The sequence below is a fragment of the Pseudomonas sp. FW300-N2A2 genome, assembly GCF_017351735.1.
Lineage (GTDB): Bacteria > Pseudomonadota > Gammaproteobacteria > Pseudomonadales > Pseudomonadaceae > Aquipseudomonas > Aquipseudomonas migulae.
Window position 1 is genome coordinate 1 of sequence record NZ_JACNDU010000028.1, and the last position, 55,844, is coordinate 55,844.

Below are 55,844 nucleotides of genomic sequence, written 5' to 3' on the forward strand. Positions count from 1 at the left end.
AAGCGCTTGGTTACTTGGCGCTTTTCCAAGTGACCCGCTGTAAGAGCGGAACCAATAGCCGCCTCTACCGCAGAAATGGATATGTACTCCGACAAAAAAAATGATCGACTATCAGGCCGCCATCGCCAGCAAGCCGGCTCCTACAGGGGTTCCGGGGCCAGATGCTCAATCAGCCCAGCAGTTTCTCCAATTGCGCAACGGTATCCACCGCACCCAACGTTTTCGCAGCATCCAACGCCGAAACCCCATTGGCATCCTTGGCCTTCGGATCCGCCCCTTTGCTGATCAGGTAATCAACGATTTCCACGCGATTGAACATCGCCGCCATCATCAACGCCGTGCGACCGTCAAACGATGCACCTTCCACCAGCGCACCGCCCTCGACCAACGCCTTGACCACCGCCAGGTCCCCTTTGAACGCCGCGCCAGCAATCGGGCTCTGGCCATTGTCGTTGCGGATTTCCGGATCAGCCTTGTGCTCAAGCAGCACTTTCACCGTGTCCACATGGCCGTGGTAAGCGGCCAACATCAGCAACGTGTCACCCTTGTGGTTGCGCAGGTTCGGCGGCAGGCCTTTGGTCAGCAGCGCAGCCATCATCGCCGCATCACCCTCGCGCGCCTTGTTGAAAACCTGTTCGGCAAATTCGGCGGCTTCTTCGGGGGTCATCTGGCGGCTTTGATCGGACATTGGAAACTCCACTTACAGTTATTCGCAAAGCCGACAGTTTCCCGAGCGCCCCCGACACTGTCACTTGTTTTTTCTCAAGGCACGCCATAGCCACAATCAATAGCGGTACTTGCCGCCGTGAATATCCGCCAGCAATTGTTCGTCGACCTGCACGTAAGTGTCGGTTCCCGGCAACCAGGCATAGATCGGGTCGTCGCCGGTTTTGCCAGGGTCGAAGGCTTCGTCCTTGAGCCGGGTCTTCTGGTATTTGAAGGTGCCGGTGGTCTCCATCTTCACTTTCACCCGCAGGAACAGCGGCACCGCATACGCCGGCATTTGCTCGCGGGCGAAGGCCAGCAGCTCGCTGAAATCCAGGGTCGCCAGGGACTCGGCGGGTGTGATCGCCGCCATCCCGGCGCGCCCGTTGGTGTTGCGGACCTCCACGCCATAAGCCACGGCTTCGGAAATGTTCGGGTGTTGCAGCAGGATGTTTTCGACCTCGGTGGTCGAGACGTTTTCACCCTTCCAGCGATAAGTGTCCCCCAGGCGGTCGACGAACTGCGCGTGACCAAAACCGATGTTGCGCAGCAGGTCACCGGTGTTGAAGTAACGGTCACCCTTCTCGAACACGTCGTGCAGCACGACTTTTTCAGTCTTCTGCGGATCGGTGTAGCCATCCAGCGGCGCCTTGTCGTCGATCTTCGCCAGCAACAGCCCCTGCTCACCCTTGGCCACCTTGCGCATGAAGCCGTTGGCGTCACGCGTCGGCGCCCCGCTGTCATGGTCGTAGGCCGCAAGCTCCCAAGACATCAGGGAAAACCCGACGGTGTTGTCGAAGTTGAGGATGTTGGTGAAACCGATATTGCCGTCGCTGGCCGCGTACAACTCGCAGATGTGGTTCACGCCAAAGCGCGTCTTGAATTCGTGCCATGCGCCGGGGCGCAGGCCGTTGCCGATCATTTTCGTCACGCCGTGCTTGTTGTCCTCGGCGCTGGGCGGTTGATCCACGAGGTAGCGGCACAATTCGCCGACGTAACCGAGGGTGGTCGCGCGGTAATTGCGCACGTCGCTCCAGAACTGGCTGGCGCTGAACTTGCGGCGGATGGCAAACCCCGAGGCGCCGCTGATGGCCGAGCCCCAGCACACGCACAGCCCGGTGGCGTGATACAGCGGCAAGGTGCAATAGACGATGTCTTCGGGGCGCATGTCCAGCGCGATCAAGCCGAAACTGGCCGAGCTGCGCATCCAGCGGCCATGCTTGAACACCCCGGCCTTGGGCAGCCCGGTGGTGCCCGAGGTGTAGATGTAGAAACACGGGTCGTCGAAAAAAACCTGCTGGCTGCTGGCAGGGTTGTCACTGGGGCTGTCGGCAATCGCGGTCATCAGGTTGATGAAACCGTCGGGCGCAACGCCCGGTTGGCGGTAGGTGTCCTGGTCGGCGACGAACCAGGTGCGCGCCGCGTCGATCGAGACCCGTTCGCGCACTGCCGCAAACGCCGGTACCAGCTCCTCACCGACAATGATCGCTGCCGGCGCCACCAGGTTCAGGCTGTGGGCCAGGGTATCGCGGGTTTGAGACGTGTTGAGCAAGGCACTGATCGCCCCGACCTTGGCCACCGCCAATATGTTCACCAACAGTTCCGGACGGTTTTCGATGAACACCGCGACCACGTCGCCCTTGCCGATGCCTTGGGCAATCAGGTGATGGGCGATGCGATTGGCCCATTGATTGACTTGCGAGTACGTGAGCACCACCGCGCCCTGCAGCAAGGCCGGGCCGGCGGGATTGCGCAATGTCGCTTGTTCGAAGCTCCAGCCCAGGCCACACGGTTGGGTCGGGTCCTTGACGTTGGCGGCCTTCATGCCTTTCACCACCCGGGGGATGGCTTTGGCAATGGACGGCAGCTTGCGGAGCATCATGCCCCAGGTAATCGTGTCGTTCGTCGTGCGGCTCATGGGTGCTCCCGTTCGATCTTTTTATTGTCGGGCGACGGTGATTGAGCCCGAAAATACGTCAACGGTTCTTGAGCTGTACACGCGGTTTTTGAAATGTTTTGTATCCGCGAAAAACGCGAACCCGGAGGATGTGAATGGTTCCATCGAACCGACATCGACCCCGCAAAATGCAGGATGCACGATGGCCATTCATGCAGATTGCACGAAAGCAAAAAATTGGCTTGAAATTAACTTATTGATTTATAACGATTTTTAAAAAATCAGGTGCTGGCACAATCACTGCAACTACCTCTGCATGCTTGCCATTCAAGCGCTTACGGAGCTGATAGACATGAACCTGATCCAGGAAAAATTTTCGTCCCTGTTCTCCAACTTCGAAGTCACCACCCAGCCACGTCCCGACGGTGGCATTCTGCTGACCTTGCGCAGCAGTGAAGGCAGAGTCTTCAAGCGCTCGGTTTCCTACCAGCAGTTGCATGCCGGTGATCAGCTGTCGTGGGTGATCAGTGCGATCCGCCGTGACCTGGCCGAACAGGCCAGCGAATTGCCGCAGATCTCCATGCTGCAAAGCCAACAGCGCTTTGCGCTGCCGACGTATCACTCGGCATAAACCGTTTCAACGCCGCAAACCAGCCCTTGTAGGAGCGAAGTTTGCTCGCGAAGGCGGCGTATCAGTCAACATTAATATCGCCTGATACGCCGCCTTCGCGAGCAAACTTCGCTCCTACAGGTTAGCGTCGTGAATTAGTACGCGGAAGGGTTGATCCGGGCGAAGCTGTCCACGGTCACATGCCCTGCCAACTCCCCGCCTTCACGCGCCAGTCCGCAGGTTGCCATACCCGCCGTGCGCGCCGCGTCCAGCTCTTCGACGATGTCCGACAGGAACAGAATCTGCGCCGCTTCAAGGCCAATGGCCTGGGTGATGCGCTGGTACGACTGCGCTTCACGCTTGGGTCCCGATGTGGTGTCGAAATAGCCGCTGAACAACGGCGACAAATCCCCCGCCTCGGAGCAGCCGAAGATCAGTTTTTGCGCCTGAATCGAACCCGAGGAATAAACAAACAGTTTGAAACCCTGCTGATGCCAGCGCTTGAGCGCTTCAACGGCGTCCGGGTACACGTGACCTTTCAACTGCCCGGCCTGATAGCCCTGCTCCCAGACCATACCTTGCAACGCCTTGAGCGGCGTGGCCTTGCGGTCTTCGGCGATCCAGCCCAGGAGAATCTCGATGACGCGTTCGACATCGGCGTCCGGCTCATGGCTATCCCGGCGCACGGCGTCCAGTTGCTCCGCCACATCGGCGCGCGCGGCGTGCTGGCGAACGAAGTCCGGCAGGTGTTTGGCGGCGTAGGGAAACAGCACGTCGAACACAAAACTCACCGCGCTGGTGGTGCCTTCGATGTCGGTGAGAATCGCTTTGATCGGCATCGACTCAGTCCTCAAGACGCGGGAAGCGGCTGGCGATGTCTTCGCCTGTGAAATTGGCCACCCAGCCTTCCGGGTTGTTGAACAGCCGGATCGCAACGAAATGCGGATGCTCGCCCATGTCGAACCAGTGCGGCGTGCCGGCCGGCACCGAGATCAGGTCGTTTTTCTCGCAGAGCACGGCGTAGACATAATCGTCGATGTGCAGGGTAAACAAGCCACGGCCGGCGACGAAAAATCGTACTTCGTCTTCGCCATGGCGGTGCTCGTCGAGGAACTTGGCGCGCAATTCGGCTTTTTGCGGATGATCGCTGTTCAGGCTGATCACATCGACGGTGATGTAACCGCGTTCGGTCATCAGCTTGTCGATTTGCTCCTGGTACGCGGCGATCACTTCTTCCTGACTGGCGCCGGGCTGGATTTTCGCCGCCGCTTGCCAGCGGTCGAAGCGCACACCTTGCTCGGCCAGGGTCGAGGCGATGTCTTCGAAATGGGTCAGCACCTTGTTCGGAATGTCAGGGCTTGAGACATGGTAGACGGACAGGCTGCTCATCAGGGCAACTCCTTAACGGTTTAGGATCGAACGCGTCTTCAACTCGCACTCGAACAAAAATTCAAAGGCCTCGATCTGCCGCAACGCATCACTCATGCGGGCGCCCCAGGTGTAGAGGCCGTGACCGCGAATCAGATAGCCGACGCAATCGGGATGGGCTTCCAGCCAAGGCTGCACCTTGGCGGCGAGACGCGCAATGTCCTGATCGTTGTCGAAAATCGGTACACGCACCCGGGATTCGTGGGTCGAGATGCCGCTGAACGCCTTTTGCAGCTCGTAGTCTTCGAACTCGATGAAATCTTCCGGCGTCAGGCGCGACAGCACCGTGGCGTTCACCGAATGGGTGTGCAGCACCGCGCCGATCTCCGCACGCCAGCTATAGAGCTGGGTGTGCAACAAGGTTTCGGCGGACGGTTTCTTGCCCGGTTCCAGACTGTTGCCCGACAGATCAGTGGCCAGCACATCGTCGATGCCCAACTGGCCTTTGTGCTTGCCGGACACGGTCAGCAAGGCTTCGTTCGCCGACAGTCGGGTCGAATAGTTGCTGCTGGTGGCCGGCGACCAGCCGCGGCCATACAAAAAACGCCCGGCGTCGATGATTTCCTGGGCGAGGTGTTCACGGGTCAGGCTCATGGCCGGTCCTCTTGCATACGTGTGGCAATGATAACGGCAGCCGCGAAGGCTGCCAGACTGGCAATACTAAAGGTGAACGTGGCCCCGAGGGCATTCCAGCTGTAGCCGGAGTACAACGCGCCCAGTGCGCCGCCGGTGCCGGCCAGTGCCGCGTACAACGCCTGGCCCTGCCCTTGCTGGCGCGCACCGAAGCTACGTTGCACGAACTGGATGGCAGCGGCGTGAAAGCTGCCGAACGTCGCCGCGTGCAACACCTGGGCAAACAGCAGTACCGATAAAAATTCAGCGAGCGACCCCAGCAGCAACCAGCGCAGCGCCGCCAGCAGAAAACTCGCCAGCAGCACCCGGCGCACGGAGAAGCGCGCAAGGATCTTGCTCATGGCCAGAAACATCAACACTTCGGCCACCACGCCAACTGCCCAGAGCAGACCGATCAAGCCACGGCTGTAACCCAATCGTTCAAGGTGCAACGTCAGAAAGGTGTAATACGGGCCGTGGCTCATCTGCATCAGTGCCACGCACGCGTAAAACGCCAGCACACCGGGGCTGCGCAACTGCTTGAGAAACCCGTCAGCCGCCAGTTTTTCACTCTGGACCGGTTGTGCGTTCGGCACCCAAAGGCTGCTGACGACGATCCCGGCCATGATCAACACCAACGCCACCGGGTAGATGTCGAGGCTGAGCCATTCGAACAAGCGACCGAGCGCGACCACGGTGATGATGAAACCGATGGAACCCCACAAGCGGATCTGGCTGTAACGGGACGTCTGCCCTTTCAGATGCGCCAGGGTGATGACTTCGAACTGCGGCAACACCGCGTGCCAGAAAAACGCATGCAACGCCATGACCATCGCCAGCCAGGCGTAGGTTTTGCTGACGAAAATCAACGAGAACGTCAGCAGCGTGCAGACTGCGCCAAAGCGCACGATGGCCAGGCGCCGGCCGGTGTAGTCCCCGAGCCAGCCCCAGATGTTCGGCGCGACGCAACGCATCAGCATCGGGATCGCCACCAGTTCGCCGATGCGCGCGGCAGAAAAACCCAGGTGATCGAAGTACAGCGCCAGGAACGGCGCTGTCGAACCGAGCAAGGCGAAATAGAACAGATAGAAACTGGAAAGCCGCCAGTACGGGAGCGCCGCCACGACCGTCAGGCCGCAGCGGCTATCAGGTCAGCCATCAAAGCTGACCCAGCACCGGCGTGCTCACGCGCACATCGGCGTTCTGCCCGCGGTGACGCAACAGGTGATCCATCAGCACGATGGCCATCATCGCTTCGGCAATCGGCGTGGCGCGGATGCCGACGCACGGGTCGTGACGGCCCTTGGTGATGACCTCCACCGGGTTGCCATTGATGTCGATGGAACGGCCCGGCGTGGTGATGCTCGACGTCGGCTTCAACGCCAAATGCGCAACGATTGGCTGGCCGGAGGAAATGCCGCCGAGGATGCCGCCAGCGTTGTTACTGAGGAATCCTTCCGGGGTCATTTCATCGCGATGCTCGGTGCCGCGCTGGGAAACACTGGCGAAACCGGCGCCGATTTCCACGCCTTTGACCGCGTTGATGCTCATCAGCGCGTGGGCCAGTTCGGCGTCGAGACGGTCGAAGATCGGTTCGCCGAGGCCTGGCATCACGCCTTCAGCGACGACGGTGATCTTCGCGCCAACCGAATCCTGGTCGCGGCGCAACTGGTCCATATAGGCTTCCAGTTCTGGCACCTTGTCTGGATCAGGGCTGAAAAACGCGTTTTCTTCCACCGAATCCCAGGTCTTGAACGGGATTTCGATCGGGCCGAGCTGGCTCATGTAACCGCGAATGACGATGCCCTGGGTGGCCAGGTATTTCTTGGCAATCGCGCCAGCCGCCACACGCATGGCGGTTTCCCGCGCCGAGCTGCGGCCGCCACCACGGTAATCGCGTTCGCCGTACTTGTGGTGATAGGTGTAGTCGGCGTGGGCCGGGCGGAAAAGGTCCTTGATCGCCGAGTAGTCCTTGGACTTCTGGTCGGTGTTGCGGATCAACAGGCCGATAGAGCAGCCCGTGGTGCGGCCTTCGAAAATGCCGGAGAGGATTTCGACTTCGTCGGCTTCCTGGCGTTGGGTGGTGTGGCGGCTGGTGCCGGGTTTGCGGCGATCGAGGTCGCGCTGCAAATCTTCCAGGGAAATTTCCAGCCCGGGCGGGCAGCCGTCGACAATGGCGACCAACGCCGGACCATGGCTTTCGCCCGCGGTGGTGACAGTGAACAGCTTGCCGTAGGTATTGCCGGACATGCAGGACGCTCCGTGAAATGAACCTGAATACGTAATGCGCGCCAGTATACGCAGGCTACCCAACTAGTTCATCCTCGAACCTTATGGGTGCCTGCGAGTCCAACCGGCATCTTGTTCATGATGGCGTGATGATGCTGCGAGTTTTAGCCTTGAGCCTTACCTTGTTTACCGGCTTTGTACAGGCCACCGTCCTGCAACGGCCGATCACACTGGATACCGGCACCGGGGAGCTTTTCGGCTCGTTGTTGCTGCCAAAATCCGACAAACCCGTACCGGTTGTCCTGATCATTTCCGGCTCCGGTCCTACAGACCGTGACGGCAATAACCCCGACGGCGGACGCAACGACAGCCTCAAGCGCCTCGCCTGGGTATTGGCCAAACACAACATCGCCAGCGTGCGTTACGACAAACGCGGCGTGGCGGCGAGCCTCGCGGCGACCCCGGACGAACGCAATCTGACGGTGGAAGCCTATGTGGCCGACGCCGAGGCCTGGGGCCACAAGCTCAAAAGCGATCCGCGCTTTGGCCAGTTGATTCTGCTGGGCCACAGCGAAGGCGCGTTGATCGCCAGCCTCGCGGCGCCGAGCGTCGATGCCGCCGGGGTGATTTCCCTGTCCGGCAGCGCACGGCCGATCGATCAGGTGCTGCGTCAGCAACTGAGCAATCGCTTGCCTCCTCCGCTGATGCTGCGCAGCAATGAATTGCTCGACAGCCTCAAGGCCGGTCGCACCGATGACAACGTACCGCCGCAACTTCAGGTGATATTCCGCCCGAGCGTGCAGCCGTACCTGATCTCACTGTTCCGCCAGGACCCCGCCGCCGCATTCGCCAAATTGAAAATGCCGGCGCTGATCATTCAGGGCAGCAACGACATCCAGGTCGGTGTCGGCGACGCCAGGTTGCTGCAGGCCGCCAAACCGGACGCCGAACTGGCGTTGATCGAGGGCATGAACCACGTCATGCGCATCGTGCCCAACGACGTCAAACGGCAATTGGCCTCCTACAAAGATCCGCAATTGCCGCTGGCAGCCGAACTGGGCACACGGATCCTCGGGTTTATTGACGGACTTCGCTCCAGTTGAGCGCTTTTTTAAGCGCTTTTTCCCTCCAGTCCTGAAAAAAACGGCCGATAAGCCTTTGTCGCCAGCGTTATGACTGGCGACAAGCTGAGCTTGGACAGGATCTCGCCGTTATGACTGATACCCCGACTTCACCCGACACCACCGCTGAAAAAGACGCACCGCCAGCGGTCGAGCTGCCGTGGGCGGACGTCCACGTCGAGCACCACAAGATGCTCCGCCTGGCACCGTTGCAGACCGACCGCAACACCGGCGGGCGGCCACTGCGCTTTGTCGAATTCGGTTATGCCGAACGCAACGACAAGAAACACAGTCTGTTGCGCATGACCATTTCCCTGCCCGGCCAGCGCGTGCGCAAGGAACAGAACCACCTCGACGTGTGGGTCGACCACACCACAAAACGTGTGCATTTCGGACCGGAAAGCGGTTTGCAGATCGAACCGATGAACCGTGGCATCGGCCGCTACATGGCAGCCCAGGGCATTACCTGGGCTAAAAAGCGCTGGCCCGGCTACACCGTCGACGGCACCGACCTGAACAACAAGGACGCGCTGAACGAAGACACGCGCCTGCGCCGTGACCGCTTTCTGAAGGCGCATGGTTTTGAGGTGGCGTATGCCGACGCCCAGCATTTGAAGGGCAGCGTCAAAGAGGTGCAGGTCGGCGACCTGTTGGCCGACTGGAACACCGAGAAGTTGCAGCAGGTGGAAATTCTCGAAGCGGCGCAGATGCTGCAGCAGGCCGAGCAGAACCTGGCCGAGCAGGAAGTGAAGCTGAAGAAACACGAAGAAAAGGTCAGCAAGTACAAACGCGAAGACGCGGGGCTGCGTTTCACCATTACGTGCCTGGTGGCGTTTGCGGTGTTTCAGGCGGGGTTGTTGATCTGGATTGCCACGCACCGTTAATCGGCGGTGCGGCCATTCGCGGGCAAGCCTCGCTCCTACAGGTCATGCGCTAATCCTGTAGGAGCGAGGCTTGCCCGCGAAGGCGTCCTCAGGTCAGACGCGTGAAGCGAACAACGCCTGATGCTCCCGGCACTGCTGCGCCGTCAACATGAACACGCCATGCCCGCCGCGCTCGAAATCGAGCCAGGCAAAGTCGACTTCCGGGTACAACGCGTCAACGTGAACCTGGCTGTTGCCCACTTCGACAATCAGCAAACCCTTCTCGGTCAGATGATCCGCCGCTTCGGCGAGCATCCGTCGTACCAGGTTCAAGCCATCATCGCCACAGGCCAGGCCCAGCTCGGGTTCATGCTGATACTCCTGCGGCATGTCGGCGAAATCTTCCGCATCGACGTAAGGCGGGTTCGACACGATCAGGTCGAAACGCTGACCCGGCAAGCCATCGAAACCATCGCCCTGCACGGTGTAGACCCGCTCATCGACACCATGGCGCTCGATGTTCTGGTTGGCCACTTCCAGCGCTTCAAACGACAGATCCGCCAGAACGACTTCGGCGTTCTGGAATTCATAGGCGCAGGCGATACCGATGCAACCGGAGCCAGTGCACAGGTCAAGAATCCGCGCAGGCGCGGCGCCCAGCCACGGTGCGAAACCCTTTTCAATCAGCTCACCGATCGGCGAACGCGGAATCAATACACGCTCATCGACGATGAACGACATGCCGCAGAACCATGCTTCACCCAACAGGTAAGCGGTCGGAATGCGTTCTTCGATGCGCCGCTTGAGCAAACGCTGCAGCTTGACCAGCTCATCGTCTTCCAGATTGCAGTCGAGGTAGCTGTCAGCAATTTCCCATGGCAAGTGCAAGGCACCCAACACCAGTTGACGGGCTTCGTCCCAGGCGTTGTCGGTCCCATGGCCGAAAAACAGATCCTCCCCATGGAAGCGGCTGACGGCCCAACGGATATGGTCACGCAGGGTACGAAGTCGGGAAGTGATCACGGGGTAAACTCCAGAAAAAACGACTGGCGATTCTAACAGCCAAAACGCGTTACGACGACGCAGGAAAAACACCGGCTCAGATGTAGGACATATCCATTTTTATCGCTGGCTATTGAACAAAACGAGGATATTGACAAGGCTGCAGGCCAGTAACGACGGCGCCTACGATGGTAGCGATTCACAGAAGCGCTCAGCCAGAGGACAATGTCGCAAAAGCCCCACTCCAAGGAGCCCCAGAATGTCCGTTCCAAAAACGATGTTTCAACTCAGCGGTCGCGGTTATGCCGCCGCCAATCTGAGCCATGCGACCCTTGTCATCATCGATGCCCAGAAAGAATACCTCAGCGGCCCCCTGGCCCTGGTCGGCATGGATGCTGCTGTCGCGAACATCAAGCAGCTGGTGAGCGCTGCCCGCGCAGCCGGCCGTCCTATCGTGCATGTGCGCCACCTCGGCACCGTCGGCGGGCTGTTCGATCCGCAAGGCGAGCGCGGTGAATTCATCCCGGGCCTCGAACCACAGAGCGACGAAACCATCATCGGCAAGTTGCTGCCGAGTGCGTTTCACGGCACCGAACTGCTGGACCGCCTGCAAAATCTCGGCTCCCTGGACCTGATCGTGTGCGGTTTCATGAGTCACTCCAGCGTCAGCACCACCGTGCGCGCCGCGAAAAACCTGGGCTTTCGCTGCACCCTCGTTGAAGACGCCTGTGCAACGCGCGATTTGCCCTACAAGGGTGGCGTGTTGAGCGCTGACCACGTTCAACAGACCGAAATGGCGATCATGGCGGACAACTTCGCCACCCTCGCCCTGACCCACGATCTGATCTGATCGACGCTTGATGAGCGGTTCATGCCGCCGCTCATCCGCAAAAGCCTCTCGTTCGCTGTAAATGTCATAGCCTCAGGAACATCCCGGTCAACTCCCGGTCGAAGGGCCGATACCCATTGAGGAAGGTCGGAATGAAGTTATCCGATGGTTTTGACGCACGCCGCTTGCGGCCCAAAGGCCAAAGCAACTGGCGTTTTCGATTCGGCGCAGCCTTTGCTGCCTTGCTGGCAACGTGCGGTGTGTTGCTGGCGATGGCCGGCGCCGCCAGCCTGCTGGGCCACCCGCCGGCACTCGGCGAATTGAATGCCAGCCCGCTGGGCTCGGCAATCATTCTGGCGGTCGGTCTGTTCCTGCTCTACCTGGGCGTTTGGCTGTGGCGGCGTTGCCGTCGCCGTGCGCGCCAGTCGCAAGAGCTGAACATGTCCCCGCATCTGATGAAAAAACACGACTGAATTGACGGCCTGACGTTTACCGGGCCCCAATTGTTATCGGTCGTGTCTCGACTTGGGTAAACTGGCCGCCCTTCGCGGAGGCTGATATGCAAGACAACGATTTTTCCCTGTTCAAAAGCGCGATCCAAGGCGTCAAGCCGATCAAGCACGATCGCGCCGAAACCGGCAAACCCAAGGCTGACCGCGCGCAGATCGCCAAGCTGCGTCAAGCCGCCACCGTGCGCACCGATGCCACCACCGTTGACGGTCTGTCCGATCAGTTCGTGATCGACGTCGGCCCGGAAGACGAGCTGATGTGGGCGCGCGACGGCGTGCAGGAAAGCCAGATGCGCAAGCTCAAGATCGGGCAAATCCCCTTCGAAGGCAGCCTCGACCTGCACGGCATGAGTGTGGAAAAGGCCCGGGAAACGCTCTGGGCGTTCCTGGCGGAAGCGACCAAATTCGAAATCCGCTGCGTGCGCGTCACCCACGGCAAAGCCGTGCGCCTGGACGGCAAGCGGCCGATGATCAAAAGCCACGTCAACACCTGGCTGCGCCAGCATTCACAGGTACTTGGCTTCACCTCGTGCCAGGCGAAACATGGTGGTGCCGGAGCGGTCTATGTGATGCTTAAACGCACCATGATGGAAGGTCGCGACGAGTAAAGTCGTTGCGCCACGCTTGCAGCGTCGTATCCGCCACACCGATCTGGCTACTGGCTGACCAATCAGTACAGGTACACCGACTTGCAATGATATGGGAGCTCCCGTAATACTTCGCAGATGGAATTTAAAGAAAGACTCAAAACAGCCCGCCAACACGCCAAGCTCAATCAGACCGAGCTTGCCGAGCGCGCGGGGCTGACTCAAACCTCAATCTCCGACCTCGAGCGCGGGAAATCGAAAGCGACAGCCTTTGTTGCCCAGATCGCTTCAGTGTGTGGCGTTTCACCGATGTGGCTGGCTGAAGGTGTCGGTGACATGCTTAAAGGGGTCTCCCCCCCTCCAGACATTTCAATGTCAGATATCCAGCCTTGGGACGACAGCACCCCCCTGGATGACGATGAGGTTTATGTCCCCTTCCTGCGTGAAGTTGAGCTGGCGGCGGGTTCAGGTCGTTTCGTGATCGCAGAAAACGACAGCGCCAGGCTGCGTTTCTTCAAGAAAGACCTGCGTCACAATAACGTGCAGTTCAACAACGCCAGGTGCGTGCGGGTGAGCGGGAACAGCATGTTCCCGGTACTGCGCGACGGCGCCACCGTCGGCATGAACATTGGCAAGAATTCGCTGGGCGACATCGTCGACGGCGACATGTACGCGATCAACCACAACGGCCAGCTCCGCGTGAAACAAGTCTACCGACTGCCCAGCGGGATCCGGCTACGCAGCTTCAACCGTGACGAGCATCCGGACGAGGACTACACCTTCGCCGAGGTCCAGGAGCAGCAGATTGCGATCCTGGGTCACGTCTTTTGGTGGGCGATGTATTCGCGGTGAACCGAGTTGCGGTGATTCGTGAGCGTCCAGTGCCATAACGTGCAATACAGCAAATCGACGCACATCCAAGTGGAGCCCGCCAAGCGCGGGCTTTTTTTTGCACCTGAAATACAGGCACAGAATAAAATATGGGAATACCCGTTTACATGAAATATGGGAACGCCTATATTCGTATTCAAGCCAACGGGAAATCGATCGGAAGCTGCCAACTATCACTTCTGCCCATTCATTGAGTGGGCAGTGGGATGTAGGCCTGCATCAAACGCAAGGCTCACCAGAGCAAAAAGCGACATCAATGGACTGAGGTAAAAACCATGACTGTAGACATCAGCAACTTCACCATCGCTACCCCGCTTCCAATCTCCGACACCAACCCGATTGCGCTTGAGCTCATCGGCTGGCGCGCACTGCTCGAATGCCCCGACGTCATCTCAATGCTTGAAGATGGTTCGCTGCAGATGACGGCGCCGACGCTTGGAGCGTCCAGCAAGAGCACGCTACGAACTCGCTGTGAGTGGAAGGAGCCAGGTTACTGGCTGTTCTCCAGCGCAGCGGACCACTGGAACCGCCAGGAAATGCGACTGACCAAAGTCAACTCGCTGCAGAAAGTCGTGATTGGTCAAATTCATGTGAAGGGTTCAGAACGACCTCCGGTGAAGGTGTTCTGGAACAAAGGAAAAATCACCATGGGGTTCCGGTCAAGCTACCTCCAGGACGATCCGGTCAACTCGACGGTGTTGGAGAACGTACCACTCGGTGCACTTTTCAAAATCAACATTCACGCCAACTCGAGCGGCGCCGTTTCTGTATCGGCCAGCTGTAACGGCGTCAAATCCACTTCCGCGATCATGCGCCTCGACAACACTTGGGACACGAAAACGCTTGCCTTTCACGGCGGCGTGTACAACCAGATCGATTACTCCGACACCACCGACCCGCTAGACGGTTCTGTCTGCATCATCAGCGATCTGTCGATCACTCACGCCTGATAGACCTGCTCGGCCTGATGAGCAAAACAGGTTTCAGGGGAACATCACTGCTGCAGCCTGGCGACAGGCTGTAGCGGGATGCGGATAAAATCCAGCAGGCCTGCGCGACCGACAAACACTTACAGGCGGCAACGACCGATTTTGGGCTTCGCGCCCGCTGGCAATACAACTGCCGTCACACATACGCTACCATGTGCCTCATGTCGGGGATGAACCCTGCGTTTTATTGCCACTCGGCTCGGTCGTAGCGTTCAGATGTTGCTATCGACCACGCCCGACGAATCAACTCCGGCATCGACCAGAGTGAACGGGCCGTTTGAAACGAGCTCGATTGGTACAACATTGGTACAGACAGAAACAGTACCCCTCTGAAACCCTTATGGAATCAGCCCCTGTGACACTGGAACAGAATTACACCGCGATTCTCGGCCAATTGGGCGAGGACGTCTCCCGCGAGGGCCTGCTCGACACGCCAAAACGTGCCGCCAAAGCCATGCAGTACCTCTGCCGCGGTTATGAACAGACACTGGAAGAAGTCACCAACGGTGCCTTGTTCAGCTCCGACAACAGCGAAATGGTGCTGGTGAAAGACATCGAGCTCTACTCGTTGTGCGAACATCACCTGCTGCCGTTCATCGGCAAGGCGCACGTCGCCTATATTCCGAGCGGCAAAGTGCTGGGCCTGTCGAAAGTCGCGCGGATCGTCGATATGTACGCCCGCCGCCTGCAGATCCAGGAAAACCTCAGCCGCCAGATCGCCGATGCGGTCCAGCAAGTCACCGGCGCCCTGGGCGTTGCGGTGGTGATCGAGGCCAAGCACATGTGCATGATGATGCGCGGTGTGGAAAAGCAGAATTCGACGATGATCACCTCGGTGATGCTCGGTGAGTTCCGCGAAAACGCGGCGACCCGCAGCGAGTTTCTCAGCCTGATCAAGTAATTCGCAGCAACGAAGAAAACCGGCATTCATCGCCGGTTTTTTTTCGTCTGCGAAAAATCAGGTAAGCTGCGCGCCTTCTTTCGCCCCGTGAGGCTTGTACCGTGTTCGTTAAAGCGCTTCGTGTCGGCCTCGGCCAACTGATCATTTTCATCGACTTCATCACCCGTCCCGGCAAAAAGCAGCGCCCTGCCGCCGCCCAGGCTCAGGTTGAAGCGGCTGCCAAGGACCTGACGCTGTATCAGTTCCACGCCTGCCCGTTCTGCGTGAAAACCCGCCGCACCCTGCGCCGCCTGAACGTGCCGGTGGCGTTGCGTGATGCGAAGAACAACGAGCAGGATCGTCAGGTTCTGCTGGAGCAAGGCGGCAAGATCAAGGTCCCGTGCCTGCGCATTGAAGAGAATGGCCAGACCACCTGGATGTATGAGTCCAAGGTGATCATTGATTATCTGGACAAGCGATTCGCGGCGGCGTGAGGTTTTGGTGGTGTCCTTGCGGACGCCATCGCCGGCAAGCCGGCTCCTACAAATAGGCGGCGCACACAAGATTTGTAACCCCCCCCTTGTAGGAGCCAGCTTGCTGGCGATGAGGCCCGCCCCGACACCACAAAACCCAGCCCCCAAAAAAAACCGGCCCATGAGCCGGTTTTTTTATCTCTGCGATCAGGCCGCTTCCGCTGCCTGCGCCTGTCGCACCACCGCCGCCAATCGCTTCAACCCTTCATCCAGCCTCGCCGGATCGATGTGGCTGAAGTTCAGCCGTAAATGCCCCGGGTGATTGTCCGGCTCCGGAAAAAACGGCTCACCCGGCATGAACGCCACATCCGCCGCCAGTGCAGGCTTGAGCAACGTGCGCGTGTCCAGCGGTTGTTTCAGCGTCAACCAGAAAAACAGCCCGCCCTGCGGCACGTTCCACTCTGCCAAATCAGAAAAATGCGTTTCCAGCGCCGACTGAAACGCATCCCGGCGCACCCGGTAAAAATCCCGCAGTTCACTCAGGTGCTGCTGGAATTTCTCGGTACCGATCCATTGCAGCGCTTGCCACTGGCCGACGCGGTTGGTGTGCAGATCGGCGGACTGCTTGAGCTTCAGCAAATGCGGAAACAGGTCCGGACTGGCAATCAGGTAGCCGACTCGCAGCCCCGGCAACAGGGTTTTCGACACGGTGCCGGTGTAGATCCAGCTGGTCTTTTTCAAGCGACTGACGATTGGCCTGGCACTGCCGCCATCAAACGTCAGCTCGCGATACGGCTCGTCTTCGATCAGGGTGACGCCGAACTCATCCAGCAACGCGGCGACCGCATCGCGCTTGGCCTCGCTGTAGCGCACCGCCGACGGGTTCTGGAAAGTCGGGATCAGGTAGATGAAAGCAGGCTGGTGTTTTTCCAGACGCGTGCGCAGCTCAAGCAGATTAGGGCCATCGGCCTCCAGCGGCACGGTGATGCAGTCGGCGCCAAACAGTTGAAAGATCTGCAACGCCGCCAAATACGTCGGCGCTTCGAGCAGGATCTCGGTGCCTTTGTCGATGTAGAGCTTGGCCGCCAGATCGAGGGTTTGCTGCGAGCCGCTGACCACCAATACCTGACTCGCCTCACAGGGCACGCCCAGTGCTCGCGCCTCGGCCGCCAAGGCTTCGCGCAACGCCGGCTCCCCTTCGCTCATGCCGTATTGGCCGATGGACAGCGGCATGTCGGCCCATTCGACGGTCGGCAGCATGACTTCGGCCGGCAAGCCACCGGCAAACGACATCACTTGCGGGCGCTGGGCTGCGGCGAGGATTTCACGAATCAAAGAACTTTTAAGGCGCGAGACACGTTCGGAAAAAGCCATGGGGGGTCACCGGTAGCGAGGCCTGAGGAAAATGAGTCAAACTGGTTGACCGAAATTACGACAACCCGAACGGATACGTCAACATGCTTGACCTTAAAAATCCCGCCTCCCAGCAACAGGCCATGGAAGCGTTTTTCTTCGGCTACCAGGCGTTCACCGCCAAGGCCGACGAAATGCTCGAGCGTCGCGGCTTGAGCCGGGTGCATCAACGCATTGTGTTTTTCATCGCCCGATACCCGAATCTCAGCGTCAAGGAGTTGCTGGCATTGCTCGGCGTGAGCAAGCAGGCACTGAACATTCCACTGCGCCAGTTGGTGGAAATGCACTTGGTGGACAGCGTTGCGTCCGAGACCGACAAGCGTAAACGGTTGCTGGAACTGACCGTGGAAGGGGCGCGGTTTGAGCAATCGTTGCGACGTGAGCAGGTGAAACTGCTGGAGCGGGTGTTTGCCGAGGCTGGGGAGACGGCGGTGAATGGGTGGTTGGCGGTGAATCTGGCGCTTGGGGAGAACCAGCAAAAAATCTGAATCCTTGAAACCGCCTTCGCGGGCAAGCCTCGCTCCTACAGGATATGCGCCGCTTTTGTAGGAGCGAGGCTTGCCCGCGAAGGCTTCCTTCCTGGCGATATATCCCGATCGCCAAACTTTTCGTCTACAAAATCAAAAACATTATTTGCATTATTTGTATACAAAAGCATAATCCACTGCGTGCGAGTTCCTGACCAAGCGGTCAACAAATTCGCGAATGCCTCAAAGGGCCGCTGCCACCCTCATGGGTCCGGCCCTGGAAATAACAATAAAACTCTTGAGGAGTACTCGCTGTGGAAAGCCGCAAATCCGAAGCCCCGTCGCTGGAACTCTCGCCGCCATTACGCAATGGCTGGCTGGAACGTATCTTCAAACTCAGCTTGCATGGCACCACGGTGAAGACCGAGTTGATTGCCGGTCTGACAACCTTCATCACCATGGCTTACATCATCTTCGTCAACCCCAACATCATGGCCGACGCCGGGATTGATCACGGCGCGGCATTCGTTGCAACGTGCATCGCGGCTGCGCTGGGTTGTCTGTTGATGGGCCTGTACGCCAACTGGCCGGTCGGCCTCGCGCCGGGCATGGGCCTCAACGCCTTCTTCACCTACACCGTGGTCGGCACCATGGGCTACAACTGGGAAACCGCACTCGGTGCAGTGTTCGTGTCCGGTGTGTTGTTCATGATCCTGACCTTCTCCAAGATCCGCGAATGGCTGCTCAACAGCATTCCGGTGAGCCTGCGCTTTGCGATGGGCGCCGGCGTAGGTCTGTTCCTCGGCCTGATCGGCTTGAAAACCGCCGGCATCGTCGTCGATAGCCCGGCGACGCTGATCAAGCTCGGCTCCCTGCGTGAACCCGGCCCGCTGCTCGCCGCCATCTGCTTCCTGATGATCGCCGTGCTCAGCTACCACAAGGTGTTCGGTGCGATTCTCATCAGCATCATCACCGTAACGCTGGCCGGCTGGGGTCTGGGCCTGGTGCATTACGAAGGGATCATGTCGGCACCGCCGAGCCTGGCACCGACCTGGATGGCCATGAACGTTGCCGGCGTATTCAACGTCAGCATGATCAGCGTGGTGCTGGCCTTCCTCTTCGTGCACATGTTCGACACCGCCGGCACTTTGATGGGCGTCGCCCAGCGCGCCAACCTGGTGAACGCGGATGGCCGCATCGAAAACCTTTCCCGCGCCATGAAAGCTGACAGCGCCTCCAGCGTATTCGGTGCCGTGGTGGGTGTTCCTCCGGTAACAAGTTACGTGGAAAGTGCCGCGGGTGTAGCCGCTGGTGGTCGGACTGGTCTTACCGCAGTGACCGTAGGTGTGTTATTTATTGCAGCCATGTTTTTCGCACCGCTGGCTGGCATGATCCCCGCTTATGCAACAGCCGGCGCGCTGATTTACGTGGCGATGCTGATGATGGGCGGCATGGCGCACATCGAATGGGACGAAGCGACCGACAGCATTCCGGCGATCGTCACCGCGATCATGATGCCGCTGACCTTCTCGGTCGCCGACGGTATTGCGCTGGGCTTCATCACCTATGTGGCGTTGAAAGCCGGCACCGGTAAATACAAGGAAATTTCCGTGAGCCTGTGGGTGCTCTGCGCGATCTTCATCGCCAAGTTCATCTTCTTGTAAACACAGGTACTCGCTTGAAAACAGCCTCACCCCGTCGGGTGAGGCTTTTGTGCAAATGGAGGAAAGTGATGAGTCTGGAAACCTGGCTGCTGTTCAGCGGCGCTGCGCTGGTGGTGATCCTGATCCCGGGGCCACTGTCGTTGCTGATGATCAGCAACAGTCTGAATTACGGTTTGCGTCGTTCTTACCCGGCATTTCTGGGTGGCGTGATTGCGTCGATCTGCTTGCTCAGCGCTTCCGCGTTGGGATTGGGGGCGTTGTTGCTGGCTTCGGAACAGCTGTTCAGCGCATTGAAAATCGTCGGTGCGCTGTACCTGTTCTACCTCGCCTGGCAGAGCTGGCAGCAATCGCGCCAGCCATCGGTCGGCGCTGAAGTGCCCCAGGCTGCGCCAGTGCCACGTTTCCGTGCCCTGTTCGGGCGCGCATTTGTGCTGGGTGCGAGCAATCCGAAAGACATCCTGTTCTTTGCCGCGTTCCTGCCGCAGTTCTTGAGCGCCGGGCAACCGTTCCTGCCGCAGTTGCTGGTGATGATTGCTACGTGGACGGTGTTGGATCTGCTGTGCAAATTGGCTTACGGGTTAGGTGCCCATGGTGCGGCGCGGTATCTGCGCAGTGGCAAGGGGCAGAGTTGGTTTAACCGCGTGAGTGCCGGACTGTTTAGCGGTGCCGGCGCAGCGTCGCTGTTGAGCCGTTAAGAGCTTCGCGGGCAAGCCTCGCTCCTACGGGTTTTATGTCGATCACATTTATCGGGAACGACACAAAACCTGTAGGAGCGAGGCTTGCCCGCGAAGGCGTCGGCACATTCACCACATTCCTCGGGACGAAAAAAAGCCCGCAGTGTGAGCGGGCGAAAGACCAAAGAAGCTATATGCGCAGTCGCTTCTCGGAGGCGACAGCTGCTTGGGGGATCAGCTGCCGCGGTACGTGGAATAGCTATAAGGCGAAATCAGCAGCGGCACATGGTAGTGATCCTGTTCCGCAGAGATGCCAAACCGCAGCACCACCACATCCAGGAACGCAGGCTCCGGCAGCTGAACGCCACGGGCGCGGTAGTAATCGCCCGCATGAAACTGAACCTGATAGACCCCGGTGCGGTAGTCATCGCCCTGCAGCAGCGGTGCATCGACGCGGCCGTCGCTGTTGGTGATTGCGCTGGCGACCAATTCCAGCTGCGAGCCTTCAACGCGGTACAACTCGACCTTGATCGAGCTGCCCGGGCAACCGTGTGCAGCGTCCAAAACGTGTGTAGTCAAACGTCCCATTGATTCTGCGCGCCTGCCTGCTTGGAGCAGTCAGACCTCGCGCCTCCCGAAGTCAGTTGAAAAGGAGACCGCACCGATTCGGAGCACGAAAAGCTGCGGCGAGCGACTGATTAAGACACTTTTCATAAAAATTGTACACAATAAAAACGACATTTTTGCAGCCAGTACCGCCATTCAAGGATTCGCAGTCAATCTTACGCCAAACCATGCGAGCAGCGGACCTTATATCCATTAGCTGACCAACTGGGCAGGTTTCTTGCAGTAGCACTCCAAGATGACAGCAGATGAAAAATGCGAAAATTCAGGCTTACAAAGTGGATATAAAGTTGTATACAATCAGCCCATCGCTGTGACGCCAGCCTGTCATCCCATCGCCAGGCCGCCACACAACCTGTCAACGAATAAGAAGGAAGACTGCAGTGAGCGCTGACTACCCACGCGACCTGATCGGTTACGGCAGTAACCCTCCTCACCCACACTGGCCGGGCAATGCGCGCATCGCCCTGTCTTTCGTGCTCAATTACGAAGAAGGCGGCGAGCGCAACATCCTGCACGGCGATAAAGAGTCCGAAGCCTTCCTTTCGGAAATGGTCTCGGCGCAGCCGCTGCAAGGCGCGCGCAACATGAGCATGGAATCCCTTTACGAGTATGGCAGCCGCGCCGGCGTCTGGCGGATTCTGAAACTGTTCAAGGAATTCGACATTCCGCTGACCATCTTCGCCGTGGCCATGGCCGCCCAGCGCCACCCGGACGTGATCCGCGCGATGGTCGATGCCGGTCACGAGATCTGCAGCCACGGCTATCGCTGGATCGACTACCAGTACATGGACGAAGCACAGGAACGTGAGCACATGCTCGAAGCGATCCGCGTCCTCACCGAAATCACCGGCGAACGCCCACTGGGCTGGTACACCGGCCGCACCGGCCCGAATACTCGCCGACTGGTGATGGAAGAAGGCGGCTTTCTCTACGACTGCGACACCTACGACGACGACCTGCCCTACTGGGAACCGAACAACCCGACCGGCAAGCCGCACCTGGTGATCCCGTACACCCTGGACACCAACGACATGCGCTTCACCCAGGTCCAGGGCTTCAACAAGGGCGACGACTTTTTTGAATACCTGAAAGACGCTTTCGATGTGCTGTACGCCGAAGGTGCCGAAGCGCCAAAAATGCTCTCGATCGGTCTGCACTGCCGGCTGATCGGCCGTCCGGCGCGTCTCGCCTCGCTCAAGCGCTTTATCGAATACGCTAAAAGTCATGAACAGGTGTGGTTCAGCCGCCGCGTCGACATCGCTCGCCACTGGCACGAAACCCACCCGTACCAAGGGGCTGCCAAATGAGCACCTTTCAAACCCTGAAACCCTCGACCCTGAGCCGCGACGCGTTCGTCACCGCTTTCGCCGACATCTACGAACATTCGCCATGGGTGGCCGAGAAGGCCTTCGACCTGGGCCAGGACGCTTCGATCGACGAGATCGAAACCCTGCACCAGCGCATGAGCGACATCCTGTTGAGCGCTGATCACGAAAGCCAGTTGGCCCTGATCAACGCTCACCCGGACCTGGCCGGCAAAGCCGCCGTCCAGGGCCAGTTGACCGAAGCCAGCACCAATGAACAGGCTGGCGCCGGTATTCACCAATGCACGGCCGAAGAGTTTTCTCGCTTCACCGAGCTGAACGACGCCTACAAAGCCAAGTTCAAGTTTCCCTTCATCATGGCGGTAAAAGGCAGCAACCGGCATCAGATCCTCGCGGCGTTCGAAACGCGCATTCACAACCCGGCAGAAACCGAGTTCAAGTGCGCGCTGGCGGAGATCAACAAGATCGCCCTGTTCCGATTACTGACCCTATAGCGAGCCTTGCCCGAGCGACATTGGACGCAAACATCGCCCAGGGCACTGCAAGCATCCCAAGCCAACTTATTAAAGGCAGACAAGAAGAATGAAAGCTTACGCCGTACCTTTCGAGAAGTTCGTCAACCTGGCCGACGCCCGCCTGGGCACCAAAATCATTTCGGTCACCGATGACTGGTTCGCAGACGCCAACCGTCTGTTCCAACCGACCCCGGCCGTGTGGAAGGAGGGCGTGTTCGATGACAACGGCAAGTGGATGGACGGCTGGGAATCGCGTCGCAAACGCTTCGAAGGCTACGACAGCGCGGTCATCCGCCTGGGCGTGCCGGGTTCGATCAAAGGCGTAGACATCGACACTTCATTCTTCACCGGCAACTTCCCGCCGTCGGCTTCGCTGGAAGCCTGCTTCCTCGCGTCTGGCGAGCCGGACGACAACACCCAGTGGACTGAAGTGCTGTCGGCCGTCGAGCTGCAAGGCAACAGCCACCACTACCACGAAATCAGCAACGACCAGGCCTTCAGCCACCTGCGCTTCAACATCTACCCGGATGGCGGCGTGGCCCGTCTGCGCGTCTACGGCATTCCGTTCCGCGACTGGTCCGCTGTCGGCGACAACGAACAAGTGGACCTGGCCGCCGCCCTGAACGGTGGCCGCGCCCTCGCCTGCTCCGACGAACACTTCGGCCGCATGAGCAACATCCTCAACCCGGGCCGTGGCATCAACATGGGCGACGGCTGGGAAACCGCACGTCGTCGCACGCCGGGCAATGACTGGGTCATCGTCGCACTGGGCCATGCCGGCGAGATCGAAAAAGTCGTCGTCGACACCCTGCACTTCAAGGGCAACTACCCGGACACCTGCTCGATCCAGGGCGCCTTTGTGAAGGGCGGCACCGACAGCCAGATCGAAACCCAATCGCTGTTCTGGCGCGAACTGTTGCCGGCGCAGAAACTGGAAATGCACGCCGAACACACCTTCGCCGAGCAGATCAAGGCACTGGGCCCAATCACCCACATCCGCCTGAACGTGTTCCCGGATGGCGGTGTGAGCCGCCTGCGCGTCCTGGGCAAGGTCGCTAAATAAGCGCTGAACCCAATCGCCAGCAGGCTGGCTCCCACAGGGGAATGCATTCCAAATGTGGGAGCGAGCCTGCTCGCGATGGCGATAGATCTAACAACATTGAATTCGGATAAGAAGACCAGCATGCGCACACTGACGATTGAACCGCTGACCAAAGAAGCCTTCGCCCCTTTCGGTGACGTGATCGAAACCGACGGCAGCGATCACTTCATGATCAACAACGGTTCGACCATGCGCTTTCATAAACTGGCGACGGTTGAAACCGCCACGCCAGAAGACAACGCGATCATCAGCATTTTCCGCGCCGACGCGCAGGACATGCCGCTGACCGTCAGCATGCTGGAGCGTCACCCGCTGGGCAGCCAGGCTTTCATTCCGCTGCTCGGCAACCCCTTTCTGATCGTGGTCGCGCCACTTGGCGATGAACCTGTATCAGGCTTGGTCCGCGCCTTCGTCACCAACGGCAGGCAGGGCATTAATTACCATCGCGGCGTCTGGCACCACCCGGTGCTGACGATCGAAAAGCGGGATGACTTCCTGGTGGTTGATCGCAGTGGCACAGGCAATAACTGCGATGAGCATTTTTTCAAAGAGGATGAGCGTTTGATCCTCGCCCCCCACCAATAAGAGAAGGTCTGATCACTCGACAACAGAGTGACAGGCGAGAGGTAAAGACTGTGGAAGCACATCTGTTGGAATGGCTGAACCTGAGCGTGCGCTGGGTTCACATGATTACTGGCGTGGCCTGGATCGGTGCGTCGTTCTATTTCGTCTGGCTGGAAAACAACCTCAATCGGGTCAACCCGAAAAGTGGTCTGGCCGGCGATTTGTGGGCGATCCACGGCGGCGGTATCTATCACCTGGAAAAATACAAACTGGCTCCACCGACCATGCCGGACAACCTGCACTGGTTCAAATGGGAAGCCTACTTCACCTGGATGTCGGGGATCGCGCTGCTGTGCGTGGTGTTCTACTCCAACCCGACGTTGTACTTGCTGGCACCGGGCAGCAGCCTGACCGGCCCTGAAGGTGTTGCCCTGGGCATCGCTTCTTTGTTCGTTGGCTGGTTCGTCTACTCCTTCCTCTGCGACTCGGCCCTGGGCAAACGCCCTGCCCTGCTCGGCTTCATCCTGTTCGTGCTGATCATCGGCGCCGCTTACGGCTTCAGCAAAGTGTTCAGCGGTCGTGGTGCGTACCTGCACGTCGGCGCGATCATCGGCACCATCATGGTCGGCAACGTGTTCCGCATCATCATGCCGGCGCAGCGCGCACTGGTAGCGGCGATTGCCGAGAACCGCACGCCCGATCCGGCACTGCCGGCCAAAGGCCTGCTGCGTTCGCGTCACAACAACTACTTCACCTTGCCGGTGCTGTTCATCATGATCAGCAACCACTTCCCGAGCACTTATGGCAGCCAGTACAACTGGCTGATCCTGGCCGGGATCGCAGTGTTGGCGGTGTTGGTGCGTCACTACTTCAACACCCGTCATGACAGCCACAAGTTTGCCTGGACCCTGCCCGTCGCAGCCGTGGGCATGATCTGCCTGGCTTACGTGACTGGCCCGGCGCAGTTGCCAAGCGCACCTGAAGTGGCCAAGGCACCTGGCACCATCGAGTACCAGCCGCTGCCGGAAACCGCCCTCGGTGGTGGTGCCAAACCTGCCGCCGCGAAACCTGCTGAAGCACCGGTCCAGGCGGCAAATGCCGGCCCGGGTTTCGACAAAGTGCACAGCGTGATCCAGGAACGTTGCGCGGTATGCCACTCGGCCAAGCCGACCAGCCCGTTGTTCAGCGCAGCGCCGGCCGGCGTGATGTTCGATACCCCCGAGCAGATCCGCCAGAACGCGGCGCGCATCCAGGCTCAAGCCGTCACCAGCCAGATCATGCCACTGGGCAACATCACCCAGATGACCCAGCAGGAACGTGACCTGATCGGCGCGTGGATTGTTCAGGGAGCTCCGACCAATTAACCGTTAAAAGCATCGCGAGCAGGCTCGCTCCTACAGGTTTTGCGTCGTTCACAAATGATGCAAATCGCCCCAGAACCTGTAGGAGCGAGGCTTGCCCGCGAATGGCCGCAACGCGGTCTTCCCTGATGCACAAAATCACAAGAATAAAAAAGATCCGAGGTGTTGCATGTCCGAGCTATCCCAAGCGCGCATCCCCGACGCACCCGCCATTCAGCGTTTGCCCCTTTTGCAACTGATCCTGGTCGGTCTGCAACATGTTTTGCTGATGTACGGCGGAGCCATCGCGGTGCCGCTGATCATCGGACAGGCCGCTGGCCTGAGTCGTGAAGAAATCGCCTTCCTGATCAACGCCGACCTGCTGGTGGCCGGCATCGCCACCATCGTCCAGTCGCTGGGCATCGGCCCGATGGGCATTCGCATGCCAGTGATGATGGGCGCCAGCTTCGCCGCCGTCGGCAGCATGGTCGCCATGGCCGGCATGCCCGGTATCGGCCTGCAAGGAATCTTCGGCGCGACCATTGCCGCCGGGTTCTTCGGCATGCTCATCGCACCGTTCATGTCCAAAGTCGTTCGGTTCTTCCCACCGCTGGTGACCGGCACGGTCATCACCTCGATCGGTTTGTCGTTGTTCCCCGTCGCCGTCAATTGGGCGGGCGGTGGTGCCGGCGCCGCTCAATTCGGTTCACCGATTTACCTGGCCATCGCCGCGCTGGTGCTGGCAACCATTCTGTTGGTCCATCGTTTCATGCGCGGTTTCTGGGTCAACATTTCCGTGCTGATCGGCATGTGCCTCGGTTACGTGATCTGCGGGTTGATCGGCATGGTCGACCTCAGCGGCATGGCCCAGGCGCCTTGGCTGCAATTCGTCACCCCGCTGCACTTCGGCATGCCGAAGTTTGAACTCGCGCCGATTCTGTCGATGTGCCTGGTGGTGGTGATCATCTTCGTCGAGTCCACCGGGATGTTCCTCGCGCTGGGCAAAATCACCGGCCAGGAAGTCTGCCCACGGATGCTGCGTCGCGGCTTGCTGTGCGATGCCGGCGCGTCGTTCTTCGCCGGTTTCTTCAACACCTTCACCCATTCCTCTTTCGCGCAGAACATCGGCCTGGTGCAGATGACCGGCGTGCGCTGCCGTTCGGTGACCATCGTTGCCGGCGGGTTGCTGATCGTATTGAGCCTGCTGCCGAAAGCCGCGTTCCTGGTCGCCTCGATTCCACCCGCCGTGCTTGGCGGTGCGGCGATTGCGATGTTCGGCATGGTCGCCGCCACCGGGATCAAGATTCTCCAGGAAGCCGACATCGGTGACCGTCGCAACCAATTGCTGGTGGCGGTGAGCATCGGCATGGGCCTGATTCCGGTGGTACGTCCGGAGTTCTTCGCCCACCTGCCGTTGTGGATGAGCCCGATCACCCACAGCGGCATCGCCATGGCAACGTTGAGTGCTTTGGCGCTGAACCTGCTGTTCAACATCCTCGGCGGCAAGGAACGCGCCGCGATCAACGACTGCCACGCCCACTCGCACTAAGACAGAACGCAAACCCTGTAGGAGCCGGCTTGCTGGCGAAGCGGTGGGTCAGACGACATCAATGTTGGATGTTCTGACCCCATCGCCAGCAAGCCGGCTCCTACAGGGGTGGGACACCTGCGCCTTGAAAATAAAAACAAGAGGGAGCAACAGATGATTCGGACACAGACAAACCTGCTGTTAGGCAGCGGTCTTCTGGCTGCCAGCCAAGCCATGGCCGGCGATTTACTGCTGTGGCAGACCAACAGCCTGAGCTATCTGTACGGCAAGGATTTCGCGATCAACCCGTCGATTCAGCAGACGATCACCTTCGAACACGCCGACCGCTGGAAGTACGGCGACAACTTCCTGTTCGTCGACAGCACCTACTACAACGGCGAGAAAGACCGGAACAAAGGCGTTCACGCCTATTACGGCGAATTCAGCCCGCGCCTCTCCTTCGGCAAAATCCTCGACCGCCGCTTCGAATTCGGCCCGATCAAGGACGTGTTGCTGGCCATGACCTACGAGAATGGCGAAGACGACACCGAAGCCTACCTGATCGGCCCCGGCTTCGACCTTGCAGTACCGGGCTTCAACTTTTTCACCTTGAATTTCTACTATCGCCAGACCGAAGGCTCGCGCCCCGGCGATGATGTCTGGCAGATCACACCGGCCTGGTCCTACACCGTCCCGCTGGGCAATTCGAACCTGTTGATCGACGGCTACCTCGACTGGGTCGTGGACAACGACCAGAACGCGAGCGGCACCTATCACGCCAACCTGCATTTCAACCCGCAGATCAAATACGACCTGGGCAAGGCCCTGGGCTGGCGGGAGAAACAGGTGTATGTCGGCGTCGAGTACAGCTACTGGAAAGACAAGTACGGCGTGGAAAACAACGCCCGCCTCGACACCAATGAAAACACCACCAGCCTGCTGGTGAAGGTGCACTTTTAAGATGACCCGCAACAGTGCCCAAAACCTGTCGTCGGTGCGCTGTTGCGGGGCACTTGAGACCCGGCCCTGGAGTCAGTATTCTCCGCGGCCGCCTGAATCCGCTTTAAAAAAAAGCCCGGATTTAATTCCTGACCAGAAAGCCAACTTATCCCGGCCCTGGACGGTATCAAGGCATTCCACCCCCCCTCTCAATCGACGGCTCTTGAGCCGCCGAACGGGAGTTTTTTTGCTTTTCGAAAGCCTTGGCGCAGCTCTTGCTAACAGCACTGAAGCTGACCGATTGGATGATTTTTTACCGCTACGGAAAAAGGCGCCACACCAGAGCGCCGACCTTAAAAAAACAACGTGAAACACCTACTTTTTGGGAGCAACCGAATGAAACGTACGTGCACTAGCCTGATGCTGGCGGGATCCTTGCTGGCCGGGGGCCAGGCCATGGCCGGCGACTTGCTGCAATGGCAGAACAACAGCCTGACCTACCTCTATGGCAAAGACTTCCAGGTCAACCCGCGCATTCAGCAGACCGTGACCTTCGAACACGCCGATGGCTGGAAATATGGGGATAACTTCTTCTTCGTCGACAAGATCTTCTACAACGGCGAAAAGGATTTCAACGTCGGCCCGAACACCTATTACGGTGAGTTCAGCCCACGCATTTCCCTGGGCAAAGTCCTCGACCAGAAAATCGGATTCGGCCCGGTCAAAGACGTGTTGCTGGCCATGACGTACGAGTTTGGTGAAGGCGATACCGAGTCCTACCTGATCGGCCCGGGTTTCGACCTGGCGATTCCAGGCTTCGACTACTTCCAGCTGAACTTCTACCAGCGTCATACCGAAGGCAGCCGTGCGGGCGACAACGTCTGGCAGATCACGCCAGTGTGGTCCTACACCATCCCGGTCGGCGATTCGAGCATCCTGATCGATGGTTTCATGGACTGGGTAGTCGACAACGACTCCAACTCCAAAGGCGACTACCACGCCAACCTGCACTTCAACCCGCAGGTTAAATATGACCTGGGTAAAGCGCTGAATTTTGGCGAGAAACAGTTGTATGTGGGTGTGGAGTATGACTATTGGTCGGACAAGTACGGGATTAAGGATAGCCAGTACTTCAAGACTGATCAGAGCACGACGAGCTTCCTGGTGAAGTTCCACTTCTGATCCAGCGGCGTCTGTGAGGACGCCTTCGCGGGCAAGCCATGCTCCTACAGGTTTTGTGTCGTTCGCCCATTATGTGAACGACACAAAACCTGTGGGAGCGTGGCTTGCCCGCGAAGGCCGCACCGCCGATCTCAAGCAGCTACCACCGGCTGCACCAACCCAAGAAACCGACACAACTCATCCTTCTTGGCCAACGCATCCCGCCGCCCCAGATCTATCAACTCGCTGCAATACCCCGCCTCGAACAGCAGGTAACTCAACACCCCCGCCCCACTGGTCTTGGTCGCACCCGGCCCGCGCAAAAACAGACGCAGCGCTGCCGGCAGTTCCTGGCGATGTCGCGCAGCGATCTCATCAATCGGCTGGCTCGGCGAAATCACCAGCACCTCCACCGGCGCTACGCCGAGCGTGCGGGTCGGTGTGCCGGCGGGCATCAGATGGCTGAACTGATTCAAGCGTTGCAGCAGTTCGATGTCACTTTCCAGGCTGTCAATGAACGTACTGTTGAGCATGTGCCCACCGATCTGCGCGAGCGTCGGCTGCTGTCCGGTGTAGGCCCGTTGCAGCGGTCGCTCCGGGTCGACCCCGCGCGGGTTGCCGCTGACGCCCACCACCAGCACGCGGCTGGCACCCAGGTGCAGGGCCGGGCTGATCGGTGCCGATTGGCGCACCGCGCCGTCACCGAAATATTCCTCGCCGATTTTTACCGGGGCGAACAGCAATGGGATGGCGGAGCTGGCGAGCAGGTGCTCGACGGTCAACTGCGCAGGAACGCCGATGCGTCGATGGCGTAACCAGGCGTCGATGGTGCCGCCACCCTGATAGAAGGTGACCGCCTGGCCCGATTCGTAACCGAACGCGGTGACTGCCACGGCCTTCAACTGCTTCTGCGCGATGGCTTCGGCGATGCCGGTCATGTGCAATTTGTCGTTGAGCAACCGGCGCAGCGGCGAGCTGTTGAGAAGGGCCACCGGCACCTGAGCGCCGATGCCGAGCAGACTGTGGCTGACAAACCGGCTGGCCTGACGGATCACGCCCGGCCAGTCACTGCGCAAAACCAGATGGCTACGGAACCCTTGCCAGAAAGCAGTCAGGCGTTCGATGGCATTGCGAAAGTCCATCGCCCCACTGGCGAGGCTGACCGCATTGATCGCCCCGGCCGAGGTGCCGACGATCACCGGGAACGGATTGTTTGCCCCCACCGGCAGCAGCTCGGCAATCGCTGCCAGCACGCCGACCTGATAGGCCGCCCGAGCCCCGCCGCCGGAAAGAATCAACCCTGTAACCGGTTCGCCTGGACTCATGCACAACTCTCCATGGTGCTAGTTGGAATTTTCCATTCCCCTGTAGGAGCGAGACCGGCTTGCCGGCAATGGTCGTCAACGATGACGTTGGCTGCCTGACACTCCGCGACGCTCTCGGGTTTTTCGCGAGCAGGCTCGCTCCTACAGGGATTGGGGGTTCAACCGCGTTTTGCGTACAACTTGGGTTCGCCCGGCGGACGACTCTTGAAGCGGCGATGGGCCCAGAGGTATTGCTCCGGGCAGTCGCGCAAGACGCCTTCGATCCATTGGTTGATCCGCAGGCAATCGGCCTCTTCGGTCTCGCCAGGGAAACCTTCGAGCGGCGCATGGATCACCAAGCGATAACCGCTGCCGTCCGCCAGACGCTCTTGCGTGAACGGCACCACCAGCGCCTTGCCCAGCCGCGCAAACTTGCTGGTGGCAGTGACGGTCGCTGCCTGAATCCCGAACAGCGGCACGAAGATGCTTTGCTTGGCGCCGTAGTCCTGATCCGGTGCGTACCAGATCGCCCGGCCGGCCCGCAGCAGTTTGAGCATGCCGCGCACGTCTTCACGCTCCACGGCCAGCGAGTCGAGGTTGTGTCGCTCACGGCCATTGCGCTGGATGTAATCGAACAGCGGGTTCTTGTGCTCGCGGTACATGCCGTCGATGGTGTGTTGCTGGCCGAGCAGCGCCGCGCCGATTTCCAGCGTGGTGAAATGCACGGCCATCAGAATCACGCCCTTGCCTTCGCGCTGGGCCTTTTTCAGGTGCTCCAGCCCTTCGACATGCGCCAACCTGGCCAGGCGCTCCCGCGACCACCACCAGCTCATGGCCATTTCAAAGAATGCGATGCCGGTGGAGGCAAAGTTTTCCTTGAGCAGGCGCTTGCGCTCGGCAGCGGATTTTTCCGGGAAGCACAGCTCCAGGTTGCGCTTGGCAATGCGCCGTCGGTCGCCCGCCGCGCGATACATCAATGCACCGAGGGCACGACCAATAAACAGCAGCGCCGGGTATGGCAACTGAACGATCAGCCACAACAGCCCCAAGCCGCACCACAGCGGCCAGAAACGCGGCATCAGAAATGTTTTTTGAAAACGCGGGCGATCCATTAAAGGTTCCGGAAAGACAATGGCCGCGCATTCTACATCGTTCGACCCGGCTTGCGGCTCGCGAGCGTTCTCGTTATAAGTCTCGGCACTTTTAGTGACAAGCCGTTGTATGCCGACCATGAGCCAAATCGAACCGCAAGACCAGGATCCCGTGTTCCAGCTGAAGGGCAGCATGCTCGCCATTACCGTGCTGGAGCTGGCCCGCAACGACCTCGAAAGCCTTGATCGGCAATTGGCCGCCAAGGTCGCCCAGGCGCCCGGCTTCTTCAGCAACGCGCCGCTGGTACTGGCGCTGGACAAGCTTCCGGCCAGCGAAGGTGCGGTCGATCTGCCAGGCTTGATGCGCGTCTGCCGCCAGCACGGCCTGCGCACCCTGGCGATCCGTGCCAGTCGCATCGAAGACATCGCCGCCGCCATCGCGGTCGACCTGCCGGTGCTGCCGCCGTCCGGCGCCCGCGAGCGTCCGCTGGACCCGCTTGAAGGCACCGTGGCGAAGAAACCGGAAAAACCCGCTGAACCGACGATAAAACCGACGAAAATCATCACCTCGCCGGTACGCGGCGGCCAGCAGATTTATGCCCAGGGTTGCGACCTCGTCGTGATCTCTTCGGTCAGCCCGGGGGCGGAACTTCTCGCCGACGGCAACATCCATGTATACGGACCGATGCGTGGTCGTGTATTGGCCGGGGTCAAAGGCGACACGAAAGCCAGGATTTTCTGTCAGCAAATGAGCGCTGAACTGGTCTCCATCGCAGGCCACTACAAGGTTTCGGAAGATCTGCGTCGCGACCCTTTGTGGGGCGCGGGTGTACAGGTCAGCCTGTCGGGCGATGTGTTGAACATCATTCGGCTTTAACGGATACTGCCGCATTTTCCAAGCATCTCTAAAACGTAGCGAAAACGGCTCAAACGAAGTAGGAAAAAGGCCTAAAGCAGTGTTTACCGGGGGTAAGCGCGGTTCATGACCGGATTCCAGCCAAGCTGTCCGACTGCAGTCGTTTTTCCAGAGATGTTTTTCAGGGGCTAAATGTCCTTTTTCCTTAGGGGTGAAACACCTTGGCCAAGATTCTCGTGGTTACATCCGGCAAGGGTGGTGTGGGTAAGACCACCACCAGTGCTGCTATCGGTACCGGCCTCGCACTGCGCGGTCACAAAACAGTTATCGTCGACTTCGACGTCGGCTTGCGTAACCTCGACCTGATCATGGGTTGCGAGCGTCGCGTCGTGTATGACTTCGTCAACGTGGTTAACGGCGAAGCCAACCTGCAACAGGCCCTGATCAAAGACAAACGCCTGGAAAACCTCTACGTACTGGCCGCCAGTCAGACCCGCGACAAAGACGCGCTGACTGTCGAAGGCGTGGAAAAAGTCCTGATGGCGTTGAAGGAAGACTTCGAATTCGTGGTCTGCGACTCCCCGGCCGGCATCGAGAAAGGTGCTCACCTGGCCATGTACTTCGCCGATGAAGCGATCGTCGTGACCAACCCGGAAGTCTCCTCGGTTCGTGACTCGGACCGCATGCTGGGCCTGCTGGCCAGCAAATCGCGTCGCGCCGAAAACGGCGAAGACCCGATCAAGGAACACTTGCTGTTGACCCGTTACAACCCGCAACGCGTCAGCGATGGCGAGATGCTCGGCGTTGAAGACGTCAAGGAAATTCTCGCTGTGACCCTGCTGGGTGTGATCCCTGAGTCCCAAGCGGTACTCAAGGCGTCCAACTCCGGCGTGCCGGTGATTCTCGACGATCAAAGCGACGCCGGTCAGGCGTACAGCGATGCGGTCGAACGCCTGCTGGGCAAAACCGTGGAGCATCGGTTTCTCGATGTGACGAAGAAAGGATTCTTTGAGCGTCTGTTTGGAGGCCGGTAATGAACATTTTTGACTTCTTTCGTGCTAACAAGAAGCCAAGTACCGCCTCGGTAGCGAAAGAGCGTCTACAGATCATCGTGGCGCATGAACGCGGCCAACGCAGTACGCCGGATTACTTGCCAGCCTTGCAGAAAGAGCTGGTCGAAGTCATCCGCAAGTACGTCAATATCGGGTCCGATGACGTGCATGTCGCCCTGGAAAACCAGGGTAGCTGCTCGATTCTGGAACTCAATATCACCCTGCCGGATCGCTGAGTCGATCCGTCGGGAGCCACGGCGGCTCAGGCTTTTGCAGCTCCTTGTAGGAGCGAAGCTTGCTCGCGAAGGTGTGTCAGTCGACATTAACGTTGCTGACACACCTTCGCGAGCAAGCTTCGATCCTACAAGAGCCCTGAAAGCCTGAGTCGCCGTTGGCGTTTGTTACGAGGCTGTTTAATGCCGCTGTCCAACGTCCACATCATTCATCAGGACGCCGCCGTACTGGTGGTGAATAAACCGACCCTGTTGCTTTCCGTCCCTGGCCGGGCCGATGACAACAAGGATTGCCTGATCACCCGCCTGCAAGAAAACGGCTACCCCGAAGCCCGCATCGTCCATCGCCTGGACTGGGAAACCTCCGGCATCATTCTGCTGGCCCGCGACCCGGACACCCATCGCGAATTGTCTCGGCAATTTCACGACCGTGAAACCGAAAAGGCCTACACCGCACTTTGCTGGGGCCAGCCGGAACTGGACAGCGGCAGCATCGACCTGCCCCTGCGTTACGACCCGCCGACCAAGCCGCGCCATGTGGTGGATTTCGAGTTCGGCAAAAACGCCCTGACATTCTGGCGCGTGCTGGAACGATGCGGCGACTGGTGCCGGGTTGAACTGACGCCAATCACCGGCCGCTCCCATCAGTTGCGCGTGCACATGCTCTCCATCGGCCACCCGCTGCTGGGTGACGGACTCTATGCCCACGAGCAGGCGCTGGCTGCCTGGCCACGGCTGTGCCTGCACGCGAGCATGCTCAGCTTCACTCACCCGCAGACCGGTGAACGCCTGCGTTTCGAGTGCCCCGCTCCGTTTTGAGCAGACTCGCCGAAATGAAAAACGCCCTTCAACTGAAGGGCGTTTTCATTTACTGAAACAAATTACCCGTCGTAAAAATGGCGTTAAATTATTGTCATAAATTTGTAAAGAAACGTAAAATGATGGCACTACGATAGCAGGCAGGATGCCCCGTGCTCAGTTGCAAGACACTTCAGAACGACTACCCAATCACCTTCAACTTTTCCAACACCACCCTGCACCTCAGTGAACAGCCTTGCATCGAAGCACGGCAAGCGCTGGAGCAACTGATTGAAAAGCGCAGCGCTCGCAAGCTCACCCGCGCGAGCGCACCGCTCGCCAGCGGTGACACCCCTCTATTTGCCAAGGTTCAGCCGCTGGATACGTTAAAGGCGAAAGTGCGGGTAACCTTTGGCAAACCACAGCGTAACGGTCGCTTCGACTGGCCGCTGGAAGAACTGATTAATACCCATGAAGCGCAGCGCCGTGGCGTCCGGATGCCACCACTGCAAGGGTTTGGCTACACCAAGGATCTGCTGGGACTGACCCAGGAGTATTTCATTATCACGCGCCTGCTTGACGACCATCTTGACGGCGTACAGTGGCTTAAACGCAACCCCGGCAACGTGGAAGCATTTATCCTGGATGCTTTCGACCTGCTCCACTCCCTTGCCCAGAAGAACATCACTCACATGGATTTCTGGGCCGGCAACATCATGATCCCCGAATCGTCGCAGTCACCGCTCAAAGCCATCGATTTTGAAAACTGCTTCTCCGGCCAGACACCCCATCAAAGCGAAACCCTGGGTTTCCAGCTGGGATTTTTCTATCGCCGGGAAATCTACAAACACATTACTGAAGCCGACTATGATCGGCTGGTTGAAACGTACACAGGACAACTCCCTGGCATCTCGAAGAAAAAGTTCAACCCGGTGTATGTCGCGAGCAAGCATGAATACGTGGGTCGCAAGCAACGCCGTGAAGTGTTCCTCAGCGGACTTCTGATCACAGGCTGACGCGCAAATCAGACCCACCGACAAACGTCGCGCGACGGACGGCATTGTGTCTGCAATGCCGTGAGCCAATACGGTAAACTTGCGCCATTGCTGTCTGGAGCTACTTATGCGCGAAGAGTTGAACCAAGGCCTGATCGATTTCCTCAAGGCCTCCCCTACCCCGTTTCATGCCACCGCCAGCCTTGTTCAGCGCCTGGAAGCGGCGGGTTATCAGCGTCTCGACGAACGCGAGCCCTGGACCACCGAAGCCAACGGCCGCTACTACGTCACCCGTAACGACTCTTCGATTGTCGCCGTCAAAATGGGCCGTCACTCCCCCCTGCACGGAGGTATCCGCCTGGTCGGCGCCCATACCGACAGCCCGTGCCTGCGAGTCAAACCCCAGCCGGAACTGCAACGCCAGGGTTTCTGGCAACTGGGTGTCGAAGTGTATGGCGGCGCGCTGCTGGCTCCGTGGTTCGACCGCGACCTGTCCCTGGCGGGCCGCGTGACCTTCCGCCGCGACGGCAAGGTCGAGAGCCAGCTGATCGACTTCAAGACGCCGATCGCGATCATTCCCAACCTGGCCATTCACCTCAATCGTGAAGCCAACATGGGCTGGGCGATCAACGCCCAGACCGAATTGCCGCCAATCCTCGCGCAGTTCGCCGGTGACGAGCGCGTGGACTTCCGCGCCGTGCTCACCAATCAACTTGCTCTCGAGCATGGCCTGAACGCCGACGTGGTGCTCGACTACGAGCTGAGCTTCTACGACACCCAGAGCGCTGCGGTCATCGGCCTGCATGGCGACTTCATCGCCGGTGCGCGCCTCGACAACCTGCTGTCCTGCTACGCCGGCCTGCAAGCGTTGCTGACGGCTGAAACCGACGAAACCTGCGTACTGGTCGCCAATGACCACGAAGAAGTCGGCTCCTGCTCGGCCTGTGGCGCTGACGGCCCGATGCTGGAACAGACGCTGCGTCGTTTGTTGCCCGAAGGTGATGAATTCGTACGCACCATTCAGAAATCCCTGCTGGTCTCGGCCGACAATGCCCACGGCGTACACCCCAACTACGCCGACAAGCACGACGCCAACCACGGCCCGAAACTCAACGCCGGCCCGGTGATCAAGGTCAACAGCAACCAGCGTTACGCCACCAACAGCGAAACCGCCGGGTTCTTCCGCCATCTGTGCATGGCCGAAGAAGTGCCGGTGCAAAGCTTCGTGGTGCGCAGCGACATGGGCTGCGGCTCGACCATCGGCCCGATCACCGCCAGCCACCTGGGCGTGCGCACCGTGGACATCGGCCTGCCGACATTCGCCATGCACTCGATCCGCGAACTGTGCGGCAGTCATGATCTGGCGCACCTGGTGAAAGTGCTTAGCGCGTTTTACGCCAGCCAGGAATTGCCATAAAACCTGTAGGAGCCAGGCTTGCCGGCGAAGGCGCCCTCGAAATCGCCATCGCCGGCAAGCCGTGCTCCTACAGGTGCTCTATGCTCGAAACCCAAAACCCACCTAGACTTTAAGTATCCCTTCCGACAAGGCAGTCGCTCATGATCTCGATGTCTTCATTTCACGCCATGCTGATCCCGATTCTTGCCGGGATGATCCTGCTGGCGATCGGCTTCAACTTCCGCGACAAGAATGCCGGCGTGTTCGCGATGTGGATCGGCATGCTGACCATCCTCGCTACCGTCGTCTTCAAGATCCTCGCCAAACTCAACGAATAAATCCTCGCCCTCGGCTCGCATTGATTTTGGCGGGCTCGTACACTCGGTCGATCTGCTCTTTTCAAGGTTGACCGCCTAGTGTTCGCTCGTCTTTTTGCCCTGCCCAGCCTTTTCCTCGTCTGCCTGATGGCGCTGCTGCCGATCATGCCGGCCCAGGCCGTCGGTTTACCGAGCTTGCTCAACAGCTCGGCGAAAACCCAGCCCGAGGCGCAAGAACCCCTCGGGCAATCCCTCGACGAAGTCATCAAGTCACTGGAGAACGATCAGCAACGCAGCAAATTGCTGGCCGACCTGAAGAAGCTGCGCGACGCCACCAAAAAAGCCCAACCGGCTGCTGAAGAAGGCGTGTTGGGCCTGATTGGCGGCACGCTGGCCAATTTTGAAAAACAGTTTTCCGGCGCTGACAGCCCGCTCACACGCTGGTCCGACGAGTTTGATCTGGCCAAGGAAGAACTGGCGGGGTTGGTGTTGCCGGCCAATGAATGGCTGCCGATCATCTTTGGCTTCGCCATGATTTTGATGGTCTGGAGCCTGCTGGCCGCCGCGCTGATCTGGCTCGGTCACCGGGTGCGGATGCGCTTTGGCCTGACCGAAGAATTACCGCAGCACCCCAAGGCCCTCGACATGTTGCGCTTTGCCCTGCGCAAACTCGGGCCTTGGCTGATCGCCCTGGTGATGACCGTCTACATGACCTACGCCCTGCCCTCGTCATTGGGCAAAAGCCTGGCGATGGTGCTGGCCTATGCGCTGGTGGTCGGCACGTGTTTTTCGGCGATCTGCGTGATCGCCTTTTCCTTGCTCGACGGGCCACACCGCCACCGCGCCTTGTACATCCTGCGGCATCAGGCCTTTCGGCCGCTGTGGCTGATCGGCAGTTTTGCCGCGTTCGGCGAAGCCTTGAACGACCCGCGACTGGTCGCCAGCCTCGGCAGCCATTTGGCGCACACCGCCGCCACCATCGCCAACGTGCTGGCCGCGCTGTCTACCGGGCTGTTCATCCTGCGCTTCCGACGCCCCATCGCCCACTTGATCCGCAACCAACCGCTGTCACGGCGCCTGACCCGCCGCGCACTCAGCGACACCATCGAAATTCTCGGCACCTTCTGGTACATGCCAGCGCTAGTGCTGGTGGCGATTTCGCTGTTCGCCACGTTCGTTTCCGCCGGCGACACCAGCACCGCGTTGCGCCAATCGCTGATCTGCACCGTGCTGCTGGTGTTGTGCATGGTCATCAACGGGCTGGTGCGCCGGCACGCACTGAAACCGCAACGTGGCGTGAAGCGTCATGCCCTGTATTCCGAACGCCTGAAAAGCTTCTTCTATACCCTCGCCCACTTGCTGGTGTGGCTGGCGTTCATCGAACTTGGCCTGCGGGTCTGGGGCATGTCGCTGATTGCGTTCACCGAAGGCGAAGGCCATGAAGTCAGCGTCAAACTGTTCAGCCTCGGCGGCACACTGATTTTTGCCTGGCTGATCTGGATCCTCAGCGACACCGCCGTGCACCACGCCCTCACCCGCTCGCGCAAAGGCCAGGCCAACGCGCGTGCGCAGACGATGATGCCGCTGATCCGCAACGTGCTGTTCGTGGCGATTTTCATCGTTGCGCTGATCGTCGCCCTGGCGAACATGGGCATGAACGTCACGCCACTGCTGGCCGGTGCCGGCGTGATCGGCCTGGCCATCGGTTTCGGCGCACAATCGTTGGTCGCGGACCTGATCACCGGGCTGTTCATCATCATCGAGGACTCCCTGGCCATCGACGACTACGTGGATGTCGGCGGCCACCTCGGCACTGTCGAGGGCCTGACCATTCGTACCGTGCGCCTGCGGGACATCGACGGCATCGTCCACACCATCCCGTTCAGTGAAATCAAAAGCATCAAGAACTACTCGCGAGAGTTCGGCTACGCGATCTTTCGCGTGGCGATCCCCTCGAACATGGACATCGATAACGCGATCAAACTGATGCGCGACGTCGGCCAGAAGATGCGCGCCGATCCGCTGCAACGACGGAATATCTGGTCGCCGCTGGAGATTCAAGGGGTCGAGAGTTTCGAGTCAGGCAACGCGATTCTGCGAGCCCGCTTCAAGACTGCGCCGATCAAGCAGTGGGAAGTTTCCCGGGCGTTCAACCTGTCCTTGAAACGACACCTGGATGAAGCCGGGCTTGATCTGGCGACACCGCGCATGAGTGTGCAAGTGGTCACGGCGGGTGGCGGCCCAATAGCCGATTAACCCTTGGCCACCTGTGGGAGCGAGCCTGCTCGCGATGGACGCACAGGCACCGCGCTCATTCAGACAGCACACGTAATCGTTCACGACCATCGCGAGCAGGCTCGCTCCCACAGGATCTGCAGCCAATCGCAAGACCGGCGGTATTTAACAAATCGCAGGCATAAAAAAATCCCCGAACCAGTCGGGGATTTTTTATGTTCGATCAATCAGCCCGGGGGCGGATCAATCTTCGCGATAGCGACGCAGCTTCAACTGCTTACCGGCAACGCGAGTGTCCTTCAGCTTGGTCAGCAGACGCTCCAGACCATCTTCCGGCAGCTCGACGAGGCTGAAGCTGTCACGCACCTGGATGCGACCGATGGCTTCACGCGCCAGACCACCTTCGTTGAGGATGGCGCCCAGCAGGTTTTTCGCCGCGATACCGTCACGCGCGCCCAGCGCGGTACGGCAACGGGCACGACCTTCGGCCAATGGAACCGGAGCACGACGCTCACGATCACCACGGTCCGGACGATCACCGGTGCGCTCTGGACGATCGCCACGCGGTGCGTTGTTCGGCACCAGTGGACGTTCTTTCTCGATTGCAGCCAGGGTCAGCGCCTGAGCGTTGGTCGCCTTGCGCAGCAGGGCAGCAGCCAGTGCACGCGGCGTGCAACCGATATCGGCAGTCAGGCGATCCAGCAGATCACCGTGAGTCGATTCGGCATCACCAACCAGCGGCGACAGGCTGTTGGTCAGTTTCTTGATGCGGGCATCGAGAACAGCCTGAGCGTCCGGCAGGCGAACTTCGGCAACTTTCTGACCGGTTACACGCTCGATCACTTGCAGCATGCGGCGCTCACGCGGAGTCACCAGCAGCAGTGCACGACCTTCGCGACCGGCACGGCCAGTACGGCCGATACGGTGAACGTAGGATTCCGGATCGTACGGCATGTCAACGTTGAACACGTGAGTGATGCGCGGAACGTCCAGGCCACGAGCGGCAACGTCGGTCGCCACAACGATGTCCAGACGGCCATCCTTGAGGGAGTCGATCACGCGCTCACGCTGGTTCTGGGCAATGTCACCGTTCAGCGCAGCGGCTTTGTAGCCTTTGGCTTCCAGGGCGCTGGCCAGGTCCAGGGTCGCTTGCTTGGTGCGCACGAACATGATCAGGGCGTCGAAGTCTTCGACTTCCAGCAGGCTCAATACAGCCGAGGTCTTTTGGTCAGCGTGAACCAACAGGTGAGCCTGTTCGATCGCGGTAACGGTCTGAGTCTTGGTCTGGATCTTCACGTGCTGCGGATCACGCAGGTGACGCTCGGCGATCGCACGGATCGACTGCGGCAGGGTAGCCGAGAACAATACGGTCTGACGGGTAGGAGGCAGCGCCTTGAAGATGACTTCGAGGTCGTCCATGAAACCCAGTTTGAGCATTTCGTCGGCTTCGTCGAGAACCAGGTGGTTCACGGTCGACAGGACTTTTTCGTCGCGACGCAGGTGGTCGCACAGACGGCCCGGAGTGGCGACAACGATCTGTGCGCCATTACGGATTGCTTTCAGTTGTGGACCCATAGGGGCGCCGCCGTAAACGGCCACAACGGTAACGCCTGGCATTTGCTTGGCGTAGGTTTCGAAAGCGGTTGCTACTTGCAGCGCCAACTCACGGGTTGGCGCCAGGATCAGGGCTTGCGGCTCGCGCTTGGCAGGATCGATGCAGTGCAGGATAGGCAGGGCGAACGCAGCGGTTTTACCCGTACCGGTTTGCGCCTGACCAATCATGTCCTGGCCGGCCATGATGATCGGGATCGATTGCTGCTGAATAGCCGAAGGCTCTTCGTAGCCAGTCGCAATGACGGCTGCAAGGATATTCGGATTAAGATTAAAAGCGGCGAAGCCGCCGGTTTCCTGGGTCATGGGTCTGCCTCTAAGTGCATCCGCAAAGACCCATGCTCCAAAGCTGCGCATGCCGTGTAAGACTCAAGAGTCGCCCTGGCTGCTTTGTCGGCGGGGATTTGCGAAAACGAATGAATGAAAAAGATTCGTCAAGGGAGAGTCCGCTGTGCGGACGTGCAGCCGAAGCTGACTTCGGGGAATTGCGCTACCTAAACGCGGCCCGGTTAAAGGCCGGCGCGCACTATACCGGAATTCGCCCAAAAAGGGAGCATTATTTGTCGGAAAACTGACGGATACACCGTTGTGTCACAGGCTTTGCGGATAATCGTGCGACGGTCTATTTTTCAAAGGCCCGGCCCTGCTGGGGATGGCGCTAAAACGGTTCACCGTTGTGACTCGGACCTGCGGCCTCGCCTACCCCCTAAAACCCCTTCCCGTCCGAGGAATTGTTCGATGAATCAACCTGTTACCAGCCGTGTGACCTGCGAAAGGCGTGGCCATGTCCTGTTGATCGGCCTGGATCGGGTGGCCAAGCGCAATGCCTTCGACCTCGACCTGCTCAACGCACTCAGTCTGGCCTACGGCGAGTTCGAGGCTGACAGCGAAGCGCGGGTGGCGGTGGTGTTCGGCCATGGCGAGCATTTCACCGCCGGGCTTGACCTGGTCAGCGCCAGTTCGGCCCTGGCCGAGGGCTGGCAGGCACCGCCCGGCGGTTGCGATCCGTGGGGCGTGTTCGCGGGTCCGCGAGTCAGCAAACCGGTGATCGTCGCCGCGCAAGGTTATTGCCTGACCATCGGCATTGAGTTGATGCTCGCCGCCGACATCAACCTCTGCGCCAGTAACACCCGGTTTGCCCAGAAAGAAGTGCAGCGCGGGATTTTCCCGTTCGGCGGGGCCACATTGCGCCTGCATCAAGTCGCCGGTTGGGGCAATGCGATGCGCTGGCTGCTGACCGGGGATGAATTCGATGCGCGTGACGCGTTGCATCTGGGGTTGGTGCAGGAAGTCATGGCCAGCGAGGATTTGCTGCCCCGGGCGATCGAGCTGGCGGAGCGGATTGCCCGGCAGGCGCCGCTGGGGGTACAGGCGACGTTGATGTCTGCACGGCAGGCGCGTTATGAGGGCGAAACAGCCGCTGCGCTGGGGTTGCCGCCGCTGGTGAAGAGTTTGTTGGCGAGTGAGGATGCGAAGGAAGGCGTGCGGTCGATGGTTGAGAAGCGGCCGGGCATTTTCAAAGGGGTTTGAGGTTTGTGGCGAGGCGGATATTGTCTTCGCGGGCAAGCCTCGCTCCTACAGGGAAATGCGCACCCTTGTAGGAGCGAGCGGTGCGACGATTCGACTTGCCCGCGAAGAGGCCCTAAAGAACAACAAATCAAGTAGCCGGGCGAATCGCCTTGATCAACGACTGCAACGAATACCCCAACCGTGGCGCCAGCCCTTCGGCCCGCGCAACCAACCCATCCATGTCCAGTTCCTGATCCAGCTCCGACGGCACGAGCAGAATCACATTGCCCTCCTTCACCGGCAACTCCCAGTAATGCCGGTGATAGAGCCCACGCAACAGCGCCGCGCCCAACGGTTTGCCATCGTCGGTGGCCCACTGGTTGATCACCAGCCAGCCGCCCGGATTCAGGCGTTTCTGACAGTTTTCCAGAAAACTCCAGGCCAGATGCCCGACGCCCGGCCCGACATCGGTATAAAGGTCGACAAAAATCAGGTCGGCCGGCTCGGCGGTATCGAGCAGTTCCAGCGCATCGCCGACACGGATGTACAGCCGCGGGTCGTCATCCAGCCCCAGGTATTCGATGGCCAGGCGCGGCACGTCGGGCCGCAGCTCGATGGCTTCGACATCTTCCAGCGGCAAGAACTTCAGGCAAGCCTGAGTCAGCGTGCCGGCACCGAGGCCGAGGAACAGCGCGCTTTCCGGTTGCTCGTGGCACAACGCGCCAATCAACATGGCACGGGTGTAATCGTATTCGAGCCAGCTCGGGTCGGCGGTGAACACGCAGCTCTGTTCGATGGCATCACCGAACTCGAGAAAACGGTAATCGGCCACTTCCAGCACGCGAATCACGCCGAACTCGTCCTGTACCTCGGCGAGCAGATGCTCGACGCGCTCCTCAGTCATTTCGTCTCCAGATCGTCACCGGGCCCGGCAACGCAATGCACCGCAACATCAGGCGGCAAAGGCGCGATTGTCCGCGAAGCGACGGGAACAGGTCACGCACTAATTTGCTGATAACATGAACGTCCGAGCGTAAAACAACCGAGACCGTGATGAGCCAACCCTGGAGCCCTGACAGCTGGCGCGCCCTGCCGATCCAGCAACAACCCCACTACCCCGACGCGGCGCATTTGCTGCACGTCGAGCAAACCCTGGCGAGTTATCCGCCGCTGGTGTTTGCCGGTGAAGCCCGGGAGTTGCGACGTCAGTTTGCCGAAGTGACCCAGGGCCGCGCATTTCTGTTGCAGGGCGGCGATTGCGCCGAAAGCTTCGCCGAGTTCTCTGCCGCGAAAATCCGCGACACCTTTAAAGTGCTGTTGCAAATGGCCATCGTCATGACCTTCGCCGCGGGCTGCCCGGTGGTCAAGGTCGGGCGCATGGCCGGTCAGTTCGCCAAACCGCGTTCGGCCAACGACGAAACCATCGACGGCGTGACCCTGCCCGCCTACCGTGGCGACATCGTCAACGGCATCGGCTTCGACGAAAAAAGCCGTGTGCCGGACCCGGAGCGTCTGCTCCAGTCCTATCACCAGTCCACCGCGACCCTGAACCTGCTGCGCGCCTTCGCCCAGGGCGGCTTTGCCGACCTGCATCAGGTGCACAAGTGGAACCTGGACTTCATCGCCAACTCGGCGCTGGCGGAAAAATACAGCCACCTCGCCGATCGCATCGATGAAACCCTGGCGTTCATGCGCGCCTGCGGCATGGACAGCTCGCCACAACTGCGCGAAACCAGTTTCTTCACCGCCCACGAAGCGCTGCTGCTGAACTACGAAGAAGCCTTCGTGCGTCGCGACAGCCTGACCAACGACTACTACGATTGCTCGGCGCACATGTTGTGGATCGGCGACCGCACCCGTCAGCTCGACGGCGCTCATGTCGAATTCCTGCGTGGGGTGAACAACCCGATCGGGGTCAAGGTTGGTCCGAGCATGAACCCGGAAGACTTGATTCGCCTGATCGACGTGCTCAACCCGGACAACGATCCAGGTCGCTTGAACCTGATCGCACGGATGGGCGCGAACAAGGTTGGCGATCATTTGCCGCAACTGATCCGCGCGGTGCAGCGTGAAGGCAAGCAAGTGCTTTGGAGTTCCGATCCGATGCACGGCAACACCATCAAGGCCAGCAGCGGCTACAAGACCCGCGACTTTGCGCAGATTCTTGGCGAGGTGAAGCAGTTCTTCCAGGTGCACGAAGCGGAAGGCACCTATGCCGGCGGCATTCACATCGAGATGACCGGGCAGAATGTTACCGAGTGCATTGGTGGTGCGCGACCGATCACCGAGGATGGGTTGTCGGATCGGTATCACACCCATTGCGACCCGCGGATGAATGCGGATCAGTCGCTGGAGTTGGCGTTCCTTATTGCCGAAACCCTGAAACAAGTCCGCCGGTGAATCAGTAGGTTTTCGATCGCCTGACAGGCCGTCATCGCGAGCAGGCTCGCTCCCACATTGGACCGTGTCCGACAGGACAACTCGGTCAACTGTGGGAGCGAGCCTGCTCGCGATGGCATCAGTTCAGACACCACCAATACCGGCCAATGCCACCCGTAACCGCCCCGCACTCGCTCGCGGGCAATTCAACTGCACCCGCTCCAACCCCAGCCAATCCGCCATCCGCCGCAAATTCACCGCCAACGCCAGCATCCCTTCCTCATCCAGCCCCGGCTCTTCCTCATGCACGGCATGCACCGCCAACCGCCCCAACGCCCGCTCCGCACGCAAATCCACTCGCGCAGCAATCCGCTCGTTGTATAAAAACGGCAACACGTAATAGCCGTAGACCCGCTTGTCCGGCGGCGTATAAATCTCCAGCCGATAGCGAAAATCGAACAAACGCTCGGTACGACTGCGCTCCCAGATCAGCGAATCGAAGGGTGACAGCAAGGCACTGGCCTCAACCTTGCGCGGCACTTTCGGCTCTGGCAAACAAAAGCCCGGTTGCCGCCAACCCTGAACTTCACAGGTCAGCAACTCCCCGGCTTCCACCAGCTCCGCAAGGCGCGGACGCGCATCACCCGGGCTGAGCCGGAAGTAATCGCGCAGGTCCTTTTCCGTCGCCACACCCAAGGCATTCGCGGCGTGCAACAACAGCCCGCGCTGGGCCTCGTCCTCCGCGAGCAACGGCTGCTGCAGAATCGCCGAAGGAATCACCCGCTCGGGCAAATCATAGAGCCGCTCGAATCCACGCCGCCCGGCCACGGTCACTTCCCCGGCGGCGAACAACCATTCCAGCGCATGCTTTTCCGCGCTCCAGTCCCACCACGGCCCTGCCCGCTCCTGACGGGTCGAAAGGCTGCCGGCGCCCAGCGCGCCGAGCTCTTCAACCGAGGCCAGCACCCGCCGGACAGTGTCCTGTTGCTCACGCCCGAAACGTGCCAGCTGCTGATAGATATCTTCGCCACGACTCGCGCGCCGCATGCGCCAGCGCATCAACGGGTACATCGACAGCGGCAGCAACGAGGCTTCATGCCCCCAGTATTCGAACAGCGTACGTCGCCGGCCCGAACTCCAGGCAGCCTGGTCGAGCAAGTCGGATGAGTAATTGCCGAGGCGGGAAAACAAAGGAAGGTAGTGCGAACGCACCAACGCATTGACCGAATCGATCTGCAAGATGCCCAGCCGCTCGATCAGGCGATTGAGCTGCACCGCTTTGATCGCCGCTGGCGGCTGGCGCCCGTTGAATCCTTGGGCGGCCAGCGCCAGGCGTCGAGCCTGTTTGATGGAAAAGGACAGCGTTGCGGGCATGAGCATCTCCTTGTCTGCTCGCAACCTACCTCACCGGGAGACGGTTTGTGTAGTTGTGGCTTACTCATTTGTGCATCGGGTCATCCCAGAATGGGCGGACGGTTTCGTGCTCGACATCCGCACGACTGAGCCCGATGTCCTTCAACGCTTCGTCGCTCATGCCCGCCAACAACTCGCGTTCACGGTGCAATTCGTACCAGCGACTGATCTTGTGCAGTAAATCCGAGACGACGTGGATGGAATGTTTCTCTACCTCGACATAACCTTTTTGACCTTTCATCTTGTTGCCCTCCGTTTGGGATGGCTCAAGTGTCACGCCAGAGCTAAGATCAATCCAACGAATGTTTCTTATGCAATACATCTCGGAGATTGATGTATGTCCGCCTTCCCAAGTATCGACACCGAAGTGCTGCGCACCTTTGTGGCCATCGCCGATCAGGGCGGTTTCACCCGCGCAGGGGAGCTGGTCAACCGCACGCAATCCGCCGTCAGCATGCAAATGAAGCGGCTGGAAGAGGACGTGTTGCAGCGCCAACTGTTCCAGCGCGACGGCCGCCAGGTGCGGCTGACCGCTGAAGGCCAGGTGCTGCTGGGTTACGCCCGGCGCATCCTCAAGTTGCACAGCGAGGTGTTCAACACCCTGCGCGAACCGCACATGGTCGGCACGGTGCGGATCGGCACGCCGGACGATTACGTGATGCGTTTTCTGCCGGGGATTCTGCGGCGATTCGCCCAGTCATATCCGCTGATCCAGATCGAGGTGCACTGCGAATCATCAAAACAATTGCTGCTACGCCAGGATCTGGATTTATCCATCGTTACCCGCGAGCCGGGCAACGAGATCGGCCAGTTGCTGCGCAAGGAACGTTTCGTCTGGGCCGAAGCACAATGCTACAGCGCCCACGAGCAGACGCCGTTGCCGCTGGCGATGTTCAACAGTGATTGTTTCTGCCGGCTGTGGGCCTGCAATGCGCTGGACGCGATGGGTCGCGACTACCGCGTTGCCTACAACAGCTCAAGCCTGTCGGCGATCATGGCGGTGGTCAGCGCCGGCCTGGCCGTCACCGCACAACTGGAAAGCCTGATCACCCCGGACATGCGCATTCTCGGTGACGCCGAAGACCTGCCCTTGCTGCCTGAAGCCAGCATCATGCTGGTGCGCAACCTGCACAATCCGTCACCGATTACCGAATGCCTGGCCGAACACATCGTCGACGGCTTCAAACTTTAAACGCGAGCATCACCGCGCACAGCACCAGGAAGCCACAGAATAGCCCGCGCAGGAGGCGCTCCGGCATGGCGTGGGCGATCTTCACGCCCCAACTGATGCTCAGCAGTCCACCCACGGCCAACGGCACGCCGATCATCCAGTCCACTTGATGATGCACGGCATAGGTGACCAGCGTGACGCCCGTGCTGGGTAAGGCCAGTGCCAGCGACAACCCTTGGGCCACCACCTGGCTGGTGCCGAACAGGCTGGTCAGCACCGGCGTTGCCACCACCGCCCCGCCCACGCCAAACAATCCGCCCATGGTCCCGGACGCCGCGCCGAGCACACCCAGCCATGGCCAGGCGTAATTCATCTGCGAAGAAGCCGGCGCATTGGCGTAGAACATTCGCAGCAGGTTGTAGGCCGACAGCGCGATCAGGAAGGCGACAAATCCGATGCGCATGGTTTGCGCATCAATACCCACCGCCCAGATGGAGCCGGCCCAGGCAAAGCAAAACCCCATCGAGGCCAGCGGCAGCGCGTGACGCATTTCGATTTTGTTGCGCTGGTGATAACGCCATAGCGCCAGCATCACGTTAGGGACGACCATCACCAGCGCGGTGCCCTGGGCAATTTGCTGATCGAGACCGAACAACACGCCAAGCAACGGAATCGCGATCAGACCGCCGCCAATGCCAAACAAGCCGCCGAGGGTTCCCAGGGCTGCGCCAAATACCAGGTACATCAAAAACTCGATCACGGCCGATTTCCTTTTATCTCAGGCCATTCATCCTACGCAGTCGGCGCTGGCGGGGAAACGCACAGCAACGCACAATGGCTGTGCCAACTTCGCATAAGCATTGATACGCCATGAACCCTAATCAATTGACCGAACAACTCGGCCTGTTCCTCGACGTGCTGGAAACCGGCAGCTTTTCCGCTGCCTCTCGCCGTCATCCACTGACCCCTTCGGCTGTGGCGCGGCGCATCGATAGCCTGGAAAGCGCGGTCGGCAGCCAGTTGTTCATTCGCAGCACCCATGCCGTCCGCGCGACCCCGGCCGGCGTGGCGTTTGCCGAGCGTGCGCGGCGGATCGTGGCGGAATTGCAACTGGCCCGCGCCGAGGCGGTGTCCCTGAGCAGCGCGCCGGAAGGCTTGATCCGGATCGACGCGCCCGCCGCGTTCGGCCGACGGCATCTGGCGCCGGTGATCGCTGATTTTCTGATGCTGTACCCCGGCCTCGACGTGCAACTGCACCTGATCGACAGTTTTGTCGACATGCAGGGTTTGAATCTGGGCAAGGTCGATCTGGTGCTGCGTGCCGGGCAAATGGCCGATACCCGGCTGGTGGCCACGCCGCTGGCGAGCATGGTGCGCATCGCCTGCGCCAGCCCTGCGTACCTTCAACGCCGTGGCGTGCCGACCGACCCGGCGCAGTTGAGTGATCACGACGGCCTCGACTGGGATGGCCTGGCGCCGCCATTTGCCTGGCGTTTCGAGCAAAACGCAGAAATGCATTTGCATCGTCCCGGGCGCATCCGCATGAGCGCCAACAATGCCGAGGCGCTGGTCTGCGGTGCGCTGGCCGGGCTCGGTATCGCACACTTGCCGACCTGGTTGACCAGTGAATACCTGTTGCGCGGCGAACTGCTGCCGCTGTTCTGTGAACACGGCCTGCCACCGCCGGAAACCACCGGCATCTATGCGTTGCGTCTGGAGCAGCAACCCAACCCGAGGAGTCGTTTATTGCTGGAGTACCTGAAAGTCCGCTTCAGCCCTGTCCCGCCATGGGATCTGGCGCTGCGAACCAATCTGGACCGGCACTAGGTCAAAATTATCTGGCGCATTAAAGATTCGCCCGCTAGATTCATGAAGATCACTGATCAAGGCTTTGAGATGAACACCGAACGCGACACCACGGATAACTGCGACGACCTGCTGCTGGACAACCAGGCCTGCTTCGCCCTGCATTCCACTTCACTGCTGATGACCAAGGTCTACAAGCCGCTGCTGCAAGCGCTGGGCCTGACCTATCCGCAGTACCTGGCGATGATGGTGTTGTGGGAACGGGACGGTTTGACCGTAGGCGAAATCAGCACGCGCTTGCTGACCGATCCCGGCTCGCTGACCCCATTGCTCAAGCGCCTGGAAGTCGAAGGCTTGCTCAGCCGCACTCGCAGCCGCGAGGACGAGCGAGTGGTGATTGTCGAGCTGACTGAACAGGGCCGCGCGTTGCGGGACAAGGCGCGCGGCGTGCCCCAGTGCATCCTCGGCGCCAGCGGCATGACGCTTGAGCGGTTGCAAAAACTGCAAGCGGAGCTGCAAGTGCTGCGTAGTAATCTGCAGGACAGCCTTTAAGCGATCACCTGATAGATCGCGTTATCGTTCTTCGCGGGCAAGCCTCGCTCCTACAGACCGCACATGACCTGTAGGAGCGAGGCTTGCCCGCGAAAGCATCCTCGACGCCATAAAAAAATTTCTGCCTGTCACTCCCACACCAAAGCCTCTACATCAAGCCTCTCCCCGCCGAATGCATACCCTGCGCATGCTTTCAGGGAAACTTTTTTAAAAATTTATCTTGCGCGCTAAATATTAGCGCGATACATTCATCTCGCACTTACTTAGCGCGCAAACATTTAGCGCAAATCATCCAAACCTGAAACGAGGCCTACATCATGCAAACTCTCTACACCGCAATCGCAACCTCCACTGGCGGCCGTGACGGTCGTGCGGTTTCCAGCGACAACATCCTCGACGTCAAACTCGCGACCCCGAAAGAACTCGGCGGTGCTGGCGGCGCGGCCACTAACCCGGAACAACTGTTCGCTGCCGGTTACTCGGCCTGCTTCATCGGCGCACTGAAGTTCGTTGCCAGCCAGACCAAACGCAGCATCCCGGCCGACGCCTCGATCACTGCCCACGTCGGCATCGGCCAGATTCCTGGCGGCTTCGGTCTGGACATCGACCTGCACATCAGCCTTCCGGGTCTTGAACAAGCCGATGCGCAAACCCTGGTCGACGCGGCCCACCAGGTCTGCCCGTACTCCAACGCCACCCGCGGCAACGTCGAAGTGCGCCTGCACGTGACCGTCTAACCGTCGACTCCAAGACCGAACAGGAAATCAACATGAACACTTTCAGCAAAGTCTTGACCGGCACCCTTCTCGCCCTGTCCATCCACAGTGCATTCGCGGGCGACGGGGTTGAACACAACACCCAGGCGTTCCTCGATGTCCTGAATGCCGGCACCGGCAAACCGATGGAACAGCTTTCACCGAAAGATGCCCGGGCCATTTTGGTCGGCGCGCAAGCCGGGGTGAAACTGACGCTGCCAAAAGCGGACGTCAGCCAGAAGACCATTCAAGTCGACGGCCAACCGCTCAGCCTGACCATCGTCCGGCCGGCCGGGGTCAAAGGCGAGCTGCCGGTGTTCATGTTCTTCCACGGCGGCGGCTGGGTGCTGGGGGACTTCCCGACCCACGAGCGGCTGGTTCGGGATCTGGTCACGGGTTCGGGGGCAGCGGCGGTGTTCGTCAACTACACCCCTTCGCCGGAAGCGCATTACCCGGTGGCGATCAACCAGGCTTACGCGGCCACTAAATGGGTGGCCGAGCACGACAAAGAGATCAACGTCGATGGCAAGCGACTGGCCGTGGCCGGTAACAGTGTCGGCGGCAACATGGCGGCCGTGGTTGCGCTGATGGCCAAAGACAAAGGCACCCCGGCGATCAAGTTCCAGGTGCTGTTGTGGCCGGTGACCGACGCCAGCTTTGAAACGGCGTCTTACAACCAGTTTGCCGAAGGGCACTTCCTCACCAAAAACATGATGAAGTGGTTCTGGGACAACTACACCACCGACGCCAAGCAACGTAACGAGATCTACGCTTCACCGCTGCGGGCGACCACCGCACAACTCAAGGGCTTGCCACCTGCACTGGTGCAGACGGCCGGGGCTGATGTGCTGCGCGATGAGGGTGAAGCCTATGCGCGCAAACTGGATGAGGCGGGTGTGCCGGTCACGGCGGTGCGTTACAACGGCATGATTCACGATTACGGTTTGCTGAACGTAGTGAGCCAGGTGCCAGCGGTTCGCTCCGCAATGCTGCAAGCGTCCGAAGAACTGAAGCAACACCTGAAGAAGTAACACCACTCACCCTGTAGGAGCCGGCTTGCCGGCGATAGCGATCTTGAGGACGCCATCGCCGGCAAGCCGGCTCCTACAAGGTCCGCGTCATGTTCCAGTCAGCGTGTTTCTGGCAGGCACAAAAAAGCCCGACTCAATGGTCGGGCTTTTTCATTCCTGAAGCAGTGCTTATTTAGCACGGCCTTTGTAGGAACCGCCTTCGCGGGTATCGATCTCGATCATGTCGCCGATTTCGATGAAGTCAGCAACCGACAGCTCGGTACCGTTCTTCAGTTTGGCAGGCTTCATTACCTTGCCGGAAGTGTCGCCGCGAGCGGAACCTTCGGTGTAGTCAACCTGACGCACGATAGTGGTCGGCAGTTCTACGGAAACCAGACGCTCTTCGAAGAAGATCGCTTCGCAAACATCGGTCATGCCTTCTTCAACGAAAGGCAGAACGGCTTCGATGTCTTCAGCGTTCAGCTCGTACATGGTGTAGTCGGTGGTGTCCATGAACGTGTAGGTGTCGCCGCTGATGAAGGACAGGGTCGCTTCTTTGCGGTCGAGGATTACGTCGTCCAGTTTGTCGTCAGCGCTGTAAACGATCTCGGTCTTGTAACCGGTCAGCAGGTTTTTCAGCTTGGTCTTCATGATCGCGCTGTTACGACCGGATTTGGTGAATTCAGCTTTCTGAACCAACCATGGATCGTTTTCGAGACGGATCACGGTACCGGGTTTCAGTTCTTTACCAGTTTTCATTGCGAATATCCGAATTTGGATGGGATTTACAAAAATCTAGGCCGCGTATCATATCCAATTTAGGTAAAACTGTACCAGCGCTGCGGCAAGATCAGCCTGCAAAGCCTGTTCCAGACACCACGCTTCGGCGTGTTTTTGCAGTTCTGGCCAGTGTTTACGGGTCGTAGCCCAATGGTCGGACATATCATGCCCGGCATTCCACTCTCGCCAAAGACCGCTGATCGCCTCGCGGGCAGGCGCAGACAGGCCTTTTGTGTAGAGCGTGAGGAAGGCTTCGAGCTTGTCCAGGTGAATGTCTTCGTCCTGCCGATAGATGTGCCAGAGCAGCGGCCGCCCTGCCCATTGCGCGCGGACAAACGAATCTTCGCCGCGCACGGCGTTGAAATCGCAGCACCAAAGCAGGTGATCGTATTGATCCTGTCGGACGAACGGCAGCACTTGCACGGTCAATGACTCGCGCACATGCACCGCGCCAGCCGCCAAACCCTCGACACCGAGCCAACGCTCGACATCACCGAGAATCCGCCCTTCGGGCACCAGCAGATGCGTGGGCACGGAATCTGCGGCCAGGACATCCAGCCAACTGGCCAGGCCGGCATTTTCGTAGGCGAACAGCGAAATCAACTGCGCGCCTTGCGCCCGATCAATCCCTAAACCTTGCAGGAATGCGCGCTGAGCCTCGGGGTCTTGCTGAAATTGCCGACGCCGTTCCAGCAATCCGCTTTCACGCAGCAAGCCACCGGTGCCCTTTTGGAACCCCGGAAAGAAAAAGAACTTCTGCACGTTTTTGTACTTCACCGACGGCAAGCCGTGGCAGCCGACGACCCAATCCTCAGCGCTCAGGTAGTCGAGGTTCAACCACAGCGGCGCCTTCTCCCGCGCCGCCATGGCCTCCATGTAAGCACTCGGCAACTGGCAGGCGAATGCGGCGATCACCACATCAGCCGCGTCAGTCGGCTGCCAGTCGGCCGTCCACTGACGCACCTCGACCCCCTCCTGCCACTGCTGTGAAAGGTTGAGATCAATGGCTGGGCACAAACGCTCGAAGGCCCGCAAATCATCGACCCACAAACGCACGTCCATCGCATGTTCGGCCACCAATTGGCGGGCCAGGCGCCAGGTCACACCGATGTCGCCAAAGTTATCGACCACGGTGCAAAAAATATCCCAGCGCCTTCGGTTTTTCATTTGAGGCATTTCAGGCATTCCAGGCTCCCGTTGGCAAAGGCGCCGATTGTCCGCATAAATTACCCCGTGCAGAAGAGCCGACGGCTATTAATCTTCATGCGACAATCGCCACTCGCCCGCGACCACCCGCCAGGAGGCAGTCATGCCCTACCGTCCCAATCCGCGCCGCCGCTTGCCGATCCAGCTTAATGCCCTGCAACTGACGGGCAGTATTGCCCTCGGATTGTGGCTGGGTTTCCTCGCGATCGCACTGACCTGCTGGCTCGCCTCGCGCCTGTTGTTCAGCGAGCAACTGGCGCCCGTCGCGCAAGCGGTGGAGCAATTGGCCAAGCCGCCGGTAGTGGTACAACCGGTGCCGGACATTCCGCCGCAGAGCCCGATGTTCCAGCAATACGAAGAGAACCTGCGCAAGAACGAGCAGGCACAACGGCTGGATCAGGCGCGCAGCAGCAACCGTAATCTGTCGAACCCCAATTGCCAGTTCTGGCTGCAACAGGACCGCACCGCACCAAGCGAAAAAAGCCGCGCCAATGTCCTGCAATTCTGCGATTGATCATGAATAAGCAAACCGTCCACCAACTGATTATCGACAAGCTGCGGATTGATCTCGACATTGCCGAGCGTGCCGCGCAAACCGCTTACGAAACGGCGACCCACGAAGAAAACATCGCCGAAAACAAGTACGACACCCTGGGCCTGGAGGCGTCATATCTGGCGGCCGGGCAGGCAAAGCGCGTGGAGGAAATCAGGCAGTCACTGACGCTGTGCCAGAACCTGACGCTGCGGCCTTATGACGACCAGCGCGGCATCGAAGTCGGCGCCCTGCTCGGTCTCGAAGACGAAAAGGGACGTGAGCAATGGCTGTTCCTGGCGCCCGACGCGGCGGGCTTGAAGGTCGACTTGGTGGGGCAATGGATTACCGTCATCACCCCTCGCTCGCCGCTGGGCAAAAGCCTGCTGGGCAAGTTCGAGGGGGACGAGGTGGAGATTCTGGTGGCGGGTGCTCGGCAACAGTTTTCTGTTACCGAGGTGGTTTAGCGGGAGATCAATGAACCGGCAGTTCGACGCCGTCGAATAGCTCTTCCAGTTCCTGCTTGTTGTGGCACTGAATGGCTTTGGCCATGACTTCGCGGGTCAGGTGCGGGGCGAACTTCTCGATGAAGTCGCACATGAAACCACGCAGGAAGGTGCCGCGACGGAAACCGATTTTGGTGATGCTGGATTCGAACAATTCGCTGGCATCGAGCACCACCAGGTCATTATCGAGCTTGGTATCGACCGCCATTTTCGCCACGATGCCCACGCCCAACCCCAGGCGAACGTAAGTCTTGATCACGTCGGCGTCGGCGGCGGTGAACACCACTTTCGGCGTCAGGCCGCGATGGCTGAAGGCTTCGTCGAGTTTCGAACGGCCGGTGAAACCGAACACGTAAGTCACGATCGGGTATTCGGCCAGCGCTTCGAGAGTCAGCTTCGACAGCTTGGTCAACGGGTGGCCCTGAGGCACGACCACGCAGCGGTTCCAGCGGTAGCACGGCATCATCACCAGGTCACCGAACAGCTCCAGCGCTTCAGTCGCGATGGCGAAATCGACGGTGCCGTCAGCGGCCATTTCGGCGATCTGCATCGGCGAACCCTGGTGCATGTGCAGCGCAACATCCGGGTATTGTTTGATGAAATTGCTGATCACCGGCGGCAACGCATAACGCGCCTGGGTGTGCGTGGTGGCGATCGACAGGGTGCCTTTCTTCTCGTTGGAGAATTCCTGGGCGATCTGCTTGATGCTTTCAACCTTGCGCAGGATCTCGCCGGCGGTGGTGATGATGCGCTCGCCGGCCGGGGTGACGCGGGTCAGGTGCTTGCCGCTGCGAGCAAAAACCTCGACGCCCAATTCGTCTTCCAGCAGACGGATCTGCTTGCTGATGCCCGGTTGCGAGGTGTAAAGGCTTTGGGCTGTAGCGGAAACGTTGAGGTCGTGGTGCGCCACTTCCCAGATGTAGCGCAATTGTTGAAGCTTCATATGAATCCCTCAAAGCAGGTAGACGCCACGGGCATCAGCGACGGTATATAACTATATTAATGGTTTGAAGAATAAATCTAGAACTTTTTTATCAAACTGCCACTATTCGTGGACTAGCGGTCCCCTTGGCGACGGCGTTCCACCAGCGGCACCAGATAGACCGGGACCCGAGCCAACTGCAACACCCGCGCTGCGGTCCGCCCCAAAGGCGTTTCCGCGCCAGCACCATGGCTATGACTACCTACGATCAACAAATCCACGGAGAGTTTCTGCGCCTGTTCGAGAATCACCTGCGACGGATCGCCCTGAAGCACCCGCACCGCTTGTATCCGCTCCAGATCCTGCTCCCCTTCATCCCCCAGTTCTTCACGAAAACTGTCGAGCACGCGCTGCTCGATATTGGCGATCACGGTGTTCAGGCCCTGACTGTGAAACTCGTTCAGCGCCTGC

59 protein-coding genes and 1 pseudogene (1 of these 60 running past the window's edge) are annotated in these 55,844 nt (G+C 59.6%); 39 read left to right on the forward strand and 21 right to left on the reverse strand.

Annotated features, from left to right (window positions below; translation table 11 throughout):
• Positions 1 to 169: 169 nt before the first annotated feature.
• Both J4E42_RS24220 and J4E42_RS24225 read right to left on the reverse strand, forming a co-directional pair.
• On the reverse strand, positions 170 to 688 hold the full coding sequence (locus J4E42_RS24220) for an ankyrin repeat domain-containing protein (protein WP_008031507.1): 519 nt from the start codon (positions 686 to 688) through the stop codon (positions 170 to 172).
• 96 nt (positions 689 to 784) lie between these two features.
• Positions 785 to 2,623, reverse strand: coding sequence for a long-chain-acyl-CoA synthetase (locus J4E42_RS24225; RefSeq protein ID WP_207286348.1), 1,839 nt, complete (start codon positions 2,621 to 2,623; stop codon positions 785 to 787).
• Between the two features lie 331 nt (positions 2,624 to 2,954).
• Between J4E42_RS24225 and J4E42_RS24230 the strand changes: the two genes are divergently transcribed.
• Positions 2,955 to 3,233: a DUF3509 domain-containing protein gene (locus tag J4E42_RS24230; RefSeq protein ID WP_008031503.1), complete on the forward strand. Its 279-nt coding sequence runs from the start codon at positions 2,955 to 2,957 to the stop codon at positions 3,231 to 3,233.
• A 134-nt stretch (positions 3,234 to 3,367) separates the two neighbouring features.
• Here J4E42_RS24230 and mtnC read toward each other — a convergent pair whose 3' ends face one another.
• From mtnC to aroC, 5 genes are read right to left on the reverse strand one after another with little or no spacing between them, the layout of a single operon-like run.
• Positions 3,368 to 4,051: an acireductone synthase gene (gene mtnC, locus J4E42_RS24235; RefSeq protein ID WP_207286349.1), complete on the reverse strand. Its 684-nt coding sequence runs from the start codon at positions 4,049 to 4,051 to the stop codon at positions 3,368 to 3,370.
• A 4-nt stretch (positions 4,052 to 4,055) separates the two neighbouring features.
• Positions 4,056 to 4,601 (reverse strand): acireductone dioxygenase, encoded by a 546-nt coding sequence (locus J4E42_RS24240; RefSeq protein WP_034151296.1) that lies wholly within the window; start codon positions 4,599 to 4,601, stop codon positions 4,056 to 4,058.
• 12 nt (positions 4,602 to 4,613) lie between these two features.
• Positions 4,614 to 5,234, reverse strand: coding sequence for a methylthioribulose 1-phosphate dehydratase (locus J4E42_RS24245; RefSeq protein WP_008042783.1), 621 nt, complete (start codon positions 5,232 to 5,234; stop codon positions 4,614 to 4,616).
• On the reverse strand, positions 5,231 to 6,376 hold the full coding sequence (locus tag J4E42_RS24250; protein ID WP_207286350.1) for an MFS transporter: 1,146 nt from the start codon (positions 6,374 to 6,376) through the stop codon (positions 5,231 to 5,233). Before J4E42_RS24250 ends, J4E42_RS24245 begins: the two co-directional genes overlap by 4 nt.
• Positions 6,377 to 6,410: 34 nt before the next feature.
• Positions 6,411 to 7,502, reverse strand: a complete 1,092-nt coding sequence (gene aroC / locus J4E42_RS24255) for a chorismate synthase (protein ID WP_008031492.1) — start codon at positions 7,500 to 7,502, stop codon at positions 6,411 to 6,413.
• A gap of 83 nt (positions 7,503 to 7,585) precedes the next feature.
• Between aroC and J4E42_RS24260 the strand changes: the two genes are divergently transcribed.
• Both J4E42_RS24260 and J4E42_RS24265 read left to right on the forward strand, forming a co-directional pair.
• Positions 7,586 to 8,584, forward strand: coding sequence for an alpha/beta hydrolase (locus J4E42_RS24260; protein WP_008042789.1), 999 nt, complete (start codon positions 7,586 to 7,588; stop codon positions 8,582 to 8,584).
• A gap of 110 nt (positions 8,585 to 8,694) precedes the next feature.
• Positions 8,695 to 9,486 carry a hypothetical protein gene (locus J4E42_RS24265; RefSeq protein ID WP_192419063.1) on the forward strand — a complete coding sequence of 264 codons (792 nt, stop codon included), beginning with the start codon at positions 8,695 to 8,697 and terminating at the stop codon, positions 9,484 to 9,486.
• A 93-nt stretch (positions 9,487 to 9,579) separates the two neighbouring features.
• On the opposite strand, the gene prmB is transcribed toward J4E42_RS24265, so the two are convergent.
• Entirely contained in the window at positions 9,580 to 10,488 is a 909-nt protein-coding gene (gene prmB / locus J4E42_RS24270; protein WP_192227315.1) for a 50S ribosomal protein L3 N(5)-glutamine methyltransferase, read from the reverse strand.
• A 238-nt stretch (positions 10,489 to 10,726) separates the two neighbouring features.
• On the opposite strand from prmB, the gene J4E42_RS24275 reads away from it, so the two are divergent.
• From J4E42_RS24275 to J4E42_RS24305, 8 genes and pseudogenes are all read left to right on the forward strand, one after another.
• Positions 10,727 to 11,317, forward strand: coding sequence for a cysteine hydrolase family protein (locus J4E42_RS24275; RefSeq protein WP_008031485.1), 591 nt, complete (start codon positions 10,727 to 10,729; stop codon positions 11,315 to 11,317).
• A gap of 131 nt (positions 11,318 to 11,448) precedes the next feature.
• Positions 11,449 to 11,769: a hypothetical protein gene (locus tag J4E42_RS24280; RefSeq protein ID WP_008031483.1), complete on the forward strand. Its 321-nt coding sequence runs from the start codon at positions 11,449 to 11,451 to the stop codon at positions 11,767 to 11,769.
• 86 nt (positions 11,770 to 11,855) lie between these two features.
• Positions 11,856 to 12,413, forward strand: a complete 558-nt coding sequence (locus J4E42_RS24285) for a Smr/MutS family protein (protein WP_008031481.1) — start codon at positions 11,856 to 11,858, stop codon at positions 12,411 to 12,413.
• 117 nt (positions 12,414 to 12,530) lie between these two features.
• On the forward strand, positions 12,531 to 13,244 hold the full coding sequence (locus J4E42_RS24290) for a helix-turn-helix transcriptional regulator (RefSeq protein ID WP_008042796.1): 714 nt from the start codon (positions 12,531 to 12,533) through the stop codon (positions 13,242 to 13,244).
• 314 nt (positions 13,245 to 13,558) lie between these two features.
• Positions 13,559 to 14,233, forward strand: a complete 675-nt coding sequence (locus J4E42_RS24295; RefSeq protein WP_008042798.1) for a polysaccharide lyase family 7 protein — start codon at positions 13,559 to 13,561, stop codon at positions 14,231 to 14,233.
• A gap of 140 nt (positions 14,234 to 14,373) precedes the next feature.
• A pseudogene (locus J4E42_RS29795) lies at positions 14,374 to 14,605 on the forward strand (site-specific integrase); the annotation flags it as partial.
• Between the two features lie 22 nt (positions 14,606 to 14,627).
• Positions 14,628 to 15,173 carry a GTP cyclohydrolase I FolE gene (gene folE / locus J4E42_RS24300; RefSeq protein WP_032832746.1) on the forward strand — a complete coding sequence of 182 codons (546 nt, stop codon included), beginning with the start codon at positions 14,628 to 14,630 and terminating at the stop codon, positions 15,171 to 15,173.
• A 101-nt stretch (positions 15,174 to 15,274) separates the two neighbouring features.
• On the forward strand, positions 15,275 to 15,646 hold the full coding sequence (locus J4E42_RS24305; protein ID WP_008042800.1) for a glutathione S-transferase N-terminal domain-containing protein: 372 nt from the start codon (positions 15,275 to 15,277) through the stop codon (positions 15,644 to 15,646).
• A 186-nt stretch (positions 15,647 to 15,832) separates the two neighbouring features.
• Here the strand turns inward: J4E42_RS24305 and J4E42_RS24310 are convergent, their stop codons facing one another.
• The gene (locus tag J4E42_RS24310) at positions 15,833 to 16,999 is read right to left on the reverse strand and encodes a PLP-dependent aminotransferase family protein (protein WP_207286351.1); all 1,167 of its coding nucleotides are present in this window, start codon (positions 16,997 to 16,999) and stop codon (positions 15,833 to 15,835) included.
• A gap of 83 nt (positions 17,000 to 17,082) precedes the next feature.
• On the opposite strand from J4E42_RS24310, the gene J4E42_RS24315 reads away from it, so the two are divergent.
• From J4E42_RS24315 to J4E42_RS24325, 3 genes are all read left to right on the forward strand, one after another.
• A complete protein-coding gene (locus J4E42_RS24315) occupies positions 17,083 to 17,526 on the forward strand; it encodes a MarR family winged helix-turn-helix transcriptional regulator (protein ID WP_008031465.1) in 444 nt (147 codons plus the stop codon).
• A 293-nt stretch (positions 17,527 to 17,819) separates the two neighbouring features.
• Entirely contained in the window at positions 17,820 to 19,169 is a 1,350-nt protein-coding gene (locus J4E42_RS24320) for an NCS2 family permease (RefSeq protein WP_008031464.1), read from the forward strand.
• Between the two features lie 68 nt (positions 19,170 to 19,237).
• Positions 19,238 to 19,864 carry a LysE family translocator gene (locus J4E42_RS24325; RefSeq protein WP_008031463.1) on the forward strand — a complete coding sequence of 209 codons (627 nt, stop codon included), beginning with the start codon at positions 19,238 to 19,240 and terminating at the stop codon, positions 19,862 to 19,864.
• 213 nt (positions 19,865 to 20,077) lie between these two features.
• Here J4E42_RS24325 and uraH read toward each other — a convergent pair whose 3' ends face one another.
• Entirely contained in the window at positions 20,078 to 20,431 is a 354-nt protein-coding gene (gene uraH / locus J4E42_RS24330; RefSeq protein ID WP_008031462.1) for a hydroxyisourate hydrolase, read from the reverse strand.
• Positions 20,432 to 20,850: 419 nt separating this feature from the next.
• Here uraH and puuE point away from each other — a divergent pair, with 419 nt between their 5' ends.
• The 8 genes from puuE to J4E42_RS24370 all read left to right on the forward strand — a co-directional run bounded on the left by puuE (position 20,851) and on the right by J4E42_RS24370 (position 28,965).
• Positions 20,851 to 21,777 carry an allantoinase PuuE gene (gene puuE / locus J4E42_RS24335; protein ID WP_059404690.1) on the forward strand — a complete coding sequence of 309 codons (927 nt, stop codon included), beginning with the start codon at positions 20,851 to 20,853 and terminating at the stop codon, positions 21,775 to 21,777.
• Positions 21,774 to 22,289, forward strand: coding sequence for a 2-oxo-4-hydroxy-4-carboxy-5-ureidoimidazoline decarboxylase (gene uraD, locus J4E42_RS24340; RefSeq protein WP_008042802.1), 516 nt, complete (start codon positions 21,774 to 21,776; stop codon positions 22,287 to 22,289). Before puuE ends, uraD begins: the two co-directional genes overlap by 4 nt.
• Positions 22,290 to 22,377: 88 nt before the next feature.
• On the forward strand, positions 22,378 to 23,373 hold the full coding sequence (alc, locus tag J4E42_RS24345) for an allantoicase (RefSeq protein WP_008031459.1): 996 nt from the start codon (positions 22,378 to 22,380) through the stop codon (positions 23,371 to 23,373).
• A 120-nt stretch (positions 23,374 to 23,493) separates the two neighbouring features.
• Positions 23,494 to 23,997 (forward strand): ureidoglycolate lyase, encoded by a 504-nt coding sequence (locus J4E42_RS24350; protein ID WP_007960046.1) that lies wholly within the window; start codon positions 23,494 to 23,496, stop codon positions 23,995 to 23,997.
• Positions 23,998 to 24,047: 50 nt separating this feature from the next.
• Positions 24,048 to 25,340, forward strand: a complete 1,293-nt coding sequence (locus J4E42_RS24355) for a urate hydroxylase PuuD (protein ID WP_207286352.1) — start codon at positions 24,048 to 24,050, stop codon at positions 25,338 to 25,340.
• Positions 25,341 to 25,506: 166 nt separating this feature from the next.
• Positions 25,507 to 26,865 (forward strand): nucleobase:cation symporter-2 family protein, encoded by a 1,359-nt coding sequence (locus J4E42_RS24360; protein ID WP_192227309.1) that lies wholly within the window; start codon positions 25,507 to 25,509, stop codon positions 26,863 to 26,865.
• 153 nt (positions 26,866 to 27,018) lie between these two features.
• Positions 27,019 to 27,804 carry an outer membrane protein OmpK gene (locus J4E42_RS24365; protein ID WP_207286353.1) on the forward strand — a complete coding sequence of 262 codons (786 nt, stop codon included), beginning with the start codon at positions 27,019 to 27,021 and terminating at the stop codon, positions 27,802 to 27,804.
• Positions 27,805 to 28,179: 375 nt separating this feature from the next.
• Positions 28,180 to 28,965 carry an outer membrane protein OmpK gene (locus tag J4E42_RS24370; protein ID WP_207286354.1) on the forward strand — a complete coding sequence of 262 codons (786 nt, stop codon included), beginning with the start codon at positions 28,180 to 28,182 and terminating at the stop codon, positions 28,963 to 28,965.
• A 131-nt stretch (positions 28,966 to 29,096) separates the two neighbouring features.
• On the opposite strand, the gene J4E42_RS24375 is transcribed toward J4E42_RS24370, so the two are convergent.
• The gene (locus J4E42_RS24375; protein WP_008040549.1) at positions 29,097 to 30,269 is read right to left on the reverse strand and encodes a patatin-like phospholipase family protein; all 1,173 of its coding nucleotides are present in this window, start codon (positions 30,267 to 30,269) and stop codon (positions 29,097 to 29,099) included.
• Positions 30,270 to 30,427: 158 nt separating this feature from the next.
• The gene (locus J4E42_RS24380; protein ID WP_008031451.1) at positions 30,428 to 31,360 is read right to left on the reverse strand and encodes a lipid A biosynthesis lauroyl acyltransferase; all 933 of its coding nucleotides are present in this window, start codon (positions 31,358 to 31,360) and stop codon (positions 30,428 to 30,430) included.
• Positions 31,361 to 31,478: 118 nt separating this feature from the next.
• Between J4E42_RS24380 and minC the strand changes: the two genes are divergently transcribed.
• The 8 genes from minC to J4E42_RS24420 all read left to right on the forward strand — a co-directional run bounded on the left by minC (position 31,479) and on the right by J4E42_RS24420 (position 39,242).
• Positions 31,479 to 32,216, forward strand: coding sequence for a septum site-determining protein MinC (minC, locus tag J4E42_RS24385; RefSeq protein ID WP_032828916.1), 738 nt, complete (start codon positions 31,479 to 31,481; stop codon positions 32,214 to 32,216).
• Between the two features lie 200 nt (positions 32,217 to 32,416).
• Positions 32,417 to 33,229, forward strand: a complete 813-nt coding sequence (minD, locus tag J4E42_RS24390; RefSeq protein ID WP_008040547.1) for a septum site-determining protein MinD — start codon at positions 32,417 to 32,419, stop codon at positions 33,227 to 33,229.
• Complete coding sequence (gene minE, locus J4E42_RS24395; protein WP_007944431.1) at positions 33,229 to 33,483, forward strand: cell division topological specificity factor MinE; 255 nt, start codon at positions 33,229 to 33,231, stop codon at positions 33,481 to 33,483. The genes minD and minE overlap by 1 nt, the downstream gene beginning before the upstream one ends.
• A 180-nt stretch (positions 33,484 to 33,663) precedes the next feature.
• Complete coding sequence (locus J4E42_RS24400) at positions 33,664 to 34,299, forward strand: RluA family pseudouridine synthase (RefSeq protein ID WP_008031443.1); 636 nt, start codon at positions 33,664 to 33,666, stop codon at positions 34,297 to 34,299.
• A 152-nt stretch (positions 34,300 to 34,451) separates the two neighbouring features.
• Positions 34,452 to 35,294, forward strand: coding sequence for a lipopolysaccharide kinase InaA family protein (locus J4E42_RS24405; RefSeq protein WP_207286355.1), 843 nt, complete (start codon positions 34,452 to 34,454; stop codon positions 35,292 to 35,294).
• Between the two features lie 106 nt (positions 35,295 to 35,400).
• Entirely contained in the window at positions 35,401 to 36,690 is a 1,290-nt protein-coding gene (locus J4E42_RS24410) for a M18 family aminopeptidase (protein ID WP_008040545.1), read from the forward strand.
• Between the two features lie 149 nt (positions 36,691 to 36,839).
• A complete protein-coding gene (locus tag J4E42_RS24415) occupies positions 36,840 to 37,007 on the forward strand; it encodes a hypothetical protein (protein ID WP_162130712.1) in 168 nt (55 codons plus the stop codon).
• Positions 37,008 to 37,085: 78 nt separating this feature from the next.
• Positions 37,086 to 39,242 (forward strand): mechanosensitive ion channel family protein, encoded by a 2,157-nt coding sequence (locus tag J4E42_RS24420; protein ID WP_008031434.1) that lies wholly within the window; start codon positions 37,086 to 37,088, stop codon positions 39,240 to 39,242.
• 222 nt (positions 39,243 to 39,464) lie between these two features.
• On the opposite strand, the gene J4E42_RS24425 is transcribed toward J4E42_RS24420, so the two are convergent.
• Positions 39,465 to 41,138, reverse strand: coding sequence for a DEAD/DEAH box helicase (locus J4E42_RS24425; protein WP_008031432.1), 1,674 nt, complete (start codon positions 41,136 to 41,138; stop codon positions 39,465 to 39,467).
• Between the two features lie 432 nt (positions 41,139 to 41,570).
• Here J4E42_RS24425 and J4E42_RS24430 point away from each other — a divergent pair, with 432 nt between their 5' ends.
• A complete protein-coding gene (locus J4E42_RS24430; protein WP_207286356.1) occupies positions 41,571 to 42,362 on the forward strand; it encodes a crotonase/enoyl-CoA hydratase family protein in 792 nt (263 codons plus the stop codon).
• 127 nt (positions 42,363 to 42,489) lie between these two features.
• On the opposite strand, the gene J4E42_RS24435 is transcribed toward J4E42_RS24430, so the two are convergent.
• Positions 42,490 to 43,245 (reverse strand): spermidine synthase, encoded by a 756-nt coding sequence (locus tag J4E42_RS24435; RefSeq protein ID WP_008040534.1) that lies wholly within the window; start codon positions 43,243 to 43,245, stop codon positions 42,490 to 42,492.
• Between the two features lie 149 nt (positions 43,246 to 43,394).
• On the opposite strand from J4E42_RS24435, the gene J4E42_RS24440 reads away from it, so the two are divergent.
• The gene (locus tag J4E42_RS24440; RefSeq protein ID WP_008031425.1) at positions 43,395 to 44,741 is read left to right on the forward strand and encodes a class II 3-deoxy-7-phosphoheptulonate synthase; all 1,347 of its coding nucleotides are present in this window, start codon (positions 43,395 to 43,397) and stop codon (positions 44,739 to 44,741) included.
• A gap of 123 nt (positions 44,742 to 44,864) precedes the next feature.
• On the opposite strand, the gene J4E42_RS24445 is transcribed toward J4E42_RS24440, so the two are convergent.
• Positions 44,865 to 46,094, reverse strand: a complete 1,230-nt coding sequence (locus J4E42_RS24445; protein WP_207286357.1) for a winged helix-turn-helix domain-containing protein — start codon at positions 46,092 to 46,094, stop codon at positions 44,865 to 44,867.
• A 64-nt stretch (positions 46,095 to 46,158) separates the two neighbouring features.
• The gene (locus tag J4E42_RS24450; RefSeq protein ID WP_008031420.1) at positions 46,159 to 46,374 is read right to left on the reverse strand and encodes a DUF1127 domain-containing protein; all 216 of its coding nucleotides are present in this window, start codon (positions 46,372 to 46,374) and stop codon (positions 46,159 to 46,161) included.
• 96 nt (positions 46,375 to 46,470) lie between these two features.
• On the opposite strand from J4E42_RS24450, the gene J4E42_RS24455 reads away from it, so the two are divergent.
• Positions 46,471 to 47,325: a LysR substrate-binding domain-containing protein gene (locus J4E42_RS24455; RefSeq protein WP_008031417.1), complete on the forward strand. Its 855-nt coding sequence runs from the start codon at positions 46,471 to 46,473 to the stop codon at positions 47,323 to 47,325.
• On the opposite strand, the gene J4E42_RS24460 is transcribed toward J4E42_RS24455, so the two are convergent.
• Entirely contained in the window at positions 47,315 to 48,064 is a 750-nt protein-coding gene (locus J4E42_RS24460) for a sulfite exporter TauE/SafE family protein (protein WP_032832543.1), read from the reverse strand. The genes J4E42_RS24455 and J4E42_RS24460 overlap by 11 nt on opposite strands.
• A gap of 110 nt (positions 48,065 to 48,174) precedes the next feature.
• Here J4E42_RS24460 and J4E42_RS24465 point away from each other — a divergent pair, with 110 nt between their 5' ends.
• From J4E42_RS24465 to J4E42_RS24480, 4 genes are all read left to right on the forward strand, one after another.
• Entirely contained in the window at positions 48,175 to 49,131 is a 957-nt protein-coding gene (locus J4E42_RS24465) for a LysR family transcriptional regulator (RefSeq protein ID WP_008031414.1), read from the forward strand.
• A 69-nt stretch (positions 49,132 to 49,200) separates the two neighbouring features.
• Complete coding sequence (locus J4E42_RS24470) at positions 49,201 to 49,662, forward strand: MarR family winged helix-turn-helix transcriptional regulator (protein WP_008031411.1); 462 nt, start codon at positions 49,201 to 49,203, stop codon at positions 49,660 to 49,662.
• A gap of 317 nt (positions 49,663 to 49,979) precedes the next feature.
• Entirely contained in the window at positions 49,980 to 50,399 is a 420-nt protein-coding gene (locus J4E42_RS24475) for an organic hydroperoxide resistance protein (protein ID WP_008031409.1), read from the forward strand.
• 32 nt (positions 50,400 to 50,431) lie between these two features.
• A complete protein-coding gene (locus J4E42_RS24480) occupies positions 50,432 to 51,448 on the forward strand; it encodes an alpha/beta hydrolase (protein ID WP_207286358.1) in 1,017 nt (338 codons plus the stop codon).
• A gap of 168 nt (positions 51,449 to 51,616) precedes the next feature.
• On the opposite strand, the gene J4E42_RS24485 is transcribed toward J4E42_RS24480, so the two are convergent.
• Together J4E42_RS24485 and earP are read right to left on the reverse strand one after the other, a co-directional pair.
• Positions 51,617 to 52,186, reverse strand: coding sequence for an elongation factor P (locus J4E42_RS24485; protein WP_007943632.1), 570 nt, complete (start codon positions 52,184 to 52,186; stop codon positions 51,617 to 51,619).
• Positions 52,187 to 52,234: 48 nt separating this feature from the next.
• A complete protein-coding gene (gene earP, locus J4E42_RS24490) occupies positions 52,235 to 53,392 on the reverse strand; it encodes an elongation factor P maturation arginine rhamnosyltransferase EarP (RefSeq protein WP_404943261.1) in 1,158 nt (385 codons plus the stop codon).
• Positions 53,393 to 53,516: 124 nt separating this feature from the next.
• Between earP and J4E42_RS24495 the strand changes: the two genes are divergently transcribed.
• The gene (locus J4E42_RS24495; RefSeq protein ID WP_008040529.1) at positions 53,517 to 53,927 is read left to right on the forward strand and encodes a hypothetical protein; all 411 of its coding nucleotides are present in this window, start codon (positions 53,517 to 53,519) and stop codon (positions 53,925 to 53,927) included.
• Positions 53,928 to 53,929: 2 nt separating this feature from the next.
• Positions 53,930 to 54,412: a GreA/GreB family elongation factor gene (locus tag J4E42_RS24500; RefSeq protein WP_008031400.1), complete on the forward strand. Its 483-nt coding sequence runs from the start codon at positions 53,930 to 53,932 to the stop codon at positions 54,410 to 54,412.
• A gap of 7 nt (positions 54,413 to 54,419) precedes the next feature.
• On the opposite strand, the gene cysB is transcribed toward J4E42_RS24500, so the two are convergent.
• On the reverse strand, positions 54,420 to 55,394 hold the full coding sequence (gene cysB / locus J4E42_RS24505) for an HTH-type transcriptional regulator CysB (RefSeq protein WP_008031398.1): 975 nt from the start codon (positions 55,392 to 55,394) through the stop codon (positions 54,420 to 54,422).
• Positions 55,395 to 55,507: 113 nt separating this feature from the next.
• On the reverse strand, positions 55,508 to 55,844 hold the 3' portion of the coding sequence (locus tag J4E42_RS24510; RefSeq protein WP_008031396.1) for a universal stress protein. 167 nt of this gene lie beyond the right edge of the window; only the last 337 of its 504 coding nucleotides appear in the window; its start codon lies off the right edge, out of view; the stop codon is at positions 55,508 to 55,510.

Excerpts from the sequence above, each read along its gene's own strand:
- J4E42_RS24220 (WP_008031507.1), bottom strand. The coding sequence starts at position 688 with ATGTCCGATCAAAGCCGCCAGATGACCCCCGAAGAAGCCGCCGAATTT.
- J4E42_RS24225 (WP_207286348.1), bottom strand. The coding sequence starts at position 2,623 with ATGAGCCGCACGACGAACGACACGATTACCTGGGGCATGATGCTCCGC.
- J4E42_RS24230 (WP_008031503.1), top strand. The coding sequence starts at position 2,955 with ATGAACCTGATCCAGGAAAAATTTTCGTCCCTGTTCTCCAACTTCGAA.
- mtnC (WP_207286349.1), bottom strand. The coding sequence starts at position 4,051 with ATGCCGATCAAAGCGATTCTCACCGACATCGAAGGCACCACCAGCGCG.
- J4E42_RS24240 (WP_034151296.1), bottom strand. The coding sequence starts at position 4,601 with ATGAGCAGCCTGTCCGTCTACCATGTCTCAAGCCCTGACATTCCGAAC.
- J4E42_RS24245 (WP_008042783.1), bottom strand. The coding sequence starts at position 5,234 with ATGAGCCTGACCCGTGAACACCTCGCCCAGGAAATCATCGACGCCGGG.
- aroC (WP_008031492.1), bottom strand. The coding sequence starts at position 7,502 with ATGTCCGGCAATACCTACGGCAAGCTGTTCACTGTCACCACCGCGGGC.
- J4E42_RS24260 (WP_008042789.1), top strand. The coding sequence starts at position 7,586 with ATGGGTGCCTGCGAGTCCAACCGGCATCTTGTTCATGATGGCGTGATG.
- J4E42_RS24265 (WP_192419063.1), top strand. The coding sequence starts at position 8,695 with ATGACTGATACCCCGACTTCACCCGACACCACCGCTGAAAAAGACGCA.
- J4E42_RS24275 (WP_008031485.1), top strand. The coding sequence starts at position 10,727 with ATGTCCGTTCCAAAAACGATGTTTCAACTCAGCGGTCGCGGTTATGCC.
- J4E42_RS24280 (WP_008031483.1), top strand. The coding sequence starts at position 11,449 with ATGAAGTTATCCGATGGTTTTGACGCACGCCGCTTGCGGCCCAAAGGC.
- J4E42_RS24285 (WP_008031481.1), top strand. The coding sequence starts at position 11,856 with ATGCAAGACAACGATTTTTCCCTGTTCAAAAGCGCGATCCAAGGCGTC.
- J4E42_RS24290 (WP_008042796.1), top strand. The coding sequence starts at position 12,531 with ATGGAATTTAAAGAAAGACTCAAAACAGCCCGCCAACACGCCAAGCTC.
- J4E42_RS24295 (WP_008042798.1), top strand. The coding sequence starts at position 13,559 with ATGACTGTAGACATCAGCAACTTCACCATCGCTACCCCGCTTCCAATC.
- J4E42_RS24310 (WP_207286351.1), bottom strand. The coding sequence starts at position 16,999 with ATGGCTTTTTCCGAACGTGTCTCGCGCCTTAAAAGTTCTTTGATTCGT.
- J4E42_RS24315 (WP_008031465.1), top strand. The coding sequence starts at position 17,083 with ATGCTTGACCTTAAAAATCCCGCCTCCCAGCAACAGGCCATGGAAGCG.
- J4E42_RS24325 (WP_008031463.1), top strand. The coding sequence starts at position 19,238 with ATGAGTCTGGAAACCTGGCTGCTGTTCAGCGGCGCTGCGCTGGTGGTG.
- uraH (WP_008031462.1), bottom strand. The coding sequence starts at position 20,431 with ATGGGACGTTTGACTACACACGTTTTGGACGCTGCACACGGTTGCCCG.
- uraD (WP_008042802.1), top strand. The coding sequence starts at position 21,774 with ATGAGCACCTTTCAAACCCTGAAACCCTCGACCCTGAGCCGCGACGCG.
- alc (WP_008031459.1), top strand. The coding sequence starts at position 22,378 with ATGAAAGCTTACGCCGTACCTTTCGAGAAGTTCGTCAACCTGGCCGAC.
- J4E42_RS24350 (WP_007960046.1), top strand. The coding sequence starts at position 23,494 with ATGCGCACACTGACGATTGAACCGCTGACCAAAGAAGCCTTCGCCCCT.
- J4E42_RS24360 (WP_192227309.1), top strand. The coding sequence starts at position 25,507 with ATGTCCGAGCTATCCCAAGCGCGCATCCCCGACGCACCCGCCATTCAG.
- J4E42_RS24365 (WP_207286353.1), top strand. The coding sequence starts at position 27,019 with ATGATTCGGACACAGACAAACCTGCTGTTAGGCAGCGGTCTTCTGGCT.
- J4E42_RS24370 (WP_207286354.1), top strand. The coding sequence starts at position 28,180 with ATGAAACGTACGTGCACTAGCCTGATGCTGGCGGGATCCTTGCTGGCC.
- J4E42_RS24375 (WP_008040549.1), bottom strand. The coding sequence starts at position 30,269 with ATGAGTCCAGGCGAACCGGTTACAGGGTTGATTCTTTCCGGCGGCGGG.
- J4E42_RS24380 (WP_008031451.1), bottom strand. The coding sequence starts at position 31,360 with ATGGATCGCCCGCGTTTTCAAAAAACATTTCTGATGCCGCGTTTCTGG.
- minC (WP_032828916.1), top strand. The coding sequence starts at position 31,479 with ATGAGCCAAATCGAACCGCAAGACCAGGATCCCGTGTTCCAGCTGAAG.
- minE (WP_007944431.1), top strand. The coding sequence starts at position 33,229 with ATGAACATTTTTGACTTCTTTCGTGCTAACAAGAAGCCAAGTACCGCC.
- J4E42_RS24400 (WP_008031443.1), top strand. The coding sequence starts at position 33,664 with ATGCCGCTGTCCAACGTCCACATCATTCATCAGGACGCCGCCGTACTG.
- J4E42_RS24410 (WP_008040545.1), top strand. The coding sequence starts at position 35,401 with ATGCGCGAAGAGTTGAACCAAGGCCTGATCGATTTCCTCAAGGCCTCC.
- J4E42_RS24415 (WP_162130712.1), top strand. The coding sequence starts at position 36,840 with ATGTCTTCATTTCACGCCATGCTGATCCCGATTCTTGCCGGGATGATC.
- J4E42_RS24425 (WP_008031432.1), bottom strand. The coding sequence starts at position 41,138 with ATGACCCAGGAAACCGGCGGCTTCGCCGCTTTTAATCTTAATCCGAAT.
- J4E42_RS24430 (WP_207286356.1), top strand. The coding sequence starts at position 41,571 with ATGAATCAACCTGTTACCAGCCGTGTGACCTGCGAAAGGCGTGGCCAT.
- J4E42_RS24435 (WP_008040534.1), bottom strand. The coding sequence starts at position 43,245 with ATGACTGAGGAGCGCGTCGAGCATCTGCTCGCCGAGGTACAGGACGAG.
- J4E42_RS24440 (WP_008031425.1), top strand. The coding sequence starts at position 43,395 with ATGAGCCAACCCTGGAGCCCTGACAGCTGGCGCGCCCTGCCGATCCAG.
- J4E42_RS24445 (WP_207286357.1), bottom strand. The coding sequence starts at position 46,094 with ATGCCCGCAACGCTGTCCTTTTCCATCAAACAGGCTCGACGCCTGGCG.
- J4E42_RS24450 (WP_008031420.1), bottom strand. The coding sequence starts at position 46,374 with ATGAAAGGTCAAAAAGGTTATGTCGAGGTAGAGAAACATTCCATCCAC.
- J4E42_RS24455 (WP_008031417.1), top strand. The coding sequence starts at position 46,471 with ATGTCCGCCTTCCCAAGTATCGACACCGAAGTGCTGCGCACCTTTGTG.
- J4E42_RS24465 (WP_008031414.1), top strand. The coding sequence starts at position 48,175 with ATGAACCCTAATCAATTGACCGAACAACTCGGCCTGTTCCTCGACGTG.
- J4E42_RS24470 (WP_008031411.1), top strand. The coding sequence starts at position 49,201 with ATGAACACCGAACGCGACACCACGGATAACTGCGACGACCTGCTGCTG.
- J4E42_RS24475 (WP_008031409.1), top strand. The coding sequence starts at position 49,980 with ATGCAAACTCTCTACACCGCAATCGCAACCTCCACTGGCGGCCGTGAC.
- J4E42_RS24480 (WP_207286358.1), top strand. The coding sequence starts at position 50,432 with ATGAACACTTTCAGCAAAGTCTTGACCGGCACCCTTCTCGCCCTGTCC.
- J4E42_RS24485 (WP_007943632.1), bottom strand. The coding sequence starts at position 52,186 with ATGAAAACTGGTAAAGAACTGAAACCCGGTACCGTGATCCGTCTCGAA.
- earP (WP_404943261.1), bottom strand. The coding sequence starts at position 53,392 with ATGCCTGAAATGCCTCAAATGAAAAACCGAAGGCGCTGGGATATTTTT.
- J4E42_RS24495 (WP_008040529.1), top strand. The coding sequence starts at position 53,517 with ATGCCCTACCGTCCCAATCCGCGCCGCCGCTTGCCGATCCAGCTTAAT.
- J4E42_RS24500 (WP_008031400.1), top strand. The coding sequence starts at position 53,930 with ATGAATAAGCAAACCGTCCACCAACTGATTATCGACAAGCTGCGGATT.
- cysB (WP_008031398.1), bottom strand. The coding sequence starts at position 55,394 with ATGAAGCTTCAACAATTGCGCTACATCTGGGAAGTGGCGCACCACGAC.